This window comes from Actinopolymorpha sp. B9G3 (assembly GCF_040120725.1).
Taxonomy (GTDB): Bacteria; Actinomycetota; Actinomycetes; order Propionibacteriales; family Actinopolymorphaceae; genus Thermasporomyces.
In genome coordinates, this window is record NZ_JBEEAB010000020.1 from 56363 (window position 1) to 113055 (window position 56693).

At 68.2% G+C, this 56693-nt stretch carries 55 protein-coding genes (2 of these 55 running past the window's edge); 25 read left to right on the top strand and 30 right to left on the bottom strand.

Annotated features, from left to right (window positions below; all coding sequences use genetic code 11):
* The 5 genes from ABNF93_RS27300 to ABNF93_RS27320 all read left to right on the top strand — a co-directional run.
* Positions 1-755 carry the 3' portion of a carbohydrate ABC transporter permease gene (locus ABNF93_RS27300; protein WP_349331060.1) on the top strand. 73 nt of this gene lie to the left of the window's left edge, so the window shows 755 of its 828 coding nt (coding positions 74-828); the start codon falls outside the window, past its left edge; its stop codon occupies positions 753-755.
* Positions 752-1648, top strand: a complete 897-nt coding sequence (locus ABNF93_RS27305) for a carbohydrate ABC transporter permease (protein WP_349331061.1) — start codon at positions 752-754, stop codon at positions 1646-1648. Before ABNF93_RS27300 ends, ABNF93_RS27305 begins: the two co-directional genes overlap by 4 nt.
* Before the next feature lie 49 nt (positions 1649-1697).
* Complete coding sequence (locus ABNF93_RS27310) at positions 1698-2699, top strand: sugar phosphate isomerase/epimerase family protein (protein ID WP_349331062.1); 1002 nt, start codon at positions 1698-1700, stop codon at positions 2697-2699.
* Positions 2700-2763: 64 nt separating this feature from the next.
* The gene (locus ABNF93_RS27315) at positions 2764-3717 is read left to right on the top strand and encodes a transketolase (RefSeq protein ID WP_349331063.1); all 954 of its coding nucleotides are present in this window, start codon (positions 2764-2766) and stop codon (positions 3715-3717) included.
* Positions 3714-4703: a transketolase family protein gene (locus tag ABNF93_RS27320; RefSeq protein WP_349331064.1), complete on the top strand. Its 990-nt coding sequence runs from the start codon at positions 3714-3716 to the stop codon at positions 4701-4703. The genes ABNF93_RS27315 and ABNF93_RS27320 overlap by 4 nt, the downstream gene beginning before the upstream one ends.
* A gap of 138 nt (positions 4704-4841) precedes the next feature.
* Here ABNF93_RS27320 and ABNF93_RS35045 read toward each other — a convergent pair whose 3' ends face one another.
* The 7 genes from ABNF93_RS35045 to ABNF93_RS27350 form a co-directional block, all read right to left on the bottom strand.
* A complete protein-coding gene (locus ABNF93_RS35045) occupies positions 4842-5195 on the bottom strand; it encodes an RCC1-like domain-containing protein (RefSeq protein WP_502877632.1) in 354 nt (117 codons plus the stop codon).
* Positions 5196-5240: 45 nt separating this feature from the next.
* On the bottom strand, positions 5241-6221 hold the full coding sequence (locus tag ABNF93_RS27325; RefSeq protein ID WP_349331065.1) for a quinone oxidoreductase family protein: 981 nt from the start codon (positions 6219-6221) through the stop codon (positions 5241-5243).
* Positions 6222-6229: 8 nt separating this feature from the next.
* Positions 6230-6589, bottom strand: a complete 360-nt coding sequence (locus ABNF93_RS27330; RefSeq protein ID WP_349331066.1) for a hypothetical protein — start codon at positions 6587-6589, stop codon at positions 6230-6232.
* Between the two features lie 175 nt (positions 6590-6764).
* Entirely contained in the window at positions 6765-7628 is an 864-nt protein-coding gene (locus ABNF93_RS27335) for a DODA-type extradiol aromatic ring-opening family dioxygenase (RefSeq protein WP_349331067.1), read from the bottom strand.
* 10 nt (positions 7629-7638) lie between these two features.
* Positions 7639-8472 (bottom strand): citryl-CoA lyase, encoded by an 834-nt coding sequence (locus ABNF93_RS27340; RefSeq protein ID WP_349331068.1) that lies wholly within the window; start codon positions 8470-8472, stop codon positions 7639-7641.
* Positions 8473-8524: 52 nt separating this feature from the next.
* Positions 8525-9718 carry a CaiB/BaiF CoA transferase family protein gene (locus ABNF93_RS27345; protein WP_349331069.1) on the bottom strand — a complete coding sequence of 398 codons (1194 nt, stop codon included), beginning with the start codon at positions 9716-9718 and terminating at the stop codon, positions 8525-8527.
* A 219-nt stretch (positions 9719-9937) separates the two neighbouring features.
* Positions 9938-10750, bottom strand: coding sequence for an IclR family transcriptional regulator domain-containing protein (locus ABNF93_RS27350; RefSeq protein ID WP_349331070.1), 813 nt, complete (start codon positions 10748-10750; stop codon positions 9938-9940).
* Between the two features lie 290 nt (positions 10751-11040).
* Between ABNF93_RS27350 and ABNF93_RS27355 the strand changes: the two genes are divergently transcribed.
* Together ABNF93_RS27355 and ABNF93_RS27360 are read left to right on the top strand one after the other, a co-directional pair.
* Entirely contained in the window at positions 11041-12309 is a 1269-nt protein-coding gene (locus ABNF93_RS27355) for an MFS transporter (protein WP_349331071.1), read from the top strand.
* A 73-nt stretch (positions 12310-12382) separates the two neighbouring features.
* Positions 12383-13849, top strand: coding sequence for an amidohydrolase family protein (locus tag ABNF93_RS27360; protein ID WP_349331072.1), 1467 nt, complete (start codon positions 12383-12385; stop codon positions 13847-13849).
* Positions 13850-13906: 57 nt separating this feature from the next.
* On the opposite strand, the gene ABNF93_RS27365 is transcribed toward ABNF93_RS27360, so the two are convergent.
* A complete protein-coding gene (locus tag ABNF93_RS27365; RefSeq protein ID WP_349331073.1) occupies positions 13907-14944 on the bottom strand; it encodes a uroporphyrinogen decarboxylase family protein in 1038 nt (345 codons plus the stop codon).
* 116 nt (positions 14945-15060) lie between these two features.
* On the opposite strand from ABNF93_RS27365, the gene ABNF93_RS27370 reads away from it, so the two are divergent.
* Positions 15061-16452 carry a serine hydrolase domain-containing protein gene (locus ABNF93_RS27370; protein ID WP_349331074.1) on the top strand — a complete coding sequence of 464 codons (1392 nt, stop codon included), beginning with the start codon at positions 15061-15063 and terminating at the stop codon, positions 16450-16452.
* On the opposite strand, the gene ABNF93_RS27375 is transcribed toward ABNF93_RS27370, so the two are convergent.
* From ABNF93_RS27375 to ABNF93_RS27415, 9 genes are all read right to left on the bottom strand, one after another.
* Positions 16440-16979: a mycothiol transferase gene (locus tag ABNF93_RS27375; protein ID WP_349331075.1), complete on the bottom strand. Its 540-nt coding sequence runs from the start codon at positions 16977-16979 to the stop codon at positions 16440-16442. The genes ABNF93_RS27370 and ABNF93_RS27375 overlap by 13 nt on opposite strands.
* A 96-nt stretch (positions 16980-17075) precedes the next feature.
* Positions 17076-17435 (bottom strand): hypothetical protein, encoded by a 360-nt coding sequence (locus ABNF93_RS27380; RefSeq protein WP_349331076.1) that lies wholly within the window; start codon positions 17433-17435, stop codon positions 17076-17078.
* Positions 17436-17739: 304 nt separating this feature from the next.
* Positions 17740-18264 carry a hypothetical protein gene (locus ABNF93_RS27385; RefSeq protein WP_349331077.1) on the bottom strand — a complete coding sequence of 175 codons (525 nt, stop codon included), beginning with the start codon at positions 18262-18264 and terminating at the stop codon, positions 17740-17742.
* Between the two features lie 125 nt (positions 18265-18389).
* Positions 18390-19274: an NYN domain-containing protein gene (locus tag ABNF93_RS27390; protein WP_349331078.1), complete on the bottom strand. Its 885-nt coding sequence runs from the start codon at positions 19272-19274 to the stop codon at positions 18390-18392.
* Positions 19275-19353: 79 nt separating this feature from the next.
* The gene (locus ABNF93_RS27395; RefSeq protein ID WP_349331079.1) at positions 19354-19734 is read right to left on the bottom strand and encodes a VOC family protein; all 381 of its coding nucleotides are present in this window, start codon (positions 19732-19734) and stop codon (positions 19354-19356) included.
* Positions 19735-19947: 213 nt separating this feature from the next.
* Positions 19948-20844: a phosphotransferase enzyme family protein gene (locus ABNF93_RS27400; RefSeq protein ID WP_349331124.1), complete on the bottom strand. Its 897-nt coding sequence runs from the start codon at positions 20842-20844 to the stop codon at positions 19948-19950.
* Positions 20845-20877: 33 nt separating this feature from the next.
* A complete protein-coding gene (locus tag ABNF93_RS27405) occupies positions 20878-21711 on the bottom strand; it encodes a phosphotransferase family protein (protein WP_349331080.1) in 834 nt (277 codons plus the stop codon).
* Between the two features lie 95 nt (positions 21712-21806).
* Positions 21807-22493, bottom strand: a complete 687-nt coding sequence (locus ABNF93_RS27410; protein ID WP_349331081.1) for a TIGR04282 family arsenosugar biosynthesis glycosyltransferase — start codon at positions 22491-22493, stop codon at positions 21807-21809.
* A gap of 4 nt (positions 22494-22497) precedes the next feature.
* Complete coding sequence (locus ABNF93_RS27415; protein WP_349331082.1) at positions 22498-23157, bottom strand: glycosyltransferase family 2 protein; 660 nt, start codon at positions 23155-23157, stop codon at positions 22498-22500.
* Positions 23158-23366: 209 nt separating this feature from the next.
* Here ABNF93_RS27415 and ABNF93_RS27420 point away from each other — a divergent pair, with 209 nt between their 5' ends.
* The gene (locus tag ABNF93_RS27420; RefSeq protein WP_349331083.1) at positions 23367-24131 is read left to right on the top strand and encodes a response regulator transcription factor; all 765 of its coding nucleotides are present in this window, start codon (positions 23367-23369) and stop codon (positions 24129-24131) included.
* Positions 24132-24136: 5 nt separating this feature from the next.
* On the top strand, positions 24137-25225 hold the full coding sequence (locus tag ABNF93_RS27425) for a sensor histidine kinase (RefSeq protein WP_349331084.1): 1089 nt from the start codon (positions 24137-24139) through the stop codon (positions 25223-25225).
* Between the two features lie 51 nt (positions 25226-25276).
* Here ABNF93_RS27425 and ABNF93_RS27430 read toward each other — a convergent pair whose 3' ends face one another.
* Entirely contained in the window at positions 25277-26362 is a 1086-nt protein-coding gene (locus tag ABNF93_RS27430; protein WP_349331085.1) for an NAD-dependent epimerase/dehydratase family protein, read from the bottom strand.
* A 113-nt stretch (positions 26363-26475) separates the two neighbouring features.
* Between ABNF93_RS27430 and ABNF93_RS27435 the strand changes: the two genes are divergently transcribed.
* Positions 26476-27924 carry a hypothetical protein gene (locus ABNF93_RS27435; RefSeq protein ID WP_349331086.1) on the top strand — a complete coding sequence of 483 codons (1449 nt, stop codon included), beginning with the start codon at positions 26476-26478 and terminating at the stop codon, positions 27922-27924.
* Here ABNF93_RS27435 and ABNF93_RS27440 read toward each other — a convergent pair.
* From ABNF93_RS27440 to ABNF93_RS27455, 4 genes are all read right to left on the bottom strand, one after another.
* Positions 27889-28419 (bottom strand): hypothetical protein, encoded by a 531-nt coding sequence (locus ABNF93_RS27440; RefSeq protein ID WP_349331087.1) that lies wholly within the window; start codon positions 28417-28419, stop codon positions 27889-27891. The two genes, ABNF93_RS27435 and ABNF93_RS27440, sit on opposite strands and share 36 nt — an antisense overlap.
* 15 nt (positions 28420-28434) lie before the next feature.
* A complete protein-coding gene (locus ABNF93_RS27445; protein ID WP_349331088.1) occupies positions 28435-29688 on the bottom strand; it encodes a molybdopterin-dependent oxidoreductase in 1254 nt (417 codons plus the stop codon).
* On the bottom strand, positions 29685-30269 hold the full coding sequence (locus ABNF93_RS27450) for a class I SAM-dependent methyltransferase (protein WP_349331089.1): 585 nt from the start codon (positions 30267-30269) through the stop codon (positions 29685-29687). The genes ABNF93_RS27445 and ABNF93_RS27450 overlap by 4 nt, the downstream gene beginning before the upstream one ends.
* A 225-nt stretch (positions 30270-30494) precedes the next feature.
* Positions 30495-31442: an NADP-dependent oxidoreductase gene (locus tag ABNF93_RS27455; RefSeq protein ID WP_349331090.1), complete on the bottom strand. Its 948-nt coding sequence runs from the start codon at positions 31440-31442 to the stop codon at positions 30495-30497.
* 122 nt (positions 31443-31564) lie between these two features.
* Between ABNF93_RS27455 and ABNF93_RS27460 the strand changes: the two genes are divergently transcribed.
* Both ABNF93_RS27460 and ABNF93_RS27465 read left to right on the top strand, forming a co-directional pair.
* The gene (locus ABNF93_RS27460) at positions 31565-32008 is read left to right on the top strand and encodes a winged helix-turn-helix transcriptional regulator (RefSeq protein ID WP_349331091.1); all 444 of its coding nucleotides are present in this window, start codon (positions 31565-31567) and stop codon (positions 32006-32008) included.
* Positions 32009-32064: 56 nt separating this feature from the next.
* On the top strand, positions 32065-32340 hold the full coding sequence (locus ABNF93_RS27465; protein ID WP_349331092.1) for a hypothetical protein: 276 nt from the start codon (positions 32065-32067) through the stop codon (positions 32338-32340).
* Positions 32341-32369: 29 nt separating this feature from the next.
* Here the strand turns inward: ABNF93_RS27465 and ABNF93_RS27470 are convergent, their stop codons facing one another.
* Positions 32370-33062, bottom strand: coding sequence for an NUDIX hydrolase (locus ABNF93_RS27470; RefSeq protein ID WP_349331093.1), 693 nt, complete (start codon positions 33060-33062; stop codon positions 32370-32372).
* Positions 33063-33141: 79 nt separating this feature from the next.
* Here ABNF93_RS27470 and ABNF93_RS27475 point away from each other — a divergent pair, with 79 nt between their 5' ends.
* Both ABNF93_RS27475 and ABNF93_RS27480 read left to right on the top strand, forming a co-directional pair.
* Positions 33142-34149 carry an SPFH domain-containing protein gene (locus ABNF93_RS27475; RefSeq protein WP_349331094.1) on the top strand — a complete coding sequence of 336 codons (1008 nt, stop codon included), beginning with the start codon at positions 33142-33144 and terminating at the stop codon, positions 34147-34149.
* Positions 34146-35051 carry a diacylglycerol kinase catalytic domain-containing protein gene (locus tag ABNF93_RS27480; RefSeq protein WP_349331095.1) on the top strand — a complete coding sequence of 302 codons (906 nt, stop codon included), beginning with the start codon at positions 34146-34148 and terminating at the stop codon, positions 35049-35051. Before ABNF93_RS27475 ends, ABNF93_RS27480 begins: the two co-directional genes overlap by 4 nt.
* Positions 35052-35233: 182 nt before the next feature.
* Here ABNF93_RS27480 and ABNF93_RS27485 read toward each other — a convergent pair whose 3' ends face one another.
* On the bottom strand, positions 35234-35461 hold the full coding sequence (locus ABNF93_RS27485) for a hypothetical protein (RefSeq protein ID WP_349331096.1): 228 nt from the start codon (positions 35459-35461) through the stop codon (positions 35234-35236).
* A complete protein-coding gene (locus ABNF93_RS27490) occupies positions 35458-36324 on the bottom strand; it encodes a VldE C-terminal domain-containing protein (protein WP_349331097.1) in 867 nt (288 codons plus the stop codon). Before ABNF93_RS27490 ends, ABNF93_RS27485 begins: the two co-directional genes overlap by 4 nt.
* Positions 36325-36724: 400 nt before the next feature.
* Here ABNF93_RS27490 and ABNF93_RS27495 point away from each other — a divergent pair, with 400 nt between their 5' ends.
* The 4 genes from ABNF93_RS27495 to ABNF93_RS27510 are packed head-to-tail and all read left to right on the top strand — an operon-like array spanning position 36725 to position 44092.
* Positions 36725-40399 (top strand): ABC transporter ATP-binding protein, encoded by a 3675-nt coding sequence (locus tag ABNF93_RS27495; protein WP_349331098.1) that lies wholly within the window; start codon positions 36725-36727, stop codon positions 40397-40399.
* Positions 40400-40428: 29 nt separating this feature from the next.
* Entirely contained in the window at positions 40429-42273 is a 1845-nt protein-coding gene (locus ABNF93_RS27500; protein WP_349331099.1) for an ATP-binding cassette domain-containing protein, read from the top strand.
* Entirely contained in the window at positions 42273-43109 is an 837-nt protein-coding gene (locus ABNF93_RS27505) for a hypothetical protein (protein ID WP_349331100.1), read from the top strand. The genes ABNF93_RS27500 and ABNF93_RS27505 overlap by 1 nt, the downstream gene beginning before the upstream one ends.
* Entirely contained in the window at positions 43055-44092 is a 1038-nt protein-coding gene (locus ABNF93_RS27510) for an ABC transporter ATP-binding protein (RefSeq protein WP_349331101.1), read from the top strand. The genes ABNF93_RS27505 and ABNF93_RS27510 overlap by 55 nt, the downstream gene beginning before the upstream one ends.
* Positions 44093-44118: 26 nt before the next feature.
* Here the strand turns inward: ABNF93_RS27510 and ABNF93_RS27515 are convergent, their stop codons facing one another.
* Both ABNF93_RS27515 and ABNF93_RS27520 read right to left on the bottom strand, forming a co-directional pair.
* A complete protein-coding gene (locus tag ABNF93_RS27515; RefSeq protein ID WP_349331102.1) occupies positions 44119-45027 on the bottom strand; it encodes a cytochrome c biogenesis CcdA family protein in 909 nt (302 codons plus the stop codon).
* A 15-nt stretch (positions 45028-45042) separates the two neighbouring features.
* A complete protein-coding gene (locus tag ABNF93_RS27520; protein ID WP_349331103.1) occupies positions 45043-45618 on the bottom strand; it encodes a TlpA family protein disulfide reductase in 576 nt (191 codons plus the stop codon).
* A gap of 219 nt (positions 45619-45837) precedes the next feature.
* Here ABNF93_RS27520 and ABNF93_RS27525 point away from each other — a divergent pair, with 219 nt between their 5' ends.
* Positions 45838-46275: an SRPBCC family protein gene (locus ABNF93_RS27525; RefSeq protein ID WP_349331104.1), complete on the top strand. Its 438-nt coding sequence runs from the start codon at positions 45838-45840 to the stop codon at positions 46273-46275.
* 14 nt (positions 46276-46289) lie between these two features.
* Here ABNF93_RS27525 and ABNF93_RS27530 read toward each other — a convergent pair whose 3' ends face one another.
* On the bottom strand, positions 46290-46976 hold the full coding sequence (locus ABNF93_RS27530) for a DUF899 domain-containing protein (RefSeq protein ID WP_349331105.1): 687 nt from the start codon (positions 46974-46976) through the stop codon (positions 46290-46292).
* Between the two features lie 321 nt (positions 46977-47297).
* On the opposite strand from ABNF93_RS27530, the gene ABNF93_RS27535 reads away from it, so the two are divergent.
* The 4 genes from ABNF93_RS27535 (at position 47298) to ABNF93_RS27550 (ending at position 53494) form a co-directional block, all read left to right on the top strand.
* Positions 47298-49580, top strand: a complete 2283-nt coding sequence (locus tag ABNF93_RS27535) for a hypothetical protein (protein ID WP_349331106.1) — start codon at positions 47298-47300, stop codon at positions 49578-49580.
* Positions 49581-50604: 1024 nt separating this feature from the next.
* Entirely contained in the window at positions 50605-51879 is a 1275-nt protein-coding gene (locus ABNF93_RS27540; protein WP_349331107.1) for a hypothetical protein, read from the top strand.
* A gap of 254 nt (positions 51880-52133) precedes the next feature.
* Positions 52134-52682 (top strand): hypothetical protein, encoded by a 549-nt coding sequence (locus tag ABNF93_RS27545; protein WP_349331108.1) that lies wholly within the window; start codon positions 52134-52136, stop codon positions 52680-52682.
* Positions 52683-53107: 425 nt separating this feature from the next.
* Positions 53108-53494 (top strand): hypothetical protein, encoded by a 387-nt coding sequence (locus ABNF93_RS27550; RefSeq protein ID WP_349331109.1) that lies wholly within the window; start codon positions 53108-53110, stop codon positions 53492-53494.
* Between the two features lie 83 nt (positions 53495-53577).
* Here ABNF93_RS27550 and ABNF93_RS27555 read toward each other — a convergent pair whose 3' ends face one another.
* Positions 53578-54198 (bottom strand): dihydrofolate reductase family protein, encoded by a 621-nt coding sequence (locus ABNF93_RS27555; protein ID WP_349331110.1) that lies wholly within the window; start codon positions 54196-54198, stop codon positions 53578-53580.
* A 427-nt stretch (positions 54199-54625) separates the two neighbouring features.
* Here ABNF93_RS27555 and ABNF93_RS27560 point away from each other — a divergent pair, with 427 nt between their 5' ends.
* Positions 54626-55843 (top strand): Gfo/Idh/MocA family protein, encoded by a 1218-nt coding sequence (locus ABNF93_RS27560; protein WP_349331111.1) that lies wholly within the window; start codon positions 54626-54628, stop codon positions 55841-55843.
* A gap of 39 nt (positions 55844-55882) precedes the next feature.
* Here ABNF93_RS27560 and ABNF93_RS27565 read toward each other — a convergent pair whose 3' ends face one another.
* Positions 55883-56693 carry the 3' portion of a hypothetical protein gene (locus ABNF93_RS27565; protein WP_349331112.1) on the bottom strand. Its footprint extends 233 nt past the window's final position, so only the last 811 of its 1044 coding nucleotides appear in the window; the start codon falls outside the window, past its right edge — the gene reads right to left on this strand; the stop codon is at positions 55883-55885.

The following is a 56693-nucleotide window of genomic DNA, read 5'->3' on the forward strand; positions in this document are numbered from 1 at the left end:
GTTTGAGTCCGACGTACAACATCATCGGGTTCGACAACTACACGCGCCTGCTCGACGACCCGGTGGTGCTCACCGCCGCTACGAACAACCTGCTCTGGTCCGTGGTGACGATCACTTTCCCGGTCGGGCTCGGCCTGGCGCTGGCCCTGGCGCTGAACGGCAAAGTGCATGGCAAGCCGGTCTTGCGGCTGATCTTCTACACACCGGGCGTGCTGCCTCTGGTGTCGATCGCCTCGATCTGGGGCTGGTTGTACAACCCGCAGTACGGCGCGATCAACTCGACCCTCCGCCTGATCGGACTGGACGGACTGGCCCAGCCCTGGCTCGGCCAGGACTCCACGGCGCTGTGGGCGGTGATGGTCCCGGCAATCTGGCTGCGGACCGGGTTCCCGATGCTGCTCTATCTCGCAGCCCTGCAAGGGATTCCGGATGAGCTCTACGAGGCTGCCACCGTCGACGGCGCCAGCCGCCTGCGACAGTTCTGGCACATCACCATGCCGAGCCTGCGGCCGGCGCACTACATCGTGCTGGCGTTGTCCTTGATCGACTCGTTCAAGGTCTTCGACATGATCTATGCGATGACGTACGGCGGTCCTGGAACGTCGACGCAGGTCATGGGCACGTGGATGTACGCCAACGTCTTCCAGTACTACCAGGCGGGTTACGGCACGGCCATCGCCGTCGTGATCACCCTGGTGGCGATCGCGGTAGGCATTCCGTATGTACGGTCACAGACCAGGGAGCACACCTCATGACCTCCCTCGCGCCGGTGCACTCCCCACCTTCGGTCGCGGTGACCGGGGAAGAGCGATCGACCCGCCCACCTGGAGGCAAGGGTGGCATCGTCCTCACGACCGTGCTGGCCGTCGTCGCGATCTTCTGGATCTCACCGCTGGCGCTCCTGGTTGTCACCGCCGTCCGGCCGCTGGCGGACTTCATCGGCAACGGACCGCTGTCCTGGCCGTCGGAGTTCACCTGGACGAACTTCTCCGACGCCTGGGACATCGGCAACTTCGCGACCACCTACCGCAACAGCGCACTCATCACGATGGTCAAGGTGCCCCTCGGTGTGCTGATTTCCGCAATGCTCGGCTTCGCACTCGCCAAGCTGCAGATGAAGTTCCGGCGGACAGTGATGTTCTCGGTCTTTCTCGGTCTCACCATCCCGATCTACATCACGATCGTGCCGGTGTTCATCATGATGAAAACCGCCGGTGCGACGGACAGCATCGCCGGCCTGATCGGGCCGTACCTCGCATTCGGCATCCCGTTCGAGGTGTTGGTCCTGCAGTCGTTCTTCCGTCAGGTTCCGGACGAGATCATCGAGGCGGCCAAGGTCGACGGCGCCGGCAACTGGCGGATCTTCTTCACCGTCATGCTGCCGCTGTCCGCACCGGCCCTGATAACCGTGGCGATCCTGGACGCGGTGGCGACCTGGAACGAGTTCCTGTTCGCCCTGATCCTGCTCAACTCCGACGCCCACAAGACGATCCCGGTGGGACTGCTCAACTTCCAGGGCCAGTTCGCCAACAACACCACCGGCCTCGCCGCGGGGATTCTCATCGCCGTGGTTCCGATTCTGATCGCGTACACGCTGTTGCAACGCTGGATCGTCGGCGGACTGACCGCTGGGGCGACCAAGGGATGACGACCACAGCCGACGGACGACCAACCACCTCCGAGGGGGAGTGAGCACGATGACAGATCTGCCGGTCTTCGGTGCGGGCATCTGGCACTTCGCGACCTACAAGGACCGCTATGCCACCGACGGCTACGGTCCACCGGTCGGCCTGTTGGAACAGATCGATCGCGCGGGTGCCGTGGGAGACCTGTCGGTCGTCGACCTCAACTGGCCGTTCGCCGGCTTCGACGGGACGTTGGACGACGTGAAGGCTGCGCTGTCGAGGAACGGGCTCGAGGCGATTGCCATCACCCCGGAGATCTACACCCGGGACTTCGTCAAGGGTTCGTTCACTCACCCCGACCCGGCGGTTCGCAAGCGGGCGCTCGACCTGATGCACCACGCGACCGACGTGGCCAAGGATCTCGGCTGCTCCTACGTCAAGCTGTGGCCCGGCCAGGATGGCTGGGACTACCCCTTCCAGGTGAACTACCACGACATCTGGCAACTCGCGCTCGACGGCCTACGGGAGCTCTGCGCAGCTCATCCGGAGATCAACTTCGTGATCGAGTACAAGCCGCGTGAACCGCGAGTCAAGATCATCTTCTCCAGTGTCGCGCGAACGCTCCTCGGCATCGAGAAGATCGGGCTGCCGAACCTCGGCATCCTCCTCGACTTCGGACACTCGTTGTACGGCCTGGAAACCCCGGCCGACGCGGCGCAGCTGGCGATCGACTACGGCAGGCTGTTCGCGATCGACGTCAACGACAACCTGCGCGGCTGGGACGACGACATGGTGGTCGGATCCGTCCATCTGGTGGAGACCTTCGAGTTCTTCCACACCCTGCGCAAGAACAACTGGCAGGGCGTCTGGCAGCTGGACCAGTTCCCGTTCCGGGAAGACTGCGTGGAGGCCGCCAGGCAGGCCATCCGTTTCCTGAAGGCGGTGCACCGCGCGCTCGACACCCTCGACGACTCGGCGCTCGCGGCGGCGCAGGCCGACCACGATGCGCTGGCTGCTCAAAGGCTCGTCCAGCGGGCGCTGCTCACCTCGATGGCCGGCACGGAGGACACATGACCGAACGCAGTGAGGTCATTCATGAGCACAGCACCTTGGTCGTGAGACCGACGAAGGAGGTCTCATGACCAAGGCCCTTCCGAGGATCGATCCCGCGTCGGGAGGCGGTCTTTCCACTGCGCACACGACCATGCCGGTGCTCCGCCGGCTGGAAGCCCATGCCAGCAGGCCAGCGAAGGTGGCCCACATCGCCGAGGCGGCCCGACAGATCCGGATCCAGGACCTCAAGCTGGTGTACCACGCTGGCGCCGGCCACATCGGTGGGGACTTCTCCGCGATCGACATCCTGGCCACGCTGTACGGTGCGGTACTCGCCATCACCCCCGCGACGGTCGACGATCCGGAGCGGGACCGGTTCGTGCTGAGCAAGGGACACGTCGCCGGCGCGCTGTACACCACGCTGGCAGCCTTCGGCTTCCTGCCGGTCACCGATCTGGCCACTTTCCTGAAGCCACTGTCGGCCCTCAACGGCCATCCCAACCGGGCGAAGGTGCCGGGCGTGGAGGCCAACACGGGACCACTCGGCCACGGCCTGCCGATCGCTGTCGGCCACGCACTGTCAGCCAAGCTCGACGTGTCTCTACGTCGTACGTACGTGCTTGTCGGCGACGGCGAACTGCAGGAGGGCAGCAACTGGGAAGCGATGATGGCGGCGTCGCAGTACCAGCTCGACCGCCTGACCGTGATCGTCGACCGCAACCGGCTCCAGCAGGGCGCGACGACCAAGGAGACCAACGACCTTGATCCGCTGTGGGACAAGGCGACGGCGTTTGGTTTCGCCGTGGTGGAGGTCAATGGTCATGACCATGGCGAGCTGCTCGAGGTGTTGTCCGCCGTGCCGTTCCGACCAGGGAAGCCGACGTTCGTGATCGCCCACACCCACAAGGGCCACCCGATCTCGTTCATGAGCAACAACGTCGCGTGGCACCACAAAGTGCCAGACGACGCGGAGTTCCAGCAGGCGTTGACCGAGCTCGAGGCCGTAGGGAACGCCCGGATCGGCAGGGAGCTGGGATGACTGAATCCATCGTCGACGGTGGTGACGAGCTACCTCATCTGTCGGTCGCCGACGGACCACGCTACGACTGCCGTGACGCGTATGTCGCCACTCTCTCCGAGCTCGCTCATGACGACCACCGGATCGTCGGCGTGGTGAACGACTCGATCGGATCGAGCAAGCTGAACAGCTTCCGGAAGGCCTTCCCGGACCGGCTGATCAACGTCGGGATCGCCGAGCAGGACATGGTCGGTATCGCGGCCGGCCTGGCCAACGGAGGGCGGATCCCCTTCGTCTCGGCGGCTTCCTGCTTCCTGACCGCGAGGGCCCTGGAACAGATCAAGGCCGATGTGGCCTACTCCGACCACAACGTCAAGCTCTGCGGCATGAGCCCGGGTGTGGCGTACGGCGAGCTCGGGCCCACGCACCATTCGATCGAGGACATCGCATGGCTGCGGGCCGTCGCCAACATGACGATCATCGTCCCGGCGGATCCGATCGAAACCGCGGCCGCGCTGCGTTGGGCGGCCGGGATCGAGGGGCCGGTCTTCGTCCGGGTCAGTCGGATGCGGGTCCCGCAGGTGAACGCCGATGACTACGAGTTCGTCCCTGGCAAGGCGTTCACGATGCGGAGCGGCGACGACGTGACGTTGATCGCCAACGGCACCGTGCTCTGGCGTGCGTTGGTCGCCGCCGAGCGCCTCGCCGCCGACGGCATCTCGGCTCGGGTGCTGTCGATGCCGACCGTCAAGCCGCTCGACGTCGAGGCTGTGATCGCCGCGGCCGCACAGACCGCCGGGATCGTGACGGTCGAGGAGTCGTCGACGGCCGGTGGGTTGGGCGGGGCGGTGGCAGAGACAGTCGTCGCGCATCATCCGACCCGGGTGACGATCCTCGGCATACCGGAGTTCGCTCCGACCGGCTCCGCGGGCTATCTCCTCGACCGCTACGGGATGTCGCCTGAGGGCATCGCCGAGTCCGCTCGGCGGCTGCTCGAGCACCGGTGAGTCCAGATCCGGGCATTCGGCGGGAACAGCGGAACGGAACGCGCACTCAGGACCTCACGTCGAGGTGAAGCCCGGGGCCTTGGACTGGGCCGGTGCTGTGCTGTCGGCTACGCCGGATCGCGGTGCCGGCCCACACGGTCAGGGCCAACGCCACCAGGCTGGCGCCCACGATCGTTCCCGTTCCGACGACTGCACGTGGACATCGAAGGACGCTACGGTCGAGCCGGTGCCCAGCTGTCCCTCACTGTTGGCTCCCCATGCCAGGACTTCGCCCGGCCCTTGCGCCACCGCGGGCGAGGCGCCCATCGTCAACGACAGCGCGGTCGCCAACGCGAGAACCAGACCAGCAAGGCTGAATCCGCCGAGCTTGTGCCGTCGCGGCACCTGGTTGACAAAAGAACGCCCCCGCCCGCACCGCATACGCACGACATCCCCCGCGTCCCCACGAACGTTGTTCCTACGTCTCTTATGCTCGGGTGCGAACCCTCGCATGCCTCGACCGGCGGGTCGCCCTGCGTGGTTGGTTCGTCGTGCGGATCAGGTCAGATCGACCACGATGCGTCGTTCGGCCAGGCCCTGGGCCTGCCGCTGCCATGCATGGGGAAGCTGGTCGAGTGGAACGATCTCGTGGGAAACCGTCAGACGGCCGGCGGCGGCGTGTTGGAGCAGGGTCGACAGCGCATCGCCCCTCTGTTCGGTGTCGATCTCGTTGTTGGTGTAACCAAGGATCTTGGCCGAGCGGCTCCGCACGATGGCAGACGCGAAGGTCGCGTTCTGCCCTGCTGAGCTTCCCAGGTTGACGAATCTCGCGCCGGAAGCAAGGAGCAGCAGGGCCGCCGATGCCGGTACGCCGCAGAGCGGGTCGATGACGACGTCCACGTCGCCGTCGCAGGCCGCCGCGAGCTTTGCGGCGAGTTCGTCCACCTCGTCGTCGTCGCGGAGGGGGACCACTGCGTCGGCGCCACACGAAGCCGCGCGGTCCTGCGCGCCGGTGGAACGGCTGGCAGCCACGACCCGGCGCGCCCCGCACAGCTGGGCGGCCTGGATCGCGACCTGGCCGACGACGCTGCCACCGCCGAGCACGAGGACCTGCTCGCCCGGCTGTAGGCCGCCCTTCCAGGTCAGAGCCATCCACGCGGCCACCGCCGAAAGGCCCAGCGCTGCGACCATTGTGTCCTCGACCTGGCCGGGCAGGGCCACGAGCTCGGACTCGGGCACACTCACCTGCTCGGCCATGCTGCCGTCGCCCGGCTGCATTCCCGCGGTTGTGGGGAACCAGACCCGCGTGCCACCCGGTAGGGAGCTGGCCGCCGCGACGACGCCCACCCCCTGCACGCCAGGAACGTACGGAAGAGCGGGAGCCCCGAAGTAGGACGTGCCGGTAGCGCAGAGGATGTCGAGTGGCGTGATCGGGGCGGCCGTTGTCGTGACCAGGGCATGGCCGTCGAGGCCGGCGGGCGAGGGCCGGTCGACAAGGGCGGGGGCGGCGCCATGGCGCTCGATGACTGCTGCACGCATAGGGCTTCTCAGGTGGAGGAGTCGGGATAGGGGAGGGTGAAGTGCGCGAGCCGTCGTGCGTACTCCTGCTGGAACCCCAGCGGCTCGTGATCGCGTTCGAACATCGCGATGAACAGCGTGAGCGTGAGGAAGGGGTGCGCGCCGAGTTCGAACAGCTTCGGGTAGTCGTGCGTGGCAAGTGCCTCGCGCTCCACGGGCGCGAACTCCAGCCACGTGGTGGCCTCGGCATGCACGCAGCCCAGGATGCTGCCCGCGCGCTCGGTCTCCCACCACTGAACGGTGCCCCGCGGGTCCGCGCGGTAGCGCTCGACCAGCTCGGGGTCACGGTCCACGGTGTAGAGGAACTTGTCAACGAGGTACTTGCTCATGCTGGTCTCCTTTCGCATGACCGCTGCGGTGCCTCACTCCGGCACACCTCGTTCCTCGGCGTACCTGCGTGGGGGCTCCTCGCGCTCATGCTGTTCCCCTTTTCGCATGACCGCTGCGGTGCCTCACTCCGGCACACCTCGTTCCTCGGCGTACCTCCGTGGGGGCTCCTCGCGCTCATGCTGGTGCTCCGTTCGGATACCAGGTGAAGTACGCCTCCATGGTGTGGAAGAGGTCGAGGCTGTCCACGTGGTCGGCCTTGGCGTTCTCTCCGGCGACCCCCATCATCAGCATGAAGTCCATGAAGCCGTGGGTGGCGTTGCCCGGTGCGTGGAGGCTGTCCAGGCTCACCTCCGCCAGGCACTCCTGCAGGTTGCCGCTGCCAATCCAGTCCACGGCCTTGCGGTCGAACGCGGGATCGGGGCCGTGCTCGCCGAACTGGCGCGGCCCACCGAGCTCGAGAGAGAGGTGACCGGTGCCGATGATCGCGACCCGCTGGTCCGACGGCCAGGACTCGACCATCTCCCGGATCGCCTGCCCGAGCTGGACGAACCGTCGCGGTTGGGGTAGCGGCGGCGCGAAGATGTTGGTGTAGACGGGCACGATCGGAAGGTCGGCCTCCGGTCGCAGCGTGATGATCGGGCACGTGATGCTGTGGTCGATGCGCAGCTCGTTGCTGAACGCGAGATCGAAGCCCGCGTCCAGGCCGGACCGCAGAAGGTAGGCCGACAGGTCCTCGTGCCCGGTGAGCAGCATCCTGGGAAGGCCGAACTCGCGTTCCTCGTTGTAGAAGTTCGCGTCGTAGAACGGCGCCTTGCCGCTCAGGAACTGCGGCATGTTGTCCAGCCACAGCTGGTGGAAGTGGTCACTTCCCACCATCACCAGAACGTCGGGCCGCGCACGCGTGAGGGTCTCGCGGAAGCGCTCGATCTTCGCCACCCACTCGTCGGCGAACGGCGGACGGTCGGCGCCGGTGGACGTACTCGCCCGGTAGTAGAACGGATGGTGCGTAGAGGCGATGACCGCGACGACGGTGGCCATGGGGACTCCTTCAGCTGGACGTGTTGCTGAGTGGGTCGACATAGGTCGCGTTCCGGTCCACCGAGAGGTAGACGTCCCGCCCGATCGGGCGCCGCACCTCCTCGGCCAGCTGGCCGAGGAGCCCGGCGGCACGCGCCAGGAGGGCGAAGCCTCGCAGCAGCTCGAGCGGGAGGCCGAGGTCTGCCAGGGCGGCGCCACACACGCCGGCGCCGTTGAGCGGCAGCGTGCGGCCCAGGACACGAGGATGCACCCTGCCGATAGCCTCGAACAGCCGGAGGTGCGGTCCCTTCAACCCCTCCTGCGCGGCGATGGCGAGCAGCCGGGGAGTACGCGGGTCCTGATGCTTGTGGACCGGGTGGCCCAACCCCGGAACGAGGCGGCCGGACTCCCGTGCGTGCTGGATCGCCGACAGCGCGACCGCGTCCCACGCCGCGTCGTCGTCGAGGCGTTCCGGGCACTTGTCACGATGCTGTTCCAGGACGCCGGCCAGGAACTGGCCGCAGTCCTCGGTCACGCCGAGGAACCGCGAGCCACCGCCGAGCAGGCCGGCGGCGATCGCCCCTTGCAAGGAGTCCGGGGCGGACAGGTAGGTGAGGCGCGCGGCGATCGCGGTCGGGGTGAAGCCATGATCGGCGAGCGCGACCAGCACGGCCTCGAAGACCCGCACCTGAGCCGGGGTGGGACGTTGTTGGGTGACCAGCCAGAAGGCAAGTTCGCCGAAGCCGACGTGGCCCATCAGGTCGGCGGCGAGATCCTTGCCCAGCAACGAGATCGAGTCCGCGTCCGACATGCCGAGCGAGGTCGGGTACGTCGGTGCCTGTGGTGGCGAGGATTCGTTACCCACTCCGTTATCTCCTCTTCTTCGGTCTGCCGGGCAGCTCGGTGCCGGTCTCGTCTCAGTTGTCGTGTCCGTGTTCGTGCTGGGGGCGAGGAGCGGAGAGCCAGGCGCGTAGCTCTGCGCCGTGCTCGTCCAGGCCGGGCGGCGGCAGGTCGTAGCGGGTGGGGCTCTCGGAGAAGGTGATCGGGTTACGGACCGACGGTGTATCGCCCTCGCCCACCCGCACAACCGGGTCGAGGCCAAGCTGTTCGGCGAACGCCACGCCCTCCTCGACGGTGTTGATCGGCCCGCAGGCCACGCCCGCGGCGAGCAGGTCGCGGAACCACTCCATCCGCCCCCTCGTCCGGAGGCGCTCGACCAGCAACGGGCGAAGCTCCTCGCGGTTGGCGGTGCGGTCCTGGTTGGTGCGGAACCTGGCGTCGTCGGCGAGCTCCGGCACGCCGAGAACCTTGCAGAGATTGGCGAACTGCCGGTTGTTGCCGGCGGTGATGATCAGCTCGCCGTCCGCCGTGGGCAGCGGTTCGTACGGGAAGAGGCTCGGATGGGCGTTACCCATCCGGTGCGGTACGACGTCGCCGGCAACGTAGGCGCTGGTCTGGTTCACCATCCCGGAGAGCGCGGTCGACAGGAGGTTGACCTCGACGTGCTGGCCGGTGCCCGTTCGGTTGCGGTGCTGCAATGCGGCGAGGACACCGATCGTGGTCTGCATCCCCGACATCACGTCGAACACCGAGATGCCGGAGCGGTACGGCGGGCCTTCGGGGTCACCGGTCAGGCTCATCAGCCCCGAGATGGCCTGCACGATGAGGTCGTAGCCGGGCAGCGCGGCGCCGCCGCCGGAACCGAACCCGGTGATCGAGGCGTAGATGACGCCTGGGTTGGCGGATGCCACGCTGTCGTAGTCCAGCCCGAACTTGGCGAGGCTTCCGGGCCGGAAGTTCTCGAGCACGATGTCGGCGCGGGCCGCGAGTTCCTGGGCGAGCGCGCGGTCGTCCGGGTCGGCGAAGTCCAGCGCGATCGACCTTTTGTTGCGGTTGATGCCGAGGTAGTAGGTCGCCACGTCACCCCGCAGCGGAGGGGACCACGTCCGGGTGTCGTCGCCTGCCGGACCTTCCACCTTGACGACCTCGGCCCCCATGTCGGCCATCAGCATGCTCGCGTACGGGCCTGCCAGGATCCTGGAGAAGTCGGCCACCAGCAGGCCCGCGAGCGGACCCTTCCGCGCCGTCTCCACCGGGGTGTCTTCCGTCATGATCCCCCTCGTCCGCTGTTCGGACAACCGTCCGATAGCTTGCCAGAATCCGTCGGCGAGGGCCACGGTGTCAAGGTCGGGAGGCGGGTTCGCCCGGTCGGCTGGCGCGGCTAGGCAGCCTCGGTCAGGCGGCCTCGGTCAGGCGGCCTCGGTCAGGCGGCCTCGGTCAGGCGGCCTCGGTCAGGCGGCCGGGCCGGACGGCCGGGCCGGACGGCACCGTCAGGAGACGCTGGGTTCGACGACGGTGCGCGGCAGGGCGTCGTACCTCGCGAAGTCGGCGCTCGCGGCGCTTGCCGCCTGCAGGAGCAGCGGAAGGTATTCCTCGGTGAGCGTCTCCACCGAGGTCTCGGCCGCGTGCACGGTCACGTTCATCGCGGCGACGACCCGGCCGGCGCCGTCGCGTACGGGCGCCGCGATCGAGCGGATCCCGGAGGCGAGCTGCTCGTCGGTGAGTGCCCACCCGCGCGCGCGAACCTCCCGCAGCGCCGCGTCGAGCTCGGTCCGGTCCGGCTGCCACCTCGCGGTGACGCCCGAGCGGCTCGGCTGGGCGAGCACGTGGTCGAGCTCGTCGGCGTCGAGTCCGGCGAGCAGGACCTTGCCGAGGGACGTCGGCGGTGCCGGGAACCGGGTGCCGATCTGCACCGCCAGCGTGATGATCTTGGGCACGGCCACCCGCGCGACGTACACGATGTCGGAGCCGTCGAGCTGGGCGATGGAGCTCGACTCGTGGGTACGGGCGACGAGCCGTTCCATATGCGGACGAGCCACGTCCCACAGCCCCATGCCCTGGACGTAGGTCAGACCGAGCTCGAGCACGCGCGGGGTGAGGGTGAACCCGCCGCCGACTGCCCGCACGTACCCCAGGGACTCCAGCGTACGAAGGATTCTGCGGGCCGTGGGACGCGCCAACTGGGTCGCCGCCGCCATCTCGCTGAGGGTCATCACGGGCCGGTGGGCGTCGAACGCCCGGACCACGTCGAAGCCGCGGGCTATCGACTCGATGAAGTCGGGGTCGCTGTCGCGACGGGGCATCGACCACTCCTGAAGCTTGCGGCGTGTTCGTAGGGCGAATGCCTCAACTCTCTGCGTTCAGGTGCTTGGCCAGAGCAGCAGGCGTAGACAGTCAACCACGTTGGCCGCTGTGCGGACAAAGCGCCACTCCCGCGGGCACGAGCGGCCAGCGCGGTGGCCGGACCGGCGCGGACCCGTCCGTTCGGGCCGAGGATCCCTTGACAACGTGTGGGAGCGGTCATACTTTGCTGCCTTACGGACGAGTGTCCGTAGAACGGACAGGTGGACGCGACACCCTCGAGGAGCGCCCGATGGCGAGCATCCCGAACGAACGCGTAGAGACCGGGACGACCACGTCAGGAAACGTCGAGATCTCACCGGCGGTCGTCGCCGTCGGGTTCGGTGTGCTGTGTCTGTCGTACATGCTCAACGCGATGGACCGGCAGATCTTCTACCCGCTGCTTCCCGACATCAGCAGCGAGTTCGGGTTCAGCCTGGAGCAGGGCGGGTCGCTGGCGACGGGCTTCACCCTGGGTCTCGCCATCGCCGGGCTGGTCGGTGGCTTCCTGACCGACCGGCTGTCGCGGCGGAACATTCTCGTGATCGCCGTCCTCATGTACTCGGTCGGCACGCTGGGCGTTCCGCTCGCCGCAGGATTCGTGGACATGAGCGCGTACCGCCTGCTCTCCGGCATCGGAGAAGGGATGCATGCCGCGGCCGTGTACGCCGTCCTCGGGGCGTTCTTCTTCCACCGCCGTGCGGTGGCCGCCGGGGTCGTCGGTGTCGCGTTCGGACTCGGCGTCTTCCTCGGGCCACTCATCGGGACCCAGATCGTGGCCTCCTGGGGAGACTGGCGGGGACCGTTCTACGTCTTCGCGGGTGTCGGTCTGGTCATGTCCGTCCTCATCGTCACTGTCGTGTCGAAGCGGCTGACCGAGGCGGTTACGGGCAAGGCGGCAGGCTCCCCGCAGGCGTTCGACCACGTGCCCGCGAGCCCGTTCAACCGCAACACACTCGGGCTGGGAGTCGCCTGTGTGGTCTCCGGCGTGGTGTTCTACGGCTTCCTCGGCCTGTATCCCACCTTCCTCCAGGAGCAGCACGGCTTCACACCCGGGCAGGCCGCGTTTGCCCTGTCCATGGCGGGCTTCGGGGCGATGATGGCCCTGCCGGCCGGTTGGCTGGGCGACCGTTACGACCAGCGCAAACTGCTCGCTCTCGGCTTCGTCGGCGCCTCTGCTTGCACGTTCCTCGCCTACCAGGTGGCGACGACGCCGGCGGCTCACTACGTACTCGCTTTCCTCATCGGCACCTTTGCCAGCGGCTTCCTGTTCACCAACTGCACGACCGCCATGCAGCGGGCGGTCCGGCCCGAACACGTCGGACGCGGCGCCGGCCTCTTCATGCTCACCTACTACGTGGGCGCGGCCTTCTCTGGTTTGTTGTTCGCCCGCCTTGTCGGCGAGTTCGGATGGAACGGTGCGGGCCTGTGGCAGCTGACGGTGCTGCCGATCGTCGGGGTCGCGGCGGTGGCACTGGTGAAGACATCCAGGATGCTGGTCCCTCACCGCGCCGGCAGGTAGGTCACCCATCGGCCCGTACGGACGACTCTCCCCACAAACCAGCGCAGGTGGGCGTCTGGACGAAGGAGCGCTCATGGAAACCAGCAATGCGCCTGAGGCGACATTCGGGGCGGGCCGGCCGGTGGTGCTCCGCCACGGGACGGTTCTGACCATGGACGACGGAAAGTCGGTGCTCACCGACGCCGACGTTCTGGTCGTCGGCGAACGCATCGAGGCCGTAGGACGACAGCTCGACGTGCCCGCGGGGACCGTGGAGATCGATGCCACCGGCGGGATCATCATGCCGGGGATGGTGGACACGCACCGGCACATGTGGCAGACGGCGATGCGCGGGTACGGCGCTGACTGGACGCTGACGCAGTACTTCGTCTGGAACTACCTCGAACACGGCAAGAAGTTCCGGCCCGAGGACATCCACGCCGGCAACCTGGCATCGGCCATCGAGTCGATCGATGCCGGCGTCACCACCACGGTGGACTGGTCACACGGGCTGCAGACCATCGACCACGCCGAGGCCGCGGTCGAAGCCCTCCAGGCCGTACCCGGTCGGTTCGTCCTCGCCTACGGCAACATCCACGCAGGGCCTTGGGAATGGTCCACCCAACCCGAGTTCCGTGCCTTCGTCGACCGGCGCTTCACCGGCGACGACATGCTGGGTTTCCAGCTGGCCTTCGACGTGACCGGGGACCCGGCGTTTCCCGAGCGTCCCGCGTTCGAGGTGGCGCGCGAGCTCGGCGCACCGGTGACGACGCATGCCGGTGTCTGGGGCGCCACCAACAACGACAGCATCCAGCTGATGTACGACCACGGGTTCATGACTCCGCAGACCGTGTACGTACACGCGGCGACGCTGAGCGCCGATTCGTACCACCGGATCGCCGCCACCGGCGGGACGGTCTCGGTGTCCACCGAAAGCGAGCAGAGCTGTGGCCAGGGCTACCCGCCCACGTGGATCCTCCGGTCCCACGACATCCCGGTCGCGTTGTCCGTGGACACCAGCGTGTGGTGGAGCGCGGACCTGTTCTCGGCGATGCGGTCGACACTTGGCGCCGACCGGGCCCGCGAGCACCTGGAGGCGCATGCCAAGGGAGAAACGATCACGCACTGCCATCTGCGTGCCGACCAGGCAGTGGAGTGGGCCACCCGCGGTGGTGCGAGGGCGCTAGGTCTCGACGAGAAGATCGGCAGCCTCGAAGTCGGAAAGAAGGCCGATGTCGTGCTGCTCAAGAACGACGACTCGCCGGTCATGTTCCCGATCCTCAATCCCTACGGGCACGTCGTCTTCCAGGCCCAGCGGGCCGACGTCCACACCGTCATCGTCGACGGCCGCGTCGTCAAGCACAATCACCGGCTGGTCGGCGTCGACCTGGCCCCGCCACGCCGCGCGATCGAGGCGACCGTCGAGTACCTGCAGGGCGCACTGGGTGCCGAGGCCTGGCAGCAGGGCATGAATCCGGACATCCCACAGACGAAGGTGCTGGACAACCCGTACACGTACACCGACTACCGCAGCGCGGCCACACACCAGGCGAGCGGCTAGCTATCGCAGATGAGGCCGGAATTGCTGTGAGCGATGCGGTTTCTCAGCCCTCATCCCTCACCCCTCGGCTTCGGCGCGCAGCATACGCGCGGCCGCTGCCATGGCGCGGAGCTTGCCCTCTGCGGAACGGCGCGGGAGGTACTTCATGCCACAGTCGGTCGCGACGACGATGCGTTCGGGTTCGACGAACGGCAGGGCCCTCCTGACCCTCGCGGCCACGGTCTCGGCCGACTCGACGGTGTGGTCGGAGAGGTCGATCACGCCCAGGATGATGGTCTTGTCGGGCAGGTGCTTGAGCACGGACGTGTCGAGGTTGGACTGTGCGGTTTCGATGGAGACCTGGTCGCAGGAACAGCCGGCGAGCTCGGGAAGGAAGGAGTAGCCGGAGGGCCGGTCGTGGATGATCGCGGCATAGCCGAAGCAGATGTGCACGGCGGTCGTCCCCGGAGCGTTCTCCAGCGCTCGGTTCAACGCCTGCAGGCCGAACTCCCGTGCGCTCTCTGGACGCGCCTGCATGTAGGGCTCGTCGAGCTGCACGATGTCGGCACCGGCGGCGAAGAGGTCGTGGACCTCGGCGTTGACAGCCTCGGCGTAGGCCATCGCGAGCGCCTCCGGACGTCCGTAGTGGTCGTCCTGCGCCTGCTGCGACATCGTGAACGGGCCGGGCACCGTCACCTTGATGACGCGGTCGGTGTTGGCGCGCAGGAATCGGACGTCGTCGGCCTGGACCGCCCGCGGCCGCCGGATGGGTCCGACCACCCGAGGCACCGGGTTCGGGTGACCGCTGCGGTCGAGTGCCTCGCCAGGGTGGTCGATGTCGACACCCTCCAGAGCCGTGGCGAAGTGGTTGGAGTAGCTCTCCCGGCGCATCTCGCCGTCGGTCAGGATGTCGAGGCCGGAGCGTTCCTGCGCCCGGATGGCGAGCAGAGTGGCGTCGTCCTGCGCCTCGGCCAGATGATCCGCCTCCGGTCGCCACAGCTCACGGGCGCGGACCCGAGGTGGAAATCGGCCGGCCAGCTTGGCGCGGTCGATGAGCCACTCCGGCTGCGCGTAGCTGCCGACCAGCGAGGTGGGGAACAGGGGAAGCATCTGCATGGGCCCGACTCTTGCGGACATCCTCTCTCCAGGCAACCCTCAGCTGATCCGAACAGACCGATCGAGCAGAGCGATAAGGAATAGGTTCTCGAGGCGGCCCCTTGCAGACTGCACCTGTGAATCTCCTTCCGCGTTCGGCTCCTTCCGATCAGCTGATCGACGCGTCCGGGTTGATTGCGTTCCTCGATCGGGTCTGCGAGCAGGGCATCGAGCTGCACTCGATCATGGTTGTTCGGCACGGTCACGTGGTGGCGGAGGGGTGGTGGGCTCCGTTTACCGCCGACCGGCCGCACCTGCTCTATTCGATGTCGAAGTCCTTCACCTCGATCGCGGTGGGGTTCGCCGTGGCAGACGGGCTGGTCGGGCTCACCGATCGTGTGGTCGATCTCCTCCCAGACCACGTACCGGACGACGTGGCTCCACAGGTGTCGGAACTGACCGTTCACCATCTGTTGTCGATGACCACCGGACATACCGAGGACGTACTCGAAGACGCCTGGGCGCTCGAGCCGCTGGATCTGGTACGAGGTTTTCTGCGGATACCGCCGGCGAGACCAGCGGGGACGGTCCATGCGTACAACAACCCCACCACCTACGTGCTGGCCCGGATTGTCGAACACGTCACGGGCCGGCCGCTGCCGGAGGTGTTGAACGAACGTCTGTTCCGGCAGATGGGTATCGGGCCAAGCGAATGGGACCGGGACACCACGGGCCACGCCTTCGGCTTCCACGGCTTGCATCTCACGACCGAGGCCGCCGCGGCCTTCGGCGAGCTACTGCTGCGCCGCGGCCAGTGGAACGGCCACCAGGTCGTGCCTCGGGGCTGGCTGGATCTCGCCACCCGGCGCCACATTCCCACGCTGCAGTTCGAGGACGGCACGCGAGCGCCCGACTGGCTTCAGGGTTACGGCTACCAGTTCTGGATGTCCCGTCACGGCTACCGAGCCGACGGCGCGATGGGGCAGTTCTGTCTCGTCGTCCCCGAAGCCGATGTCGTCGTGGCGATGACAGCGGCGACCACGAGCATGCAATCCCCGCTCGACGCCGTGTGGGAATGTCTCCTACCAGCGTTGGACCAGCCCGGGCAGGTCGACGCCGACGCCGAAGTTCGCAGTCGCCTCTCGGCTCTTGCGCTTCCCCGGATCGCCGGCGAGCACCGCCCCGACCGCGCCGTCGAGGCAGTCGTGGACCACCTCGACCAGGCACCGCCCCTCGCACGGGGAACACGAGTCGAGGCAACACCAGACGCTCACGGCTGGAGGGTCCGCATCGGTGACGGCGCCACAGCATTTCAGTTCCAGGTAGGCCACGACACGTGGCGGGAAAGCACGCCGCTTCGCCGCCCAGTTGTCGCTGCCGGCGCATGGCTGGGCGAGGTGTTGATCGTCGACCTCTACGTCATCACCAGCCCGAGCCGGGTACGCCTCACCATCGCAGGAACCAGCGCATCAGCCGAATGGAACATGCCGCCACTCGTAGGGCCGGAGCTACGCCATCAGCTCCTGTGACAGCACCCTGGGGGCGGCGTCGTTGAACGCACGGCCGCCGTCCCCAGCACCACCTTCGGAAGCGCGGCGCGGACCTCAGCGTCACCGCCCGGTCTGTCCGTCGATCTGTTCGCGGATGATGTCGGCATGCCCGGCGTGCCGGGCCGTTTCCTGGATGACCGAGAGCAACACCCACCGCAGGTCGTGGGTCTTGCGGTTGCGGTCACCGGCGCGTCCAGGTCGCCGATCGCTTCGACGATCCGGTTGCTGGTCTCGCAGGCAGCCTTGTAGCCGGCCCGCAGGGTCCGCAACGAAACCGAGGGATCGACCTGCATCGACCGGATCCCGCTCGCCGTGCCACCGGCGACGACCTCCTCGAACCACAGGGACTCGACGTAGGTGAGGTGCTGCAACAGCCCGGCGAGGTTCGTCCCGGAATCCACCGTGCTGCGCCGAGCGTCAGCCTCGCTGAGCCCGGCAAGCTTCTTCAGGACGCCAGCCCGCAGACCATCGAGAGCGGCGCGGAGTTGCCGCATTTCCGAGGTCACGCCGGCAGCGTAGCAACGAGCGCCACTGCGGCGGACCCGACGGGCGCATCGCGTCGGGCTCGAGCCGCCGACGCATCGACGCACTTCCTGGTCAGGTCAGCGCAGCCATCGGGCGTCGTTGAGGTCCGTGGTGAACGGAATGGTGCGCCAGGCGGCTCGGTTGTCTGGGTCGTGGTCGGGAAGCCAGATGAGTACTCGAACATTCCCGACGTGGCGTTCGACGGGGTTTGCGCCGAAACCGCAGGGACCGTGGCCAATGCTGTCGGCCTCGACGCACATCCGAACGGTTGCGACCTGGCGGTCCTCTCGTGCCTCTGCGGTCGGGAGGAAGGCGACGCTCCGCGCGTCGACCCTGCCGTTGACGTCTGTGGAGTGCTCCCAGAAGTCAGGCGGCTCGTAGCCGGGCGGCAGCTCGACGGGAAGGGCGATCGGAATCCCTCCTGGTGGTCCGATCATCTCGCGAACGGTGGCGCGGTCTGTGATGTCGGGCGCCCGGACCGTCAGGTGATCGGCTACGAACAGGACAGGTAAGGCCAGGATGGCTGCCGTGCCGAGCAGGAGCGACCACCCAGATGGGATCGGCCGCCGCGTGGGGACCCATTTCCGCAGCATGGCAGACCAGGAAGTACGTGGAAAGGCGGGCACGTCGGTCGACGAGGACATTCGCTCTGGCCCTACGGGCATTGACGGTCTCGCTCGGGCGGCTGTGGTGGCGGTGTTGCTGAGCCTTTCCGCTGTATGCGTGTATCGGCGCGGGTTGTTATCGCAACCAGGTCACCGTGTCGAGGTCGGTGGTGAATTCGACGTCATCCCATGCGTTGAGGTCCGATTCGACAATGTTCGGGGGGTCGACCAAGGGGTTGACGACTACGCGGATCGCGCCGACCTGCCTCTCGACGTGGAGCCCGCGCTCGGCTTCGGGACTGGGCCTGGACCCGCTGGTTCCTGCACAGCGTCGGCTGTTGCTGTCAGCGCGCTGGATGCACAGCTCGACAGGCGGAGGGTCGTCCCCGAAGACACCAAAGTCGAACGTGTCGAAGCCGACGAACCACGCGGTTCTTACGCTGTGGCCTTCGGAGTGGTACCAGCTTGGGGGCGAATAGCCGTCGGGCAGTTCCACGGGCAGGACGATTGGCAGGCCATGCAGACCGTCGGTGAGCTGCTCCTCGACGAATTCACGGTCACCTGGGCCTCGCCCGAGTCCCAGGACGACGTAGACGAGAGGCGCGACGATGGCCGCGGCGACGAGCACCTCCCAGGGCAGCCGAGCCACCATCGTCTTCACGCTCGAATGATGGCAGGCCACCGGGGTGGATGGAAGCGGTGCGCACTGCAGCGCGGGCCGGGACCGGGCCGGCCGACGGCGAGCCGTCAAGGCGAGCGGAAGCGGTGGCTGAGCGTCTTCTCGGACTACGGGCGGCTGTCGCGGTTCGGAGCCTTCGCCGCCGCCTTCCGCGCCGTCTTCCGGGCCGTCTTCGGGGCGGCGGCCTTCTTCGCTGTCTTCTCGGTGGACTTCTTCGCGGCCGCCTTCTTGGTCGTGTTCTTCACTGCTTTCGCCGTCGGCACCGCGTCGACAGGTCGACGACCCTTGAGCCGCACCCACAGCCGCCCGCGTCCACCCTGCCCGGTGACGGTCTTCGTCTCGACGAATGGCTGCGCCTTGACCAGATCGCTGAGTTTGCCGAACCCGTAGTTGCGCGAGTCGAACGCCGGGTCGGTTCGGTTCAGGTGGTTGCCGAGCGCACTGAGCGAGGCCCAGTCGTCGTCGTCGGTGTCCACCCTGTTCAGCGCCTTGGTCAGCACGCTCTGGATCGGACGCGGTTGGTCATCCTTCGCCGGCTCCGTCGCACCGCCGTCGCCGGCGAGGACCTCGAGGAACACGAACTTCTCGCACGCCTCCACGAAGGCCTTCGGCGTCTTGCGCCGCCCGACGCCGATGACCCGCTTGCCCGACTCGCGCAGTCGGGTGGCAAGTGGGGTGAAGTCGCTGTCGCTGGAGACGATGGCGAAGCCCTCGACGTTGCCGGAATACAGCAGGTCCATGGCGTCGATGATCAGCGCCGAGTCGGTGGCGTTCTTGCCGTAGGTGTAGGCGAACTGCTGCTCCGGGGAGATGGCATTGGCGAGGAGAATGTCGCGCCAGCCGGTGAGGTGCGGGTTGGTCCAGTCGCCGTACGCCCGCTTGACGGTGATGGTCCCGTAGCCGGCCAGTTCCTCGAACATCTCCTTGATCAGCTTTGGAGAGGTGTTGTCGGCGTCGATCAGGACGGCGAGGCGGGTGCTGTCATCAGTCATGCGCGGTGGATCTCCTCGATCGGTGAGCCGCCAGTCTCCTGCACGTGCCCGCCTCGCGCAGCCCGAACACCTGATCAGCTCAGTTGGCGGGCTCGAACAGTTCGATGAGGTTGTCGGCAGGGTCGGCGAGGAGAACCTGGCGTCCGCCGGGCCCGGCGACCACGTCGCTGCGGAAGGACAGCCCGGCGTTGCGCAGCCTGCCGATCTCGGCATCGAGGTCGTCGACGATCAGATGGATGCGGTTGCCTCCGCCGCCGGCGGCGTCGTCCGGGGTCGCGCGGGCGCCGGAGCTGGTGGGTCCGGACAGCAGCAGCCGCAGTCGACCCGCGGTGACTTCGGCGAAGGCAGGTGCGGCGCTGAAGCCTAGGGCGAATCCGAGGTGGCTGGTGTAGAAGTCAACGGCCGCTTGGACGTCGTCGACGAGGTAGCGGACACTGGCGAACTGATCGGACGGCGTCACGGCCGGACCTCCTGACGTCGATGGTTGACAGGGCATAACCAATGACTGGAGGGTACATCAAACATAGTTAGGTCAAATAAGATTGATACATCGGCGTGGCAGCGCGACTCGCAGCCGCTCGCGCAGGTGTCCGAGCGGCAAGCGAACAGGCGGCCGATACCCAGGACCAACGTGCCATGAACGACGCTGTGGCCTGATCCCATGCGGCGTGCGTCACGACTGGTCTGCGAAGAGATCCGCTGCCGAAGGGTTGGTTGTCAACTCGAGGTAACCCCGGGCCGTGTCGATCTCCGCTACGGGTCGTGGTTTTCCTGCTCCTCGCCACCACCAGGTGATCTGCCCGATCGCGTCCGCCGCGAGGTAGGCGGCAAGCAGTGGCGCCAGCAGGTGGCGTTCGTCCGCTGTCAGCTCACGAACATCGCAGTAGGCCTCGATCAAGCGTCGAGTTCGCGTGACGTCGAGGTTGCCGCCTGCCGAACGGCCCCAGTACCAAAGGATCGAGGCGAGGTCGTAGATGACATACGAGTACAAGCAGTCGTCGAAGTCGATCAAGGCGGTGACGGTACCCGCGCTGTCCAGCACCAGATTGTTGGGTGCTACGTCACCATGCACCAAGCCGACCCACATGTGGGTTCTTTGTGTCAGCTCGGAGTCCAAGGTGTGCAGGAGTCGCTTCAGATGATGCAGGAACGCGGGACCGCCCGGAATATCCAAGAACTCGGGATCGGCGCCATCCTGCCTGACCCATTGGGTCAAGCGCATGAGGGGGTCGCTGCGCTCGGATCGAGACCCAGGAAAGGTCCGGCCCCGAGTGACCAGGTGCATCTGAGCCAGGAGGCGCGCTACGGTAATACCGGAGGTCAGGTCGGCACAACCCGACTCCCCAGGGCTGTCCCCGGCCGTCCCGGTCACGTAGTGGAAGAGGGCGCATGGGCGACCCTGAACGTAGTCGAAGCGTGCTCCGTCTCCTGCTTCGACGACATCTGCGACCGGGAACCCCTGCTCCGCCAGGTATCGCACCGCAGCAAGCTCGAAGTCAAGCTCTGCCGCACCTTGCGTGCGTCGATAGTGCCGAGCGACGTAGCTTGCGTTGGTTCTCGGCGAGCCGATCGGTCAACTCATGCCAAGTCGCCGAAGCGACGGCTATCGGGCTTGCTGGACAAGCTCGAGGCAGCGGCGAAAGGCCCAGTCCGCCCAGGTGTGAGCACCGTCGGCAAGGGCGGCGCCGATGCCGTCAAGCCCGCGGTGCAGGTCGTAGCACAGTATCCGGTCGCGGTAGCCCGGCACGTCGCCGAACCGTGCCTCGCAGTATGCGGCTTGCAGCGTCACGCAGGTGGTCACCGGTGGCCAGGTTGCCCAGAAGCGTTTTCCCACGTCCTGAAGCGGATCACCTATGGCGGCGTCCTCCCAGTCCAGTACTGCGGCTACGCGGCCGTCGGCGACGAGCAGGTTGTTGGATCCCCAGTCGCCGTGTACGAGTCTCCGTTCGCCGGGGCAGCGGCCAACGAGGGCGGTGTAGGTGTCCAGCAGTTCGGCGAGTTGTCCGGATCGAGGGGCGGTCCAGGCGGAGTCCCAGGACGCGGCTTTGTCGGCGGGTGCCCGAAGGAGCCCGTGCCATGTTTCGTGAGCGGCGACCTGGGTCTCAGGGTCGAAGGTGCCGTAACCGGAGATGTTCTCGACATCGCAGCCGGCGATGATCGACCAGGCGTCGAAAACCGCCGGCAGTGCCTGTTCCACCTCCGCTGCGGTGAGATCCTGCAGAGTCGCACCGGGTATCCACTCACTCAGGCAGAACGCACGCTTGTCGTCGAGTTGGCCGATCTCCCAGATGCGGGGGACTGACACTCTGTCGCCAAGCATCTCGTGCGCCCAGTGGTCCTTGGCGAAGCCGCGGGTCGAGCGACCAATGCGGAGGCAGCCGACACGCTCCCTACTCGCCACGCGGTAGGCGTGAGTCTCCTCGCCTTCCGTTTGCACCGACGAGATGTTCACGTCGTCGCTCGCAAGCAGTTCCCGCGCGAGCCTACGGACGTCAGTACTGTTCAGGTCCGGTTTCCTGCCCATGCTGCAGTTTAGGGCTCCACCGGTGTGGGAGTCCGGTCCCGCAGTGTGGCCACCGCCCGTGCGAACCGGCTGCCCGGGATCTGGGCGGCGGTCGCCACGGCGTCCTCGACGGTGTCGACGTCACGCAGTTGGGGCAGCGTGGTGATGCGAATGCCCAACGTACGAAGGGCGGCCAGGGTGCGCGCTCCGGTGTCGCTGCGCGACATGGGCACCGTTCGGAGTGTGTCGGCGTGTTTCGCGGTGCGGAGGCCGATCGCCCACCAGCCACCGTCGGCTGCCGGTCCCAGCACACCGTCGACCTCGCGGTTCCGGAGCCGGTCGGCGGCTTGTGACAGTAGCTCGGGCGTGACCTGCGGAGTGTCGCCACCGATCTGCAGGATCGGCCCGTACGGATGGATTTCGCGCGCGTCGAGGTGTGCGTTCGCGAGCCGGTCGCCGAAGCTGTCGCCGCGTTGGGAAAGGACGACGCCACGGGCGAGCTGAGACCGAATCTCCCTGCCACGAAGGGTTCGGTCCAGGTCGCCCGCGAGGGCGACGATGACGACCGCTCCGGTGGCGTGCACCGCGTCCAGGGTGTCGAGCAGTGCGGCTGCCGCGATGTCCGCTGCCTCGACCGGGGTCGCGATCGGCGTCAACCGTGTCTTGACACGCCCCGCTTCCGGTGCTTTTGCGACGACGAGCACACCTGTCGGCATGTGGTCACACCCGGTGCATGGCGGTCGTCATGTCCCGCACGGCTCGCAGCGTTCCTCGCAGCGAGCCCGACACCTTCGACCGGGTGCCCGCGGCTCGCGGCCGATAGGCGACGTCGAGCTCGTGCACTCGCCACCCGGCGCGGGCGGCCCGGAGCAGGAGTTCGAGCGGGTAACCGAACGCCCGGTCGGTCATCCCCAGGTCGAGCAACCGGGTGCGGTAACCAGCCCGCATCGGGCCGATGTCGTGGACGTTCAGACCGCGGCGGCGTACCAGCCCGGCAAGAACGGCGTTTCCCCAGCGGGCATGCCAGGGCCAGGCCTTGGGTGTGCTGGCCACCCGCCGCCCGAGGACAAGATCGGCGGCTCCGCTGGTGAGTGGATCGACCAGCCGCGGCAGCTCACCCGGATCGAGCGAGCCGTCGGCGTCGAGGACGCACACGATTTGGCTCCGGCTGGCCAGCATCCCTGTGTGCACAGCGGCGCCATAACCGCGGCGAGGTTCGGTCACCACGACCGCGCCGTGTTGCCGAGCGATCTCAGGCGATCCATCGGTCGACCCGTTGTCGACGACGATGGCGCGATAGTGGGCGGGAAACATCGACAGCACACCCGGAAGTGCCGCGGCCTCGTCGAGGCACGGCAGCACGACGTCGATCTCGTCCACGGCCCGACGATAGGGCGCAATACGCGCATCAAGGCGCAAGGTACGTATTACCAATTCCTGACGGCTCGCCACCGCGTGCGCCGTCCTCGGTGGCTCAGTTGCAGGCTGGGTGTCCGGAGTGGTTCACCACCGCTGCCCGTACCCTGCGGGCTGGAGGCCGACCACACCCGTCGGACCAAGGCGGTGCGACCATCGCGGTGAGGCGATACATGGATGAACGAACGGACCGGGAGACGGTGACCGGCGGCGCCTCGCCACGCCGGGTGCTGGTCGTCGACGATGACGTGATGGTGCGTGACGTCGTACGCCGTTACCTGGAAAGGTCCGGCCACGAGGTGATCATGGCCGGGGACGGCGAGACCGCGCTCGCGATGGTCAACGAGCGCCATCCCGACCTGGTGGTGCTCGACCTGATGCTGCCGGGCATCGGCGGCATCGAGGTGTGCGCCCGGATCCGCCGAAGCTCGGCGTTGCCCGTCCTCATGCTGACCGCGTTGGGTGAGGAGGACGATCGGATCCTCGGCCTGGAGGTCGGAGCCGACGACTACGTGACGAAGCCGTTCAGTCCGCGCGAGCTGGCCCTCCGGGTCCAGTCCATCCTCCGGCGGTCCGACGGTCGCGTGACCGCCGACGGTCCCGCACCCGACGGGTTGGACGGCGCCAGTGGACAGCGGCAGCTCGCCGACGCGGACCTCATGATCGACCTGGCGGCCCGCCGGGCGACGCTGGGTGGCCGCGAGCTTGCGCTCACCATCCGCGAGTTCGACCTGCTGAGCTTCCTGATCGTCCATCCGGGGACCGCCTTCACCCGCACCCAGCTCCTCGAACGCGTCTGGGGTTGGGACTTCGGCGACCAGTCGACGGTCACGGTGCACGTACGCAGGCTCAGGGAGAAGATCGAGGCCCTCCCCACCCAGCCGCGCCGGATCGTGACCGTGTGGGGCGTCGGCTACCGTTATGACCGGCAAGGTTGACACCCGTGCAGACAGTCTCCGTAGGGGCGCCGGCATTCTCCGTCGCGGCGCCGGACGTGTTCACCGAGATCGTGCACGTCGCGCCGTACGCGGTCGCGTTCTCGCTTCCGGTGGCACTTGTCGGGGCGGTCGTCCTTCATCAGCTGCGCAACCGGCGCCTCGCCACCTCGATGACGATGCTCGTGCTGACGCCACTGGCCGCCACCCTTGCCGGCGTGGTCGGCGTGAGCGGGTTCATGTTCACGCCGATCCTGACGACGACGCTGGTGATCTGTGCGCTGGTCACGGCCGTGACAGTGCCGACCGCTGTTCTGCTCGGGCGCGCGCTCGCCCGGCGCAGTGTGTGGGAGCGGGACGCCCGCGCCCGCGAACGCGCCGCCGAAGCCGCCCGCCGCGAGCTCGTCGCCTGGGTGAGCCACGACCTTCGTACACCCTTGGCCGGGATCCGGGCCATGGCAGAGGCGCTCTCCGACGGGGTGGTGGCACAGCCGGACGAGGTGGGTGCGTACGCGCACAAGATCACCGGCGAGGCGCAACGGCTGTCCCGCATGGTCGACGACCTGTTCGAGTACTCGAGGATCACGGCCGGGGCACTCCGCCTCACCCTCTCCACGGTCGACCTGTGTGAGGTGGTCGACGAGGCGGTGGCGGCCGAGCGGCCGGTCGCGGACCGCAAGGGGGTCGTGCTGCGTTCGCGGGTGGCGGCGGGTCCGCCGGGTCCGGCTGTGCTGGGCAGCTCTCCCGAGCTGGCGCGCGTAGTCCGCAACCTCGTCTCCAACGCCGTTCACCACACCGCACCAGGGTCGAGCGTCACCGTGTACGTCGCCAGCACCGACGGGGAGGCGTCCGTGTGGGTCGACGACGCATGTGGCGGCATCCCCGAGAACGAGCTGGGCCGCGTGTTCGACGTCGCGTTCCGTGGCAGCCATGCGCGGACGCCGCGAGAGCGCGGCGGCGGAGCCGAACAACCCGCGGGCAGCGGACTCGGCCTCGCGATCGCCCGTGGCCTGGTCGAGGCACATCGCGGCCGGATCCGCGCCAGCAACCAGGGCGCCGGCTGCCGGTTCGAGGTGCGGCTGCCGTTACTGACCTGACGGTTCGCGTCGACCGACCGGGTTGGGACGCCGCTGGGACGCCGCGATCCGCTATGAGCGCAGGGGATCGTCGGCGAAGGCACGAATGCCGTCGGCGAACGACGTCGCCGCGGCGAAGCCCAGCAGACGCCTCGCCTTGGCCGGGTCGGCGACGATGTGGCGGACGTCGCCCGCCCGAGCACCGCCGACGATGCGGGGCGGCTTACCCGCGCTGGCGAGCGCGAGGGTTTCGGCGAGCTCACCGATGGTGTGCGGGTCGCCGGAGCAGACGTTGACCGCTTCGAAGGCGCTTGGCGGTGCGGACTCGGCGGCGAGTGCGTTCGCCATCGCGATGTCCCGTACGTGAACGAAGTCGCGACGTTGCCGGCCGTCCTCGAGGACGAGCGGGGCTTCGCCACGCGCCAACGCCGACCGGAACAGCGAGGCGACACCGGCGTATGGCGTGTCCCGCGGCATCCGCGGACCGTAGACGTTGTGGTAGCGCAGGGCCCATACGGTGCCGCCGGCCTGCCGGGCCCAGGCCGCCGCGTAGTTCTCCTGGGCGAGTTTCGACGCGGCGTAGAGGCTGCGTGGATCGAGCGCCACGTCTTCGGGGATCAGCTCGGCTTCCAGCGCACTGCCGCACCGGGGACAGAGTGGCTCGTACCTTCCGGCGTCCAGGTCGGCATCGCGCCGCGGGCCAGGGCGTACGCCTCCATGCTCGACGCAGCGGTATGCGCCTTCCCCGTAGACGACCATCGACGAGGCGAGGACGAGCCGCCTGACGCCGTGGGCGTACATCGCCGCCAGCAGGCACGCGGTCGCATAGTCGTTGTGCCGCGCATAGGCAGGTGCGTCGCCAGGATCGACACCGTGACCCACCATCGCCGCCTGGTGACAGACGACATCGACGCCACGCAGAAGATCGGCCAGGACTCCAGGCTCCTGGATCAGGGCGTGAACGAGCGGCCGCCCATGACCAGCACCCCCGGACTCGGCGGGCGCCTCAGCCGACGCTGCGGCTGGCGCGCCGCCCCGTGCACCATGTGCCTCCGGCAGCAGGGCGTCGACCAGGACGACCTCGTGGCCGCGTCGGACGAGGACATCGGCGACGTGGGAGCCGACGAACCCGGCTCCTCCGGTAACCAGGATGCGCATGTGTCGACGCTAGTGGCGGCCGTGTTCGGGTGGCCGGAGCGTTCGATTACGGGGTTCTTACGGCCGGCCTCGCCGGGCACCACCGAGCTTGGGGGCTTTCTACGCTGTCCCGGGTGACGGACGGGATGCTCGAACCCGGAACAGCCAGCGGAGCTGACGAGGGTGTCCCGCCACGGCGGCCGCCCGGGCACGTCGCCGACCTCGTGGCGGCGTCGACCGCGGCCTTGCTCGTCGTCGCTGCCGTTGTGGTCGGTGCGGTGCTGCGCGACCGTGAGGTACCCATCTACGCGTCGACCGCGCCGCTGCGCGGGGTCTGGGACCCCCGAGTCGGCCCGACGACAGCGGTGGCCGTCGCGCTCGCGTTGTTGTTCGTCGCCACCGGTCCGGCCGTCGCGGCGCGACTGCCCTGGCGCGCGTTGCTAGCCACCGCCTGGGCGGCATCGTTCGGCTGGGTCCTCGCACTCGGCCTGGTCGACGGATGGACCCGGCTGGCCCACCGGTTGGCCAGGCCAGGCGAGTACCTCGCGGAGGTGCCGGGTGCGCCGCCGCGAAGTGAGTTGCTGCCCACGTTCGCCGACCGCATCGCCCGTGGTCCGGCCGGGCCAGGCGAACCCGATGCGTGGGTGACCCATGTGGCGGGGCACCCCCCGGCAGCGCTGGAGTTCTGGATCCTGGTGGACCGGCTGGGCCTGCGAGGCGGCGGATGGGCAGCCGTGATCTGTATGGTGCTCGGATCCTCTGCCTGCGTGGCCGTTGCTGTCGCGGTGCGTGCGATGGCAGGCGAGGCGCTGGCGAGGCGCGGGTTCCCGTTTCTCGTGCTCGCGCCGGCCGCCTTGTGGATCGGCGTCTCAGCCGACGCGGTGTTCCTCGCCGTATCGGCATGGGGCCTCGCCCTGTTGGCGATCGCGACCAGGCGCTCGGGTCCTTCCGGGTGGGCCGCCGCCGGATCGGCCGGGATGCTGCTCGGATTGGCCCTCTACCTCTCCTACGGCCTGGCGCTGATCGGCTTGGTCGCGTTGGGCGTACTGATCGCCGGACGCCGGCTCATGCCCCTACTCGTTGCCGGCGTCGTGGTGGTGGGCGTCGTGGTCAGCTACACCGTGGGCGGCTTCTGGTGGTGGGAGGGGTACGCACAGCTGAGGGTCCGTTACTACCAGGGCTGGGGTGGCGAGCGGCCCTACGCGTACTGGGTGTGGGCGGACCTGGCTGCCCTTGCCATCTGCGTCGGACCGGCCGCCGTCGCCGGACTGCGCCGGGCAGTGGCCGGACTGGGCGGGGCAGTGGCCGGACTGGGCGGGGCAGTGGCCGGACTGGGCGGGGGAGTGGCCGGCCTGCGATCTGCGGGACCGCTGGCCGCCCTTGTGCTGCCCACCCTGCTCGCGGTGACCGCCGCTACCCTGTCCGGACTCAGCAAGGCCGAGGTCGAACGGATCTGGCTGCCCTTCGCGCTCTGGCTGATGGCCGCCTGTGCGCTCCTTCCCCCACGCACCCATCGCTGGTGGCTCGCGGCGCAGGCCGTCACCGCGCTAGGCGTCCAGCACCTCGTCCTGACGAGCTGGTGAATCAGACCCGCGCCGCCGGAGCCGGCTCAGGCGTAGGCGGCAGGCAAGCAGGAACGCCGAGCCGGCGAACAGCACGCCGGTGAGCAACAGCCACCGTCCGAAGTAGTCGGGCGGCGGGCGACCGGTGACTCCCTCGAGATTTCGCGGCAGCCGCAGGATCAGCGGGAAGAACACCGCGAACGCCAGAGCGGACAGGGCCGCCGGAACCCTGACATGGTTGAGCCACAGGGTCCGCGTCGCCTTCGGAGCCCGACGTCGTACGACCACCGCCACCGACCGGTCTGCCAGGCTGTACAACGGCAACAGCAACAGGTCATGGCCGAGCGCGCCACCGACGAACCACGCCGCGACCCCGAGCGGGTTGGCGGGTACGAACCGCAGCGCCGCATAGCCGGCGAGGCTGAAAGCGCCCACGCATGCCAACAGGTGGAGAGGATTGGCGCCGTACCAACGGGCGACCCGCCCAGTGGCGAGATTGCGCAGAATCGTCGTCATGATCACGTCCGGGGGTCAGGTCCAGAAGGTCAGCCGGGAAACCCACTTGGTGCAGTGCACCCCGGGCGTGTTCGGGACGATGATGCGCGCCGGGAAGCCATGGTCGAGTGAAAGGTCGGCACCATTGACCCGGAGCGCCAGCAGTGACCGGAGGTCGCGCACCTGGTTACCTGCCAGGTTGGCCGAGCCGAAGCCGCCTCCCCGTTGCAGCGACTCCACCGCGACGCCCGTCGCCTCGCGGACTCCCACCAGCGCGGCCAGGTCTGCCAGGCGTACGCCGGTCCAGGTCTGAACCGTCGTCCAGCCTTCGACGCATGCGATCGGCAGGCGCTCGCTGTGCAACGTCAGCGCCAGAAGGTCGCTTCTGGACAGCGAAACGCTCTCGAAGCCGCGCAGGTCCAGCCGCCACGAGGGCCCGGTCTGTGCCGGCGTGATCCTCCGGTACGCCGCGGTCTTGTTGACCACGAAGTCGTTCGGTCCGGGACCCTCGGCTCCGCCGCGGGGTGCCAGGACGGCCAGCCGCCGTAGGGGTCCACCGATCGTCTGGCCCGCCGACAGCAACGCCAGGAGGGCGGAGCCGGCTGCGACGAAGCCGAGGGCTCCGCGCCGCGACACCGTCGGTTCCGCAGGCGCCGTGGAGACCAGTCCGGTTGCGTCCGCCGGCTCTGGCCGGGTGTCGGCAAGACCGGTTCGGAGTTCGTTCCAGATGCTGCGCGAGCGGAGTGCGGTCACCATCGTCCGCGCTTTGAGGATGACGTGAAGGGCCAGTGCCGCGACGAAGACCCAGGCCCCGTAGAAGTGGGACGCGTAGAAGCCCGCGGGAAAGACGTAGAAGTACTGGATGTTGAGGATGCCGGTCACGAACACGAAGATGCCGCCACCCACCAGGAGCAGGAGGCTGAGCCGTTCCAGCAGGTGCGCGAGCGACCTGACCGGTGGCAACGCGAAGAGCTTCGGGATCACCGACCAGAGCTTCGCCAGTAGCACTGGTACGAGCATCAACCCGCCGATGACATGGATGCCCTGGGTCAAACAGAACAGCCAGGCCGGCCGGGTCGGCCACTCGAACAGGTAGAAGCCCAGAATTCCCTTACCTGGCGTGGGATCGTTGAACCGGCCGCCGAGCGCGGGATCGTACGCCGCGTACGACAACAGCCCGGTCAGGAACAGCACGGGAAGTCCTACCAGCAGGACAAGCCCGAGGATCGACGTCAGCCAGGCGCCTCGGATCGGGCTGCGCCAGATGTCCTTGCCAGGCGGCGCTTTCATGACCACTCCGCACTTCTCTCGACCGGCCGGCTGAACGCGGCGAACGACCGCCCGCCGGCTGTCCAGGTGTCCTTGACAACGAGGTCGACCTCACCCGCGACGCGGGCGAGCAGGCACCAACCGACCTCCGTCCAGTCCACGGTCGCCTCCTCGCCACCGGCGTAGCGGAGCCGCGCCGTGGTGTACTCGGCCCGGTCCGGCTCCGGGTCATGCTCGATGTAGGCGACACCGCCCGGCGCGAGCAGTTCGCGGATCCGGGCCAGCAGAATCTTCGGGTCACCACCGATCCCGACACAGCCATCCAGCAGCAGGACGGTCTGCCAACGCCCCTCACATGGCAGGTCGTCGAACACCGAACGGGTGAGTGCATGTCCGCCGCGTGCCAGCACCTGCCGGACAGCGCGCGCCACCACGTCGATGCCCAACGCCGGCACGCCACGCCGGGCAAGCTCGACCACCATCCGCCCAGGACCGCAGCCGACATCAAGTGTGGGACCACCGCACCGCCGCAACACCTGGTCGTCGACCGCGTCCGGGGGGCGGTCCCACCACGCCAGGTCCACCAGCACCTGCCCGTTCACAGTCGTCCACCACTGTGCGGGCCGGTCTGCGGCGCGCGTACGAATGCCACGTCAACCACCTCGGCAGTCACGCTAGGGACATCCGAGGTGGCGAGATAGCTCAATGCTGCTTACGGAACTGTGACTTCGACACCGGCGGCATTCCGGTTGACGCGGTGTTGACTAAAGGGGCTCGAGTCCTTGACCTTGCCACTGGTGAGGCGAGCGCCTGGGTGGGGGAGCCGCTCAGGGCTCGAGCACGTAGCGGCCGCGCAACCCGCCCTTGGCGACGGCCCGGTGGGCGTCGGCGACCTGGTCCAGCGGCACGACCGCGTGCACTCGGGCTGGTAGCTCGCCGGACGCGGTGCGGGCGAGCAGGTCGCCCAGTCGAGGACCGTCGGGGTGCGTGACCACGGCGACCACGGTGATTCCGCGCTCGGGAGCCGGCTCGGCGTTCGGCCGGACGCCGACGAAGGCCCCGCCGTCGCGGACAAGGGCGAGGCCCCCGTCCTGCAGCGCCGCACCGTCGGCGACCGCGTCCCAGCCCGGCTCGGCGTGCGTGGTGAAGTCGGCGCCGAGGCCGCGGACGAACCGCTCGTCCTCGGCTCGGGCCAGACCAGTCACCTGCCAGCCGCGGTCTTGGGAGAGCCTGGCGACGTACCCCCCGACCGCGCCGGCCGCCCCGGTCACCAGCAGCCGGTTGCCGTCCGCGGGCGCGTCGCCCAGCAAATCGACGATCTGGGCGCCGGCCAGCCCGTTGAGCGGCACCGTCGACGCCGCTGTCAGGTCCAGTCCGTCGGGTACGACGGCCAGGTCGGCGGCCGACACGACGAGCTGCTCGGCGTAGGTGCCGAAGTCGCGGTCGAAGCCGGCGACCAGGCCGGCGACCCGGGTACCGACGGCCAGGTCCACGCCAGGGCCGGTGGCGACGACGGTGCCGGAGAAGTCCCAGCCCAGGCCGGTGTGCTCGGGCTGGTCGACCAGCCCCATGGCATGGAAGAGGCCGCTCGCGACCCCGAGGTCGACGGGGTTGACCGCTGCGGCAGCGATCTCGACCCGGACCTCGCCGGGTCCGGGCTGAACGACGGGAACGTCGATGATCTCGATCGAGTCCGGCCCGCTCGGGCTGCGGACGACGGCGGCGCGGAATGTGGCGGCGCGGAAGGTGGCGGCGCGGAAAGTGGAGGTGCTCATGGGTTCGCTCCTGGTGGCTTGCCTTCGACGGTTGACCTGCATCACTGTGGATGGGTTACTCTCCACCGGGAAGTAGGCACTTCGAAGTGCGTAGGTCACCCCTGGGTAGGAAGGAGCGGTCGATGCCTACGAGGACGGCGGCCCAGCAGCGGACACAGGCGAAGGTGGACTACGACGCGTTCCTGGCGGGCTGCCCCAGCCGGCAGCTGCTTGACCGGATCTCCGACAAGTGGGTCGCGTTGATCCTGGCCGCGCTCTGCAGCGACGGTCCGTACCAACCAGGGGGTGACTGCGTCGGTGAACCGCGGTCGATGCGCTACTCCGAGCTGGCCCGCCGGCTGGCCGGGGTGAGCCAGAAGATGCTCACCCAAACGCTGCGCTCGCTCGAGCGCGACGGCCTGCTCACCCGCACCGTGACCCCGACCGTGCCGGTCACCGTCACCTACGAACTGACCGACCTCGGTCTCTCGCTCCACCACGTGATGCGCGGCATCAAAGTGTGGGCCGAGGCGCACATGGACGAGGTGCACGCCAATCGCGAGGCGTACGACGGCCGCCCTGCCTGACCGGTGAGCGGCTCGCACGGCTGGGCCTGCTGGGTCACTTTCGCGGATGGTCCGCCGTGCACCGCACCACGGCGTCGGCGATGAACGCACTCGACATCGGCTTGGCCGGGTCCACCGTCACCTCACCGGCCAAGCGGGTGCCGCCGACCGTGATTGCGCCGTTCCTGCAGGGGATCCAGACCGTCCTTGCTGACGCTGAGGTGGCGGTTGAACTCGACGCCGAGACAGGCCGCGAGACCCGCGTCCGGTCCGATGATCCGAATCCCCTCAGGCCTCCCAAGCACGAGAGCGCGCCCGCGCAGGACCAGTCCGCAGGTGAAACTATGCGTTAGCCCGTTCGCGGCACATCCGCCCTGAGAGGCTACGCGGGCCGGAGTAGGGGTGGCATCAGTAGCGTGGCATCGGCTCGGCGGTAGAGCATGGCGGGGCGCCCACCTTTGCGGGTGGTGGTACGGCCAGTTGCAGTCAGGAACCGCTGGGCACTGGTTACCTTGCGGTGGAAGTTCCGTGGGTCCAGTTCGACGCCCCATACGATCTGGTAGACCTCGCGCAGCTCGCCGACGGTGAACTCGGTGGGGCAGAACGCAGTGGCAAGTGGGGTGTACTCCAGCTTGGCCCTGGCCCGCTCGACGCCGTCGGCGAGGATGGCGGCATGGTCGAAGGCCAGACGCGGAGTACCGGCGAGCGCCGATGCGACGGGGGCCCACCTGGCGTCGGCGGCGTCGGAGCCGGCCACGGGGTCGGGCAGGTCGGGGCCGAGGGCCAGATAGGCGATGGTCACCACGCGCATCCGTGGGTCGCGGCGCGGCCCGCCGTAGCTGCGTAGTTGCTCAAGGTGCACCGGCAGGTCGACAAGGCCGGTTTCTTCAGCGAGTTCGCGCGCGGCTGCCGCGTCCAGGTCCTCGTCGGGCTGGACGAAGCCACCGGGCAGTGCCCACCTGCCCTTGTGCGGGGCGGTGGCGCGCCGGACCAACAGTGCGCAGAGCTGTCCGGCCCGGACCGTGAGCAGGGTCAGGTCCACGGTGACTGCCGATGGTGGCGGGGCGTATGCCATAGGTATAACTATATCTCGTCACCTTGACGATAACCATCCAAGATCGTTATCGTCGTTGTGACGATAAGAGGAGGATGTGATGGCGGACATTCAGCGATACCCCTTCGTACGGCACTTGCGCGGCGCTCCCACGGTGCACGTGCGTCACCAGCGACGAGGCAGGTTGGTTCGGGAAGGTGCCGGCCTGGCGTTCTGGTTCCGGCCGCTTTCTGCTGTACTCAGCGAGGTCCCGGTCGATGACCGAGAGCTTCCAATGCTCTTCCATGCCCGCTCCAGCGACTTCCAGGACGTCACCGTCCAGGCCACTGTCACTTACCGGGTGACCGACCCGGCGACCGCTGCGGGACGGCTGGACTTCAGCGTCGACCCGGATACCGGCCGCTGGCGCTCGACTCCGCTCGAACTGTTGGGCAGCCTCGTTGCTGAGCTCGCCCAGCAGCCTGCCCTCGAACTACTCGCCGCCACCACCTTGGCTGAGGCATTGGCCGCTGGCGTCGGCAGCATTCGCGATCGGATCCTCAGCGCACTCGCCGACGATGCTCGGTTGCGCGGCCTCGGCATCGCCGTGCTCGGCGTCCGTGTGGTCGCACTGCGGCCGGAACCGGAGATGGAGAAGGCACTGCAGACGCCGGCCCGGGAGGGAGTACAGCAGGAGGCGGACCGAGCCACCTTTGAAAGGCGGGCGCTCGCCGTCGAAAGGGAGCGGGCGATCGCCGAGAACGAACTGCAGAATCAGATCGAACTGGCGGTTCGGGAGGAGCAACTGGTCACCCAGCGCGGCCAGAACCAGCGCCGGCAAGCGGAGGAAACCGCCGCAGCCGATCGAGTTGGCGCCGACGCCAAGGCCGAACGGCAGCGGGTGCTCGCGGCCGGGCAGGCCGATGCCACCCGAGTCATCGGTGCGGCGGACGGCGCAGCAGAGGCCGCCAAGCTCGCCGCATACCAAGACGTTGACCCAAGAATCCTGCTCGCACTCGCGCTGCGCCAGCTCGCCGGCGCCCTACCAAACATTGGCACCTTGAACCTCTCACCCGACCTCATCACCACCGCGCTCGGCACACTAGTCCAACCTGGCGACCAGAAATGACCGTCCTGTCCCCACGCGCCGTCGTCGTGCACCGGCACACCGAACTGGACGAACTCCTTGCCAGACACGGCACCCGCGGCGCAGCAGAGTTCTTCCTCCGTACCCGCGGTCGCGATCTCAGCGATATCCAGGACAGGCACGAAGCCGTGGAAGCCACACTCGGCACAGTCAGTGCCGCGATCCCCACCGACTGGCGCCGTGGCATGGTTGAGCGCGCCGACCTCGATCGATTTCTTTTCGAGCCCGATGACATCGTCGTCGCGGTGGGTCAAGACGGTCTGGTGGCCAATGTCGCGAAGTATCTCCATGGGCAGGCCGTCATCGGCGTCAACCCGCAACCCGCCATTAATCCTGGCGTCCTCGTTCCCGTCACCGTCCCTACTTTCGCCACCACACTTGCGGCGACCGCCGCCGGCAAGCTCGAGGTCGAGCAACGCACCATGGTCGCCGCCACCACCGATGACGGCCAGCGACTCCTCGCGCTCAACGAGATCTTCATCGGTCACCCCAGCCACCAGTCCGCGAGATATCAGCTGCGCCCACCAGCGGGGAACATCGAACGCCAATCCTCATCTGGCCTCATCATCAGCACCGGCACCGGGGCTACCGGCTGGTGCCGATCGATCTGGCTCGAACGCCGCAGCCACCTTCGGCTGCCCGAGCCCTGCGACGCGGCATTGGCGTGGTTCGTCCGCGAAGCCTGGCCGTCCCCCGCGACCGACACCAACTGCACCGAAGGACTCATCACCGCAGACGACACTTTCGCCATCACCGCAGAAACCGACGGCTTGGTCGCATTCGGCGACGGCATCGAAACGGACCACCTCACACTCCCCTGGGGACAACAAATCTCCATCACCATCGCCCCCACAGTCCTGCGACTCGCCCGACCTGCCAGCTAAAGCGGTGCTTCCGCTGGCAGGGGAGCAGTCCGATCCGCCGGTAGATCTCCTCGCGGCTAGTGCTTCCAGTAGGTCGCCACCAGCCTGTGGCTCACACCGGACCCGAGGATGGACTACGACGCGTTCCTGGGGGGCTAGGCCCTTGAGGACGGGTGGGCGAACTATGCGTTGGCTTGTTCGCGCTACATCCGCGCAGACAGGGTGCTGAGCCAGACGAAGGAGAGCACCACGGCGGCGACGAACGGCAGGGTCGTGGCCGGGCCTGCCGAGCTCAATCCCACCGGCCAGCTAGCGGACCCTGTCGTCGCGGTTTTCCCGTCCTGGTCGTGGATGACGTCGCCGCCCAGCTCCCAGAACGCCTCACCCGGCGTGCAGGTGGTGCTGACGTCGGGTGGAGGCCAGGCGCTCACATCTCGCGCTCGAGAAGCCCGGCGAGCTCAGCGGCGGTGATGTTCTGCACGTCGGTCGTCACCCAGCCCTGCGCCTGGAGGAACCTCAGGTGGGTGGGATTCTTGACGTGTACCGCACCCTGAAGGGTGACCGCGTACACGGCGGCCTGTCCGGATATGCGGACGAGTTGTGCGGGAATGCCGGCCACGAAATCCTCCTCGGATAGTTCCGTTATGACTGTCCACCAGGTCGTACGCCTGAGGGCGCCGTCCCAACTGAAGCTGAAATGGATGTGGTCGGTGTGCGGATTACTGGTTCCGGTGTAGGGCAACCAGCCCTCGTCCGGACGGTAGGAGCGCCACATCTTGCGGTTCCAGATGATGTACATGATCCCGAATCGACGCGCGAAGGCATGGCGGTTGCCGTACTCGTCGGTGCGTAGCAACCAGTACAGGAAGTCGTTTGCGGCCTGCCGACTCCCGTCCATCGTCGCGTCGAACATGACGTCCAGGGCGCGACCTTCCTTGTGCTCGTTGACCCTCGACGAGCAGGGGTGCGTGATGCTCCATGCCCGGCTGCCATACGTGTCGAAGATGATGTTTCTGAGGTCTATCGGACCGCGCTTGTCCGTCAGGTCGCAGGTCGTGCCTCCGACGTACGGTGCATACGCATCGATGAAGGGGGGATACGACGGGCGTTGCGGCATGATGCGGATCGCGACCCGCGACGACGGCGGCCTCTGCACCTGTGCTGCTGCCGGGCTCGCCGCCGCTGCTGCTGGCCGGAACCACGACCCTGCCAGCGCTCCCGAGACCGCCGCCGCCATGATGCTCCGGCGACCCGGCTGCAAAGGACGTCCTTCTCTCGCGTCTGCCTGGCTCATGCCTCCAGCTCACCGCACTGGCTGGGAGTAGGGCTGCCGGCTGAAGGCATGTTTGGGCACGCGGACTGCCCGGCGGACGGCATACCGACGTCCGGTCGCCGAAGGACAATCGGATTGCATGAACGCAGAAGGCAGCCGGGATTTCGGCATTGCACCGTTTCGGTCCACGCCTGTTCGAGGGGCGCATCGAGCGTAGCTATTTCGGCGTACGCAAAATGACGCGTCAGACCAAACAGCCGTGAGCGCCACGGGGGCCAAGCCGTTGGACAGCCGAGTCGGGCCAGGCCGCCGTTGCCCTGACGGGGCGCGTGTCATCGTGGAGCGAACCTGGACCTGACCAGCTGCGGTCGTTCCGCCTTGACTAAGGCGCTCAGAGTTCGATGGGCTGCATCCTCGCCGCGTGTGCCGGCAGAGAGTGGGTGCGGAGGTGGGGGGCAAGTGGTGGCGGCGGTTGTGGGCGTACTGCCGAGCCCATCCGACGACGATCTTCCTGTCTCTGCTCGGCGGTATCGGCGGGACCGTCATTCCCGCGTTCACGCCGCTCGTCGTCCGCCAGGTCGTCGACGAGGTGATCCTGGCCCACCGCTCTCCGCTCGCCCCGTGGCTGATCCTGTTGGTCGCGGCCGGCGTCGCCCGCTTCGGGCTGAGCATGCTGCGCCGCTACTACGCGAGCCAGCTCGCCAACCGGGTCGGCTACGCGCTGCGTACCGACCTCTTCGCGTCCCTGCAAAGGCTGGACGGGCACCAGCAGGACCGGCTGCGGACGGGCCAGGTCGTGAGCCGCAGCACGTCGGACGTGGCGATGATCGAGCGGTCGATCGAGACCGCGCAACAGCTGGTCACCAACCTCGTGTGGTTCGTGATGGCCCTGGTCATCATGCTCGTGCTCGCCCCGACGCTGTCGCTCGTGGCGCTGGTGATGCTGCCGGTGCTGTACCTGGTGGCCCGCCGCGGCAACGCGGTGCTGTTCCCCTCGTCGTGGGACTACTCGCACCAGTCCGGCCGGGTGGCCGCCGTGGTCGAGGCGGCGGTGACGGGTGTGCGGGTCGTGAAGGGCTTCGGCCAGGAGGGACAGGAGCTCGCGAAGCTGGAGGCAGCGGCGAGTGCGCAGTTCAGGTCGGGGATCAGGCGGACGCGGTTCACGAGTACGTATGTCCCGGCGCTGACCGCGATTCCCGCGGTGGGGCAGGTGGGCGTGCTCGCGCTCGGAGGCTGGCTCACCCTGCGCGGCGACATCACGCTCGGGACGTTCCTCGCGTTCGCGAGCTACCTCGCGCTGATGGTGGCTCCCGTACGGACGTTCGTCGGGCAGTTCGCCCAGTGGAACACCACCAGGGCGGCGGTCGTCCGGGTCCTGGAGATCATCGACGCAAGGCCCACGATCACCGACGCGCCCGATGCCGATTCAGCGCCGCAGGGCGCGGTGCCGGTCGAACTCGACGACGTGACGTTCGGATACGACCCCGACCACCCTGTCCTCAGGGGCGTGTCGTTGCGGGTGGAGCCGGGTGAGTCTCTTGCCCTGGTGGGAGGCACCGGGTCCGGGAAGTCGACCGTCGCCCTGCTGCTCGCCCGCCTCTACGACCCACAGGGTGGCGCGGTCCGCCTCGACGGTCGCGACATCCGCGCGCTCACGATCGGGTCGCTGCGGGCGCGGATGGGCACCGTGCTGGAGGAGAGCTTCCTGTTCTCCGACACCGTCCGCGCGAACATCGCGTTCGGCCGGCCCGACGCGACCGACGCCGAGGTCCGCGCGGCCGCGCGTGCGGCGGAGGTGGACGGCTTCGTCAACGGCCTCGCCGACGGCTACGACACGGTGGTGGGGGAGCGGGGTCTCACCCTCTCCGGCGGCCAGCGGCAGCGCATCGCCCTGGCCCGCGCGCTCCTGACCGACCCGCGGCTGCTGGTGCTCGACGACGCGACGTCCGCCGTCGACGCGGGGGTCGAGGCCGATATCCACGCCACGCTGCGACGGGTGATGCGGGGACGTACGACGCTGCTCATCGCCCACCGGCACAGCACCCTGCAGCTCGCGGACCGGATCGCGGTCCTGCACCACGGCGAGGTCGTCGACGTGGGGACTCACGCCGAGCTGCTGGCCCGATGCCCTCGGTACCGCCTGCTTCTGTCAGGACACGACGAGGAGATCGGCGGACGCGAAGACGACGCCGCCCGCGAGTCCGCCGACCCGTGGTCCACCCCACCGCCCGCGGAGACCGAGGGGCTGTTCGGCGGCGCGGCGCTCCCTGCCGACCAGGCGGCCCGGGTCGCCGCCCTCCCGGCGCCGCCGTCGGCCGCCTCGCCGGACCTCGACCTGGAGGAGTGCCGGCGGCTCGACCAGGACCTACGCCTGCGACGGCTGCTCAGGCCGTTCGCTGCGGCCCTTGCGGTCTCGCTGGTCCTTCTGGCCCTGGACACCGCTGCGCAGCTCGCCATCCCGTGGCTGACGCGTGCCGTCATCGACCGCGGCGTCACCCCGGGCCAGGTGCACGTTGTCTTCATGCTGTCCGGTGTGGCCCTTGGCGTCGTGGTCGCCGACTGGATCGTCCGGACCGGGCAGGAGCGACTGACAGGACGTACGGGTGAGCGGGTCCTGCTGTGGCTCCGCGTCAAGCTGTACGCCCAACTGCAACAGCTCGGCATGGACTTCTACGAACGCGAGCGCGCAGGTCAGCTCATGACCCGGATGACGAGCGACATCGAGGCGGTCAAGACGTTCATCCAGACCGGCCTGGGTCAGGCGGTGGTCGCCGTGATGACGTTCGTGGGGGTGCTGGTCGTCATGGCCACCATCGACGTGGGTCTCACCGCGGCCGTGGCGGCGATGTGCCTGCCGCTCGCGGCGGCGGCGCTGCTCTACCGCAGGTACTCCGGGCGGGAGTACGAGACCGCGCGGCGACGCCTCGGCGAGCTCAACGCGACCTTCCAGGAGAACGTCGCCGGAATCCGCGTGGCGCAGTGCTACGGCCGCGAAGAGGTCACCATCGAACGGTTCCGTACGGTCGCGTCGGACTACCGCGCCGCGCAGCTGCGGGCCCAGATGTGCATCGCGCTCCTGCTGGCGTTCGGGTGGGCGGTGGTGGAGTTCACCACCGCGCTCGTGCTCGGGGTCGGCGCCCACCGGATCGCTGGGGGCACCCTCACGGTGGGCGGCATGGCCGCGGTCATGCTCTACGCGACCATGCTGTTCGCGCCGGTCCAGCAGATGTCGGGGATCTTCGACAGCTACCAGCGGGCCCGGGTTGGTCTGCGCCGGGTGGCCGAGGTCCTCGACACACCGGTCTCCACGCCCTCGCCTGCGCACGCCCGCGCGCCAGACAGGCTCGCTGGCGAGGTGTCCCTCGAGAACGTGCGATTCGGCTACGGAGGTGCCGACGATGCCGTACGCGACGTGACGTTGCGGATCGCGCCCGGCGAGACGGTCGCCCTGGTGGGGGAGACCGGCGCCGGGAAGTCGACACTGATGAAGCTGGTCGCCCGGTTCTACGACCCGACGGCGGGAAGCGTACGCGTCGACGGGACCGACCTCACCCAGCTGGACCTGCCGTCGTACCGCCGGCGGCTCGGCGTCGTACCGCAGGAGACCTACCTCTTCTCGGGCGCGGTACGAGACGCGATCTCCTACGCCCGACCGGACGCCTCCGATGCAGACGTCGAGGCCGCGGCCCGTGCCGTCGGCGCCCACGAGATGATCTGCGCCCTGCGCTACGGCTACCTCCACCCCGTCGGCGAGGGCGGCGGCGGACTGTCGGCCGGCCAGCGGCAACTGCTCGCCCTCGCTCGGGCCCGGCTCGTCGAACCCGACATCCTGTTGCTCGACGAGGCCACCGCGGCACTGGACCTGGCGAGCGAGGCCGCCGTCAACAACGGCATGGCCCAACTGGCCACCACACCGACCACGATGGTCATCGCCCACCGTCTCACGACCGCGCAGCGAGCCGACCGGATCGTCGTCATCGACCGCGGTGCGGTCGTCGAGCAGGGGACGCACGACGCCCTGGTCGCCGCGGACGGCACCTACGCCAGACTCTGGCGGAGCTTCACCGGCAGCGACTATCCGGTCCATCTCCCTTAGTCGCCTGGTGAACCGGTGAGGGGAGATCGATGTTCGCGTTGCTGCGTTTCTCGATAGCGGTGACCCCACGGGCTGGTGGGGGGTTGCTGGCGCTGGCGATCCTGAGCGCGCTGACGAGTCTCGCCGCGACCGTGCTGATCGGTCAGGTCGTGGGGGCGACCCCGGCGTTCGTGGCCGGTGGTCCGGGTGGTTCGTCGCCGACGGCGTTCGCGCTGTTGGTGGTCGCGTTGGTCTTCGTGTTCACGGTCGACGGTGTGCTGACCGTGGTGTCGAGCATGGTGACGACGCGACTGACGTACGACGCTGATCTCGTCATCAACCGAGCGATCTCGGCGACGATGACGGCATCGCCGAGGATCGGCCACCTGGAGTCGACGGTCGTGGCGGATGAGTCTCGGCGGGCTCGGGGAATCGGGAACCGTGCGGTCTGGGTGGGGTTGATCGCGCTGGCGGAGCTTGTTCGTTCGCGGCTGCTGGCGATCGGTGCGGCCGTGGTCGTGGGGGCGTTGTTCTCGTGGCCGGTCGCCGTTCTGCTGTTGTCGACCACTGGCTTGGTCGAGTGGTGGTCGGCGCGGATGTCGGCCTCGGAGGAGTTGACGTGGCGCGGGGGGACCCGGTCCGGTCGGGAAGCCGACTATGCGTACGAGCTGGGGATGGGGACGGCTGCCAAGGAGCTGCGGGTGTTCGGGTTCGCGCCGTGGCTGATGGACCGGTTTGTGCGTGACTGGCGGGCCGGGATGGTGCCACTGTGGCGGGTCCGCCGGACGGCGACGCTGCGGACCATGGCGGTGTACGCGGCTCACCTTGGTGCGTTGGCGGTCGCTGTCTGGGTGCTGGTGCGGGATGTGAACGCGGGGTCGCTGGGGTTTGCCGAGGTCGCGACCGTGCTGACCGCGTTGTTGCGGCTTGCGATGTCGGCCAACGGCGCCGGCGCCGCTTCGATGGAGCGGGCGACCTCGGCGTTGCGGGCCCTGTACCGGCTGCCGGGGACGGCGTTGGCGGTGCGGGAGGGCACGTACCGAGCCGGCGGAACCGATGGAGCGCCGGCAGCGCGGGTGTCCGGGCCTGCCGTGGTGGACCCGCCGCGCCCGCCGTCGGGTCCACCGGAGGTGCGGTTGGAGAACGTGTGGTTCCGGTACCCGGGCTCTGACGTCGATGTGCTGCGCGGACTGGATCTGCGGATCGGCGCCGGCGAGGCGATCGGGCTGGTGGGGTTGAACGGCGCGGGCAAGTCGACGTTGGTGCATCTGTTGGCGGGCGCGTACCAGCCGACCGCGGGGCGGGTCACCGTGGACGGGGTGGATCTGGCCGAGCTGGATGATCACGAGCTGGCGGCATGGCAGCGCCGGCTGGCGCCGGTCACCCAGGAGTTCCTGCGGTTACCGCTGACCGCGGCGGAGAACGTGACCTTCGCCGATCCAGCGGCCCGGAAGCAGTTGGCCGCCGTGGCGGCGACCGCGGGAGCCGACGGTGCAGTGGCGAACCTGCCGCGGGGTTGGGACACGATGCTGGACCGTTCGGTCACCGATGGCGGGGAGCTGTCGGGCGGGCAGTGGCAGCGGCTGGCGCTGGCGCGCGCTCTGTGGGCGGTGAACGACGGCGCCGGGATGCTGGTGCTCGACGAGCCGGCGGCAGCCCTGGACGTCCGGTCCGAGGCGGAGCTGGTGGACCGCTATCTGCGGCTCGCCACCGGAGTGACCTCGCTGTTGATCTCGCACCGGTTCTCGGTGGTGCGTAACGCCGACCGGATCTGCGTCCTGGAAGCGGGCGTGATCGGCGAGTACGGAACACACGACGAGCTGCTGGACGCGGGCGGCCGTTACGCGGCGATGTTCACGCTGCAGGCGGCGCGGTACGTGGGAGGCGAGCTGTGATGCGTGAGCGGTGGGGCTCGCTGGTGGTCCTGGTGCGCCTCACGGTCGCGGCGTCTCCGCTGTTGGCTGCGACCGAGTTGCTGCTCGTGGTGGCGATGGCCGTCTCGGGGCCGTTGCAGGCCTACGGCGTGGCCCGGGTGGTGAACGCGGTGTCCGGGCAGGGCTCGGTGACGTTGGGCGCGGCAATCCTGTTCGGAGCGCTCGCGGTCGCGTTCGGTGCTCTGGTCCTTTCCGACGCCGTACGGCATCGGCTCGAGGACGGGATCGAGATCGGGTTACAGCGCGAACTGCTGGACCTGGCCACCACACCGCCCGGGATCGCCCACCACGAGCAGCCCGAGATCGCCGACCGGTTGGGTGCCGCTCGGGATGAGTTCCGCCGCCTGAAAGGAACCGCGGGCACCATCGGCAGCGGGTTGGCAGTCCTGGTCAGTACCGCCACCGTGCTCGTCCTGCTCGCGGGCATCCACCCTCTGCTGTTGGCGCTGCCACTGGTGGGTCTGCTGCGACTGTGGGCGACGGCCAGCGGCGCCAGGCAGTTTCGGCATGCGATCACCGCAACCATGGAGTACAACCGGCGCCAGGCCAGCTTGTTGGATATCGTCAGCGACCCAGGGCACGGTCTGGAAGTACGCGCGTTCGGGCTGCGTGGACTGCTCACCGACAAGATCGCGGAGCAGTTCCGCTCGCAGAACGGCCCGCGTTGGCAGGCCATCCGGCAGGGCAAGCTGCTGGAGATCGCCGCTCGCGTACTCTTCGGCTCGCCTACGGTGGCGCGATCGTGTTCGTCCTGTGGCTGGCACGGGCAGGACGCGCGACGCCCGGAGACGTGGTGATGGTGCTGCTCCTCGCACCGCAGACCGACCAGGCCGCACAACGACTCTCCGACTCCGTACGGGTGTTCATCGGCCTGCTGGACGTCGCCGGACACATCCAATGGCTGCGGCGGTACGGCGACGAGCAGGTCGCGTGGGCCGGATCCGATGAGCCCCCCACCGCTCTGCGGAGCGGAATCGAGCTCCAGAACGTGTCCTTCGCCTATCCGGGAACGGCCCACCCGGTGCTACGCGAACTGAACGTGCATCTCCCAGCGGGCAGCACCGTCGCCCTTGTCGGGGACAACGGCGCAGGGAAGACCACCGTGGTGAAACTGCTGGCCCGGCTCTACGACCCCACGGGCGGCGCCATCCTCGTCGACGGCACCGACCTCCGCACGATCGACCACCAGGCGTGGCGCCACCGGATCTCGGCCGGATTCCAGGACTTCGTACGGTACGAATACACCGCCCGCGAAGCCATCGGACTCGGCGAACCCACTCGACTGCACAAGCCCAGCCACGCAAGTTCACCAACGGCACCGCCTGCTCGTACCGATGACGATGCTGGTTATGACGCAGCCATCGACGCCGGCGACGCCCGTGCCGTGATCGACCGGCTCCCCGACGGTCTGGACACTCGGCTGGGCAGACGGTTCGGCGGCACCGACCTCTCCGGCGGCCAGTGGCAACGACTTGCACTCGCCCGTGCCTTCCTGCGCGAACGTCCATTGCTGGTGCTGCTCGACGAACCCGCGGCCGCGCTCGACCCCGAATCCGAACACGCCCTTCTGGACCGGTTCAACGCCGCATCCGCTGCCACCCGCGCCTCGGGCGGCATCACCCTCCTGGTGTCACACCGGCTCTCCACCGTACGGATGGCGGACCTCATCCTCGTTTTCGACAACGGCGACCTCACCGAGTCCGGCAGCCACGACGAACTCATGGCCACCGGAGGGCCTTACGCCGAGCTCTTCGCGCTCCAAGCCAGCGCCTACCAATAGAACGACGCCGACCTGGGCCTCAGGCGTCAGTCTCGGTGGTCGGCGGGTGTGTCGGGAACGGGGCTGGGGTCGCCTGACGCCACCTGTCGGTCTCGTCGGGGCCGGACGCGTAGGAGTGCCCGGGCGGCCAGGACGCCGGCGAGCACGGCGATGAGGATCATGACAAACGCTGGAGCGCCGAGTCGCTCCACGCCCGCGGCCAGCCGGTGCTGGAAGTAACCGGCGGCATCGATGAGGGGATCGGCCGCTGGGACGCCGCGATAGGTGCGTACCTCGTACCAGCCGTAGTAGGCGACGTAGAGCCCTGCCGTCAGAAGCAGCGCTCCGCCGAGGCGGGGCACCAGCCGGCCGACGCGGCGGATCCGGCCGAGGAGTGATGTCTGGGCCAGGGCGACGGCGACCGCGGCCACACCCACGACCAGCCCCATACCGGCCGCGTACGCGGCGAACAGCGCGAACCCGTCGGCGACGGATCCGGCGCGGAAGCTGGTCACGACGATCGCCAGGAACGGACCGATCGTGCAGCCGAGCGAGGCCACCGCGTACGCGGCGCCGAAGGTCACCATCGACCGGACGCTTCCGGTCACCGCAGCACCTCGCCTCAACCTGGGCGCCGGGAGGTCCCGGCCGGCCAGCAGCCAGCCACCGGCCGCGGCGACCAGCAGACCGAGCACGATGGTGAACCACGGCAGGTGTTCCTGGACGCCTCCCGCGACCGGGGCGACCGCCAGTCCGAACGCACCGAACACGGCGACGAAGCCCACCGACATCGCGGCCGTCAGTCCGAGCGCCCGGACGACCGCCGGCCCCCGTCCCGCTGGGTCGTCACCGAGCACCAGCAGTGACAGGTAGGCCGGCAACAGCGCGAATCCGCACGGATTCACCGCGGCCAGCATGCCGGCCGCCACGGCTACGGCGAGGGGCAGCTCCGTCATGTCAAACCTGTGGGGTCAACCGGTGAGTGCGTCGACGCGGGAGGCGAGATCGGACGGTTCGAGGTAGCCCTTGAAGGCGACCTCGCCGTCTGCGTCGAGGAGGACGAAGGTCGACTGCGCAGTGACGCCGAACCGCTTCCACACGGCACCCTTCTCGTCGGACAGGTGCCTCATCCCCTGGACACCTGTTCGGGTCACGAACTCCTCCATCGCCGCCGCCTGGTCCAGCCCGGCGACCCCGACGACATTGACCTTCCCGTCGTAGGTCTCGGCAAGCTTCGTGACGGTGGGTGCCTGCCCCACGCAGGTCGGGCACCACGGAGCCCAGAACCACAGCACCGCCGGCCTACCCGCCAGGCTCCGTCCGTCGAAAGTGTCACCGTCCAATGTGTCCGCGGTGAATCCCAGCGTGGCCGACGCCTGCGCGGGTGTCGCTTCGGTGCCCGACCCGGCCTTCGCGTCGGTGCCGGCGGCGGTCGGCGTGGCCGTCGACCGGGTGGGCGCGGCGTCGGCGCCCGGGCTCTGGGTTCCGCAGGCGGTGACGACAGCGCCGACAACCACGAGGACGAGCAGAACTGCCCGGGTGCGCATCACTAAACCTCCATGAACTGGCCAAGCCCTGTCGAGAGCGGCAGGCATCGACCTGGCAGTTCCTCCACGGCCAGTGACAACCTGGCATGCCCGCTGGCGTCCGCACTGTAACCGTGCTCACCGTAACCGTGCTCACCGTTCGAGGGGAGGCTGCCGCGTCCACGGCTGTCTCGTCCCTGCTGCCCGATGAAGGGATTTCTGGTGGGCGATGATGGTGGCATGCCTGTCGATGTCACCACCGAGATCGTGATCGAGCGCCCGTGTGAGCAGGTCGCCGCGTATGCCGGCGACCCGTCCCACGCGCCCGAGTGGTACGCCAACATCAACTCGGTGCGCTGGCAGACGCCACCGCCGGTTGGTGTGGGCTCGCGGATGGATTTCGTGGCCCGGTTCCTCGGCCGAACGCTCGCCTACACCTACGACGTCGTCGACTACGGCCCGGACCGGCTGGTCATGCGTACCGCGCAGGGACCGTTCCCGATGGAGACCACCTACACCTGGCACTCCGCGGGCGCCTCCTCCACCCGGATGACGTTGCGGAACCGGGGCGAGCCGGCCGGGTTCGCCAAGGTCGCCGCACCGATGATGGCGGCGGCGATCCGGCGCGCCAACCAGAAGGACCTGGCCACGCTCAAACAGATCCTGGAGTCGTCATAGAACGGCAGCTCCGCTCAGGTACTGGGACCGTAGGACGCGGCGATGTCCTGAGAGGTGGCCCATCGGCTGTAGGTGGGTGACTGCGGCCAGCCGTCGGGCGAGTCCTGCCACTCCTCCTGTCGGCCGTACGGCAGGAGGTCGATCAGTGCGAAGCTGTGGCTGAGTTGCTCGGTGCCACGGCCGTTGGTGTGCCAGGTGCGATAAACGGAGTCGCCATCGCGCAGGAACACGTTGACGGCGAATCCGCCGCCGGGCGGCGCGCCGACGTCAGTGCCGAAGGGGCTGTTCGCCGTGGAGTACCACGTCATCGTGTTCCCGACCCGTCGCTTGTAGGCGAGTGCGTCGTTGATCGGACCTTGCGTGACGATGACGAACCGGGCGTCGTAGTTGTCCAGGAACTCGAGCCGGGTGAACTGTGAGGTGTACCCGGTGCAGCCGCCGCACTGCCACTGCTCGCCGGGGAACCACATGTGGTTGTAGACGATCAGCTGTGACCTACCGTCGAAGATGTCCACCAGCCGGACCGGTCCCTGCTCGCCCTCGAGGGTGTAGTCGGGCATCTTGACCATCGGCATTCGGCGACGCTGCGCGGCGATCGCGTCGAGTTCCCGGGTCGCGGCCTTCTCCCGGTCACGCAGTGCATCGAGTTGGTGTTGCCAGGTGTCGGCGTCGACGATCTGCGGTAGTGCGCTGGCAGTCATGGGGCTCCTCGAAATGATCCTCGGTGTCCACGGCAGGTGGCTCACAGGTATAGACCGTGCCCGGTCGCGGAACTCATCGGTGGCCAGGGCAAAAGGTGTGCTCGACGCCTGGGGTCGGGCTCGCTCGGCCTGCACCAGTGGTGCCGGCGGACCAGCCGAGGAAGCGGCCGCCAAGAGAGGACTTTAATCCGCGGACGAGGTTTCGATTTACGGAGCTTCTGGCATGTGGTGGGGGACTGTTGCGAGTTGCCCCGCTCTGCCCGACGTTCCGCCGGAACGGTCCCGGGCTGCTGGGGGCGACCCCACGAAACGAGGATGACCATGGCTCGCCCCTGGACGACGTTGCTGGCCGGTCTCGCAGGCACGCTCGTCGTCGTCGGCGTCTCCGGCGCCGCCGCCGACCCCGTCGCTTCGTCCCACCACACCACAGCAACCCACGAGGTCGCCGGTGCCGCATCCGGCAGGCCGACGGTCTCGATGGTCACCCTTGTCACCGGCGACCGGGTACGGATCACCACCCAGGCTGACGGGTCGCGGACTGTGGTCCCCACGCCGCTGTCGGGCCGGGTGGCGCGGCCGTACAGCATCCGCTACCGGGGCACGGCGATCGAGGTCGTCCCCTCCGACGCCCGGCCGTTGCTGCGGTCGGGGCGGCTTGACCCGCGCCTGTTCGACGTCGCGGGCTTGATCGCCGCCGGCTACGACGACGCGTCGACGAAGGTGCTTCCGGTCGCCGCCCGACACGCACCCGGCCGGGGAGCGGTGGCGAGTCACGCCGACGGAGCCACCCTGGCGGGGCAGGAGACCACGGGGAACTCGACGCCGCTCGGTGTCCGGAAGAACGAGGCGGCGGCGTTCTGGCGTTGGCTCACCGGACCGAAGCCGGCCGAGGTGGGTGCTCCCCGGCCGGTCGGCGGAGCGCTTACGGCCGGTGTCGAGAACCTGTCCCTGCGCCTCCGACCGTCGGCAGTCCGCCCGGCGACCCAGCCATCTGCCGCGACCACGGACGCCGGTGCACCGGCGCGCGGCAGCGGGGCGCACCCGCACGCCCGAGCGGCAGCCGGCCCCCAGGCGGCGACGTACAGCGTCCTGCTGCGGATCATCGACCGCAACGGGAAGCTGCTCACCAACCTCGACGAGGGCTTCATCACCCAGCCGGTGGTCCTCAACCTCGACACCGAGGACATCTACAACCTGGAGCCCCGTAAGACCGGTGTGGGTGCCCAGGTGCCCCCCGGCAGGTACAGCTTCGGCGAGATCATCGTGACCGCACATGGATTCAAGCCGAGGAGCTACACCGACCTGGCACGCCCCAACTTCACGGTGAACGGCAACCTCACGATGACCCTCGACGCCCGGAACGCGCACGAGGTCACCGCGAGGATCCAGGCGCCGAGCCCGAAACCGATCGTCACGACGTTCGGAACCGTCGAGTTCTTCGCCGGGCGGCCGTGGACCACGCTGGTCACCATCCCGGCAGGTACGAACTTCCGCGCTTTCGCGAACACCACGTCCGAGGTGACCGACCGGGCGTACAACTTCGCGATGTTCCAGTCGCTGAACACCGGCTGGGGCATGTACGACCTGCTCGTCGGCGCACCGCAGCGGATCCCCGCGACCACGTCCTACGAGATCCGCAACGCCGACCTCGCCAAGATCAGGTCCACCTTCTATTCCCCCGGCACAGGTCTCGACCTCGACGGTGTGTACTTCCGCGAGTCCCAGCTGCCGGGTGACGTACAGGTCGGGCTCGGCGGCTTCTACGACACCAGGCTGCCGTCCAAGCAGGTGCACTTCACCAGCCCCACGTTCGGTTCGGAGCCACTGCCGTGGTCGGCGTCCCTGGACGTCGGGCCGAGTCCCCTGGCCCTGAGGTACTCGGAGCTCCGTACGCCGGTGCTCCTGCCCGCTGGGGAGAGCGTCGAGCAGCCGTGGAGCCCGGCCGCCTACCGGCCCGAGGCCAGCGGCGAGCGCAAGGGCGACCAGACGATGAACATCACCTTCGAACCGTTCTCGCCGTCGGTCGACAACAACCGGATCATCTGGTGGGACACGACCGGGATCACCGGCGGAGCCACGCTGAAGGGCACCGGGGTGCCCGCCGACACGGTTGACGCTCCGTTCCTGCTAGAGACCGGTCCGCAGGCCCTGCCGTCGGCGTGGTACACCCTCGACCTCCTGGCGCGGCACACACCCACCTGGTCGAAGTACGCCACCAGCGTGCACGCGTTCTGGAAGTACCAGTGCCACACGCCGGACGTTGTCCACCCGATGAGGCTCCTGAACATCCGGGTCTCCGGCGCGTTCGACATGTACGGCCGGGCGCCTGCCGGCCAGCCGTTCCGGCTCGACCTCACCGTCGACCCGCCCCGGGAAACGGGAACGCCACAGACGGTCACCCTGTCGGTGTCGTTCGACGACGGGAAGACGTGGAAGGACGTGCCGACCACCCGGGACTCCACCCTCGACTGGCACGGCATCGTGAACCACCCGAACAAGCCGAACGGATTCGTCTCGGTCCGGGCCAAGACGGTCACCGACCGGTCGTATGTCTACAGCATGACCACGATCCGGGCGTACGGGCTCGTCGCCGCGACGTCCTGAGAGCGGGGGGTGGTCGGGTGGCCGGCGGGCGCAGTGCGCGACCCGCCGGCCAACCCGTGGGATGTCTGTGGACGCTCAGGCCTTGGGTGAACCTGGCTACTTGAGGTAGGTGAGGCCGTCGGTGGTGATGGGTGCCGGTTCGTGTGGCGGCGGATTCCTGCAGGATGACCGGAGTTCGGCTGATCGAAGCGGTCCGGGTAGTCGCTCCACCCACCTACGCGACTCCCGGTACGCCACCAATCACTCCGGCAGCAACCAATCCCCCGTCAGGCCCGCGACCGCCAGCAAGGCGGTCCCCCACACCCGACGTGATCTCACGTTGAGTTCCTCTATTCGTTTATGAAAATGTCCGATTTGAACAGAAAAGAAAGAGGGTGCCCCTTGCACGAGGTCCACCAAACCGGACGGAGACTACCGCAAGTGTGATCGCTGGGACCAGCTACAGAGTTGGGCACGGTTGCGGGTGCTCACCCGACTTCGCCACCTGGCCGCGGTCACCGCCATTCGGCAGGGAAGCAGGGCGGAAAGAGGACCTTTCTGGACCTTTCAGATCGATTCGCTCCAGGCCTCGATGTTCAAATGCGGTGGTGGGCTTGGGCAAAAGCGACAAAAGCAGCGGCCCTGCTTAGCTGTCCGGAAGAGACCGAAGGCCGGCGGAGGGGCGGATCTCCGAGGTTCGGGCGCAGGGCCGTCGGGCGTGGTGTAGAAATACGCCCAGTTTTGAGCTGACGGGGGAATCGTCATCATTGGGGTGGGGAGTCGTCCATGTCTGCTTGGTGCCGGCCTGTCGAGACTGCAGTGTGCTCGACTCCGACGACGTGTCGCAGCCTCTACCGTCGGGGGTTCTCTGGCGGGCTGCGCGAGGGCGTGCCGATCGCCGGCGCCGGATCCACCGCCTCGTCTGAGGCGGTGGTGGCGTGTGAGGGCGCCGTGTGAGCTGGACACCGGTTCGGGCTCGAGCCGGTCGGGGTTGTCGAGGCGGGCGGTGTTGTCGGCTGGTCTGCTGGTTGCCGGGTGTGGCCAGGTGCCGCGGCCGACCATTCGGACGATCAGCCGCGAGGTCGGCGGCGATCCCGTGGTTCGGGAGTTTCGGGAGATCCTCGACCGTCGGGTGAAGGCACTCCGAAACGATGACGAGAGGACGTTCCTGGCTGACCTTGACGAACGGAACGACCGGCTTGTCAGGAGCCAGAAGTTGCTCTTCGCCAACCTGCGGCAGTTCGAGTTCACCAGGTTCGACTACGTGACAGAGCAGACCACCCATGTGGAGGACGGTGCGCTCATCCGTTTCGTCCCGGTCCTGCAGATCACCCAGCTCACCACCGACGCCGGACCTGGCGGGGTCGCACCCGCGGAGACGTTCCAGTACACACTGGTCCCGCGGTACGACAAGCTGTTCATCACAGAGATCGACGGCGTGACCACGGATGCGGAACAGATAGCCCATGGTCCGAAGGCAAATGCGCCGTGGAACTTCACGCGCCTGCAGGTGATTCGAGCGGGGAAGGTCTGGCTCGCCAGCGATTCGAGCGTCACCGATCTCGACCGCTACGCCGCCGTGGCGAAGGCCCACCTCCATGACGTTGAGGCCCTGTGGGGAGATCGGATCAGGTTTCCCGGCCATCTGCTGTTCTTCACGCGGAACACCAAGAACATGAAGAAGTGGTTCGGCCTCGGCTCGTTCGCCGGCTTCAGCTCCGCGCTCGAAGGCGTCGAGATTCCGTTACAGGGTGTACGGCGGAACGGGCAGGTCTACAGCGGCCAATACGCGGGCTCGCGGATCGTGGTCAACCTTCGAGTTGCGGAGGCGTGGAACGACGATCCAGAACTGGTGATGCGGCACGAGTTGGCACACGCGGTTTCCGCCCGGGCGACAAGTGTCGCAGGCAGTTCCGGCAACCTGGTGGTGTCCGCGCCTCGGTGGGCGATGGAGGGCTTCGCCCGATGGGTCGAGACGGTCGACAATCCAAGCCGGATGGACTATCTGCGCTATGTCGTACGGGTCGCGGTAGCCGCCGGCAAGTTCTCCGGAAAGCCACCGCGCCTGGAGGACTTCTTCTCAGAGGACGTCGTCTTCAGCTATGACCTCGGCGCCTCGGTCTTCGTCTACGTCGAGCAGATGAAAGGGCGGGACGCCGTGGTCGAGTTCTACGCCAGTCTGATCGCGCACAGCGAGCCCGCGGACTCACCGTTGGTCGACGAACCTGCCTTCGACCGAATCTGCCAGCAGGTGATGGGCATCAGAGGACCTGCGTTCCTCCAGCAGTGGGCCGACTTCGTTCGTAGGGGGGCGATATGACGGAAACCCCGCGGGCCTACACCAGCCAACGCGGACACCCTGGATCGGACGGACATGGCCCGCCGCACGGGCAGCCAGCGTCGCACGGAGATTCGAGGTCGCACGGACACCCTGGGCCGTACGGAGGTCAGTGGCAGCCGCTTCAGGGCCAGTGGCCGGGGCCGGGCGGGCAGTGGCCGCATCCATCCGTTGCGCACGTCGTACCTGATGCTGTCCCCGCCCGTCGACCGGTCCGCCGCCGAACGGGCCGCATCGTGGCCACCACCGTCCTGGCTGGCCTGTTCGCCTTCACCGCGGGCGGGATTGGTGGTTACGTCGCGGCGAGCAGGCTGACACCTCAGTTCGGGCCCACACACTGTGTCGGTTCCGCCAAGGCCTGCATACCGGAACTCGATGCCGCGAGTGTCATCGGCACGTTGAAGGCGCAGGGCCACACGTGCACGAAGTCCGCCGACAACCGAAACTGCGTGCTGCAGATCGGCCTCACGCAGTACGCCTTCACCCTGGAGATGGTCGGCGGTCAGATCCGCACGTACTCGGCACAAGTCAGCACGGTGATCGACGGCGCGCCCAGCAGCGAAGCGACCCAGCCCGGCAAGGCGGCCATCTCCTACCTGGAGTGGTCAGCCCACCTCCCCTATGCACATGAGCCGGAGTTCGAAGCACAGATCAACACGTGGCTACACCGGCAGGTAAAGACCCGCGCCACGGCAGTGGCCGACGTCGGAGGTTACAGGTACGAGATCGATGCCACAGCAGGGAACATTGTCGACCTCGACGTGGACGCGGTGATTCGACGATGACCACACCAGCCTCCCCGCAGTGGCAGCCGCGACCACACCGCACGACGCCGGCACTGCCACCGCATCAGGAGCCACCGCCACCGCCGCTCGCAGGGCGGCACCAGCCGCAATGGGCGCCGCCGCCACCGCCGCCACCGCATCAGGAACCGCCGCGGGCGTGGAAATATCAGCCGCAATGGGGAATGCAGCCTCCGCTCTCGCCCAGCCCGGAGCCGCATCGTTCGTACCCGCCCGCACAAGGCTTCCCGCGGCGGCGCCGGCGACTGGCGATCGTGGTTGCGCTCGTGTTAATGCTGCTCGTGGCCGGGGGAACAGGGGCGGCGATCGGGGTTGTCGCAGGTACCGGCCCGAAGGGACCGACCGACCCGCCAACCGTCGATGCCCACTTTCCGCATGGGACGCAACGCTACATACGCGGAGTGACGGTGTCGGCAATTGCCAGGGACTGGCTTGCCCAAAAGGAATGGACGTGCGAGTTCCACCCGCGCATCAACAGTCGATCATCCAGACGCGCGGAGTGCAGTCCTCGAGGTAATACCGCGAGCGAGCTCGAGGTCACCATTGCCTACGACTCCGAGAAACGTGTACGAGAGGCAGACCTGATGTGTGCCTACGGACCGGGCAACCCGACCTGCAAGGAACTGTTCACCGAACTGGCTGGCATCTTGCTCGCACGAGACGAGAGACTGCGCAAGCAGGCGGTCCAGTGGACCGGCGCGAACGTCGACAACGACGCCTCCACAGTCATCGGTGAGCTACGCCTGGTCGCCACACTCTCGCCCCACACTCTCGACTGCACACCAGCGAGCTGACCGCCCAGCGCCGCAAGGGAGGGCAATCTGTCCGGACGTCACAACCCCGGGTGCGCGGTAGTCGCGCGACACCGCCGTCCTGCTCAGGACAGCACGCGGTAGGTCACGTGCGTCACCGTCTTCGCTACTCGCGATTCCACCTGCTCGAGTTTCAGCGGCGGGACACCCTCGAACAGCCGCGCGCCGGCGCCGAGGGTGAGTGGCGCAATGTGCAGCCGTAGCTCGTCGACCAGGCCGGCGGCGAGGTACTGGTTGATGGTGGCCGCGCCGCCCTGGAGAGAGACATCGCCGTCGCCGGCCGCCGCGCGTGCCTGTGCCAGTGCCGACTCGATTCCGTCGGTGACGAAGTAGTACGTGGTTCCACCGTCCATCGGCTGCGGGTCGCGCGCGTGATGGGTGAGCACGAAGACCGGGGCGTGGAACGGCGGATCGTCGCCCCACCAGCCGTTCCACTGCCGGTCCCACTCGCCACGCACGGGGCCGAACATGTTGCGGCCAATCACGAACGCCCCAGGCGCTGTCGGCTGCTCGACCTCGGCCGGGTTCTCCTCGGAGCCGTCGAACATCCAGGCGTGCAGCTTGTCGCCCCAACCGTCGCCGCCGTCCTCGCCGAACGGGCGTTCCTCGCTCTGGTTGGGCCCGGCCACGTACCCGTCGGCCGAGATCGTGATCTCGGCGATCACCTTGCCCGTACGTGTGGTCATTGCACTGTCCTCCTCGTGGCGACCCGCCGTCGCCTTCCCGGTGAGCTTTCTGTCACAGCATCCAACGCGACGTGGCCAACACTGCGTCTGCCAGACACTGTGTATCGTAGACACAGTTACTCGGTTCGGCAAGCCGACATTTCGCGTCCGGATCGCGGACGCCGAAGGGCTAGTCGCGATCTCCCTGCAGCGAATCGCGAGCGAGCTCAGCTACATCAAGGTGTCGCTCTACCGGTGGCGCATCCCGGCGGACGTCGGGGGAGCAAGCCATGGGACCAGGCGAGTCAGCCTGGTGTCCTGCTTCGGTCCGGGAGTGGTCCGGGAGTGCGGTGGCCCGTAGCCTGTCTCGGCGCCCTCACGTGGGTGTGAACCCGGCAGGGCGATCCCCGCTCGTACACGACCAAGACCAGCGGCAAGGATGATCTACATGAAGATCGGCGTCATCGGTACCGGGCAGTTCGCCCGCAGTTTCATCTCGTTGTGGCAGATGCATCCCGACGTCGAGGCGGTCTACGCCTGTGACCTCGTTCCCGAACGGGCCAAGGAGCACCAGGAGAAGTACGACCTGGCCGGCACGTTCGCCGACGTCGAGGAGATGCTGGCCTCCGACGTGGACTCGGTGGCGGTGATGACCCAGCGCTGGACGCACGGCTCGCTGGTGCTGCAGGCCCTTGAGGCCGGCAAGAACGTCTACTCCGCGGTGCCGATGGCGATCACCGTCGAGGAGATCAAGGCGATCGTCGACAAGGTCACCGAGACCGGGCTGATCTACATGATGGGCGAGACCAGCTACTACAACCCGGCCGTGGTCTGGGCCCGCGACAAGGTCGCCGAGGGCGCGTTCGGACGGGTGTTCTACGCCGAGGGCGACTACGTCCACGACATGGACAACGGCTTCTACGCCGCCTACAAGTACAGCGGCGGCGAGGACTGGAAGAAGACCGCCAGCTACCCGCCCATGCTCTACCCGACGCACGCGATCGGTGGCGTCCTCGGCGCGCTGCCGACCTACGCCACCAGCGTCAGCTGCATCGGCATCGTCGACGATCGCGGGGACGGCGTCTTCGACAAGGACGTGTCGCTGTGGGGCAACGACTTCTCCAACATGAGCGGGCTGTTTCATCTCGCCGACGGCGGCGCGATGCGCACCAACGAGTTCCGCCGGGTCGGCTACTGGCAGGGGCATGAGTCCCGGTTCCGGTTCTACGGCACCGATTCGGTGATGGAGCAGACCGGTCACGGCGCCACCTGGAGCATCAAGACCGAGGGCGAGGACTACCGCAAGGGCGACACCCTCGACATCAGCGATCTCTTCTACACCCGCGAACGTCAGATGCCGGAGGGATTCGGCGACGTCGACCCGGCACTGATGCAGAGCTTCGCCTCCGGCACCGCCAAGGTGCAGGACCGCAGCCGGCTGCCCAAGGAGTTCGAGGGCGCGCACAACGGGCACGAGGGCTCTCACCACTTCCTGGCCGACGATTTCGTCCGGGCGGTGACAACCAAGACGCAGCCGCCGGTGAACGCCTGGAAGGCGGCCCGGTTCACGCTGCCGGGTGTGATCGCGTTCGAGTCGGCCCGCCAGGGTGGTGCCCGGTTGCCGATCCCGGACTTCGGGGACGGCCCGGAGAATCCTGCCTGGTAAACCCGGCAGGCGCCGGACGCGAGCCGGGAGGTTGCCCCGCTAGTAGCGCCGCCGCCCCCGTCTGTAGGGCGTGAAGGCGGCGGGCTCTTCGTTGCCGATCCAGTCGCCGTCGGCGAGTCGGCGGAGGCTGGCTTCGAGGTCGAACGTCAGCCAGCGGGACAGCTGGGGGTGGGCGTAGTGCTGCCAAAGGCCGTACGGCCCTCGCAACGTCTCGAGGTAGGCGACGAGCTCTCGCACTCGTCGGTCCTGCGGTGAGACGCCGCATCGGGACGCGAGGTCGAGGAGAAAGGCGAGATCGAAGGTGACGTAGAAGGTGACCTGTCCCATGGCCCGTTCGAGCCCGACGAGGCGGGAGACTTCCCAGCCGAGCGTCGATTCGTCTCGGGTCTCGCGGGCGAGGAGATGGTCGACGCCGATGCGGGCGGCGTCCGATCGTCTCCGCTCGGGGTGCAGCGCGAAGCAGGCGACGGCGCCGGTCGTCGACGATCGGCACCCAGCGCCTCGGGTGAGTCGCCGGTAGTCCTTCTCCGGCGGTGAGGGGCGTCCGGGACCGCCGAGATCGGCTTTGGGTCCGGACGGCCAGGACCCGTCGGGGAGGCGTACGCCCAGGAGCCACTCGTAGGCGCGTTCGGCACGAGGGTCGGTGGCAAAGCCGGCGGCGGCGATGCCGCGCAACGGCACGACGGTCTGCATGGGGACGAACCGCGGGCCGTCTGATGGGGCCAACTGTGGCTGTGCCTTCCGGGTGGGCTTGGGTGCGGGCTGATCGTTGTCGTCGTCGAGCCACAGTCGCCACGACCCGTCCGCCTGCTGGCGGGCGAAGATGGCGTCGACCGCGTCACCCAACTCG

Excerpts from the sequence above, each read along its gene's own strand:
- ABNF93_RS27365 (WP_349331073.1), bottom strand. The coding sequence starts at position 14,944 with ATGCAGATGCTTCCCCTGTTCCCCACCTCGCTGGTCGGCAGCTACGCG.
- ABNF93_RS27325 (WP_349331065.1), bottom strand. The coding sequence starts at position 6,221 with ATGCGTGCAGCAGTCATCGAGCGCCATGGCGCCGCCCCCGCCCTTGTC.
- ABNF93_RS27305 (WP_349331061.1), top strand. The coding sequence starts at position 752 with ATGACCTCCCTCGCGCCGGTGCACTCCCCACCTTCGGTCGCGGTGACC.
- ABNF93_RS27490 (WP_349331097.1), bottom strand. The coding sequence starts at position 36,324 with ATGAGCCAGGCAGACGCGAGAGAAGGACGTCCTTTGCAGCCGGGTCGC.
- ABNF93_RS27390 (WP_349331078.1), bottom strand. The coding sequence starts at position 19,274 with ATGACTGATGACAGCACCCGCCTCGCCGTCCTGATCGACGCCGACAAC.
- ABNF93_RS27440 (WP_349331087.1), bottom strand. The coding sequence starts at position 28,419 with ATGACGACGATTCTGCGCAATCTCGCCACTGGGCGGGTCGCCCGTTGG.
- ABNF93_RS27455 (WP_349331090.1), bottom strand. The coding sequence starts at position 31,442 with ATGAGCACCTCCACTTTCCGCGCCGCCACCTTCCGCGCCGCCACATTC.
- ABNF93_RS27530 (WP_349331105.1), bottom strand. The coding sequence starts at position 46,976 with ATGACTGCCAGCGCACTACCGCAGATCGTCGACGCCGACACCTGGCAA.
- ABNF93_RS27420 (WP_349331083.1), top strand. The coding sequence starts at position 23,367 with ATGGATGAACGAACGGACCGGGAGACGGTGACCGGCGGCGCCTCGCCA.
- ABNF93_RS27480 (WP_349331095.1), top strand. The coding sequence starts at position 34,146 with ATGACCGTCCTGTCCCCACGCGCCGTCGTCGTGCACCGGCACACCGAA.
- ABNF93_RS27330 (WP_349331066.1), bottom strand. The coding sequence starts at position 6,589 with ATGAGCAAGTACCTCGTTGACAAGTTCCTCTACACCGTGGACCGTGAC.
- ABNF93_RS27410 (WP_349331081.1), bottom strand. The coding sequence starts at position 22,493 with ATGCCGACAGGTGTGCTCGTCGTCGCAAAAGCACCGGAAGCGGGGCGT.
- ABNF93_RS27520 (WP_349331103.1), bottom strand. The coding sequence starts at position 45,618 with ATGCGCACCCGGGCAGTTCTGCTCGTCCTCGTGGTTGTCGGCGCTGTC.
- ABNF93_RS27350 (WP_349331070.1), bottom strand. The coding sequence starts at position 10,750 with ATGCCCCGTCGCGACAGCGACCCCGACTTCATCGAGTCGATAGCCCGC.
- ABNF93_RS27430 (WP_349331085.1), bottom strand. The coding sequence starts at position 26,362 with ATGCGCATCCTGGTTACCGGAGGAGCCGGGTTCGTCGGCTCCCACGTC.
- ABNF93_RS27460 (WP_349331091.1), top strand. The coding sequence starts at position 31,565 with ATGCCTACGAGGACGGCGGCCCAGCAGCGGACACAGGCGAAGGTGGAC.
- ABNF93_RS27335 (WP_349331067.1), bottom strand. The coding sequence starts at position 7,628 with ATGGCCACCGTCGTCGCGGTCATCGCCTCTACGCACCATCCGTTCTAC.
- ABNF93_RS27315 (WP_349331063.1), top strand. The coding sequence starts at position 2,764 with ATGACCAAGGCCCTTCCGAGGATCGATCCCGCGTCGGGAGGCGGTCTT.
- ABNF93_RS27555 (WP_349331110.1), bottom strand. The coding sequence starts at position 54,198 with ATGACCACACGTACGGGCAAGGTGATCGCCGAGATCACGATCTCGGCC.
- ABNF93_RS27470 (WP_349331093.1), bottom strand. The coding sequence starts at position 33,062 with ATGGCATACGCCCCGCCACCATCGGCAGTCACCGTGGACCTGACCCTG.
- ABNF93_RS27500 (WP_349331099.1), top strand. The coding sequence starts at position 40,429 with ATGTTCGCGTTGCTGCGTTTCTCGATAGCGGTGACCCCACGGGCTGGT.
- ABNF93_RS27320 (WP_349331064.1), top strand. The coding sequence starts at position 3,714 with ATGACTGAATCCATCGTCGACGGTGGTGACGAGCTACCTCATCTGTCG.
- ABNF93_RS27360 (WP_349331072.1), top strand. The coding sequence starts at position 12,383 with ATGGAAACCAGCAATGCGCCTGAGGCGACATTCGGGGCGGGCCGGCCG.
- ABNF93_RS27505 (WP_349331100.1), top strand. The coding sequence starts at position 42,273 with ATGCGTGAGCGGTGGGGCTCGCTGGTGGTCCTGGTGCGCCTCACGGTC.
- ABNF93_RS27445 (WP_349331088.1), bottom strand. The coding sequence starts at position 29,688 with ATGAAAGCGCCGCCTGGCAAGGACATCTGGCGCAGCCCGATCCGAGGC.
- ABNF93_RS27345 (WP_349331069.1), bottom strand. The coding sequence starts at position 9,718 with ATGACGGAAGACACCCCGGTGGAGACGGCGCGGAAGGGTCCGCTCGCG.
- ABNF93_RS27310 (WP_349331062.1), top strand. The coding sequence starts at position 1,698 with ATGACAGATCTGCCGGTCTTCGGTGCGGGCATCTGGCACTTCGCGACC.
- ABNF93_RS27380 (WP_349331076.1), bottom strand. The coding sequence starts at position 17,435 with ATGATCGGACCACCAGGAGGGATTCCGATCGCCCTTCCCGTCGAGCTG.
- ABNF93_RS27355 (WP_349331071.1), top strand. The coding sequence starts at position 11,041 with ATGGCGAGCATCCCGAACGAACGCGTAGAGACCGGGACGACCACGTCA.
- ABNF93_RS27525 (WP_349331104.1), top strand. The coding sequence starts at position 45,838 with ATGCCTGTCGATGTCACCACCGAGATCGTGATCGAGCGCCCGTGTGAG.
- ABNF93_RS27535 (WP_349331106.1), top strand. The coding sequence starts at position 47,298 with ATGGCTCGCCCCTGGACGACGTTGCTGGCCGGTCTCGCAGGCACGCTC.
- ABNF93_RS27475 (WP_349331094.1), top strand. The coding sequence starts at position 33,142 with ATGGCGGACATTCAGCGATACCCCTTCGTACGGCACTTGCGCGGCGCT.
- ABNF93_RS27560 (WP_349331111.1), top strand. The coding sequence starts at position 54,626 with ATGAAGATCGGCGTCATCGGTACCGGGCAGTTCGCCCGCAGTTTCATC.
- ABNF93_RS27515 (WP_349331102.1), bottom strand. The coding sequence starts at position 45,027 with ATGACGGAGCTGCCCCTCGCCGTAGCCGTGGCGGCCGGCATGCTGGCC.
- ABNF93_RS35045 (WP_502877632.1), bottom strand. The coding sequence starts at position 5,195 with ATGCGAGGGTTCGCACCCGAGCATAAGAGACGTAGGAACAACGTTCGT.